Origin of the sequence: Nocardia sp. NPDC050406 (genome assembly GCF_044459025.1) — a bacterium.
Taxonomy (GTDB): domain Bacteria; phylum Actinomycetota; class Actinomycetes; order Mycobacteriales; family Mycobacteriaceae; genus Nocardia.
Genome location: NZ_JBITIM010000001.1, coordinates 1337532 through 1394419, shown reverse-complemented (window position 1 = coordinate 1394419; position 56888 = coordinate 1337532). Strand labels below are relative to the sequence as shown.

At 67.8% G+C, this 56888-nt stretch carries 52 protein-coding genes and 1 pseudogene (2 of these 53 cut by a window edge); 35 read left to right on the top strand and 18 right to left on the bottom strand.

What is annotated here, in order from left to right:
* From ACIBH2_RS06590 to ACIBH2_RS06580, 3 genes and pseudogenes are all read left to right on the top strand, one after another.
* Positions 1-366, top strand: a pseudogene (locus ACIBH2_RS06590) (M23 family metallopeptidase) (its annotated part extends 63 nt beyond the left edge of the window); the annotation flags it as partial.
* 76 nt (positions 367-442) lie between these two features.
* Entirely contained in the window at positions 443-3661 is a 3219-nt protein-coding gene (locus tag ACIBH2_RS06585) for a hypothetical protein (RefSeq protein ID WP_397114173.1), read from the top strand.
* 54 nt (positions 3662-3715) lie between these two features.
* Positions 3716-5605 (top strand): CocE/NonD family hydrolase, encoded by a 1890-nt coding sequence (locus ACIBH2_RS06580; protein ID WP_397114171.1) that lies wholly within the window; start codon positions 3716-3718, stop codon positions 5603-5605.
* Between the two features lie 3 nt (positions 5606-5608).
* Here the strand turns inward: ACIBH2_RS06580 and ACIBH2_RS06575 are convergent, their stop codons facing one another.
* The 3 genes from ACIBH2_RS06575 to ACIBH2_RS06565 all read right to left on the bottom strand — a co-directional run bounded on the left by ACIBH2_RS06575 (position 5609) and on the right by ACIBH2_RS06565 (position 9415).
* On the bottom strand, positions 5609-7009 hold the full coding sequence (locus ACIBH2_RS06575) for a serine hydrolase domain-containing protein (RefSeq protein ID WP_397114169.1): 1401 nt from the start codon (positions 7007-7009) through the stop codon (positions 5609-5611).
* 30 nt (positions 7010-7039) lie between these two features.
* A complete protein-coding gene (locus ACIBH2_RS06570) occupies positions 7040-8014 on the bottom strand; it encodes an alpha/beta hydrolase (RefSeq protein ID WP_397114167.1) in 975 nt (324 codons plus the stop codon).
* A 231-nt stretch (positions 8015-8245) separates the two neighbouring features.
* Positions 8246-9415: an Ig-like domain-containing protein gene (locus ACIBH2_RS06565; RefSeq protein ID WP_397116854.1), complete on the bottom strand. Its 1170-nt coding sequence runs from the start codon at positions 9413-9415 to the stop codon at positions 8246-8248.
* A 235-nt stretch (positions 9416-9650) separates the two neighbouring features.
* On the opposite strand from ACIBH2_RS06565, the gene ACIBH2_RS06560 reads away from it, so the two are divergent.
* The gene (locus ACIBH2_RS06560; protein WP_397114165.1) at positions 9651-10622 is read left to right on the top strand and encodes an alpha/beta hydrolase; all 972 of its coding nucleotides are present in this window, start codon (positions 9651-9653) and stop codon (positions 10620-10622) included.
* A 4-nt stretch (positions 10623-10626) separates the two neighbouring features.
* Here the strand turns inward: ACIBH2_RS06560 and ACIBH2_RS06555 are convergent, their stop codons facing one another.
* Entirely contained in the window at positions 10627-12033 is a 1407-nt protein-coding gene (locus ACIBH2_RS06555; RefSeq protein WP_397116852.1) for an MFS transporter, read from the bottom strand.
* Between the two features lie 232 nt (positions 12034-12265).
* Between ACIBH2_RS06555 and ACIBH2_RS06550 the strand changes: the two genes are divergently transcribed.
* Positions 12266-13690, top strand: coding sequence for a DUF222 domain-containing protein (locus ACIBH2_RS06550; RefSeq protein WP_397114163.1), 1425 nt, complete (start codon positions 12266-12268; stop codon positions 13688-13690).
* A gap of 187 nt (positions 13691-13877) precedes the next feature.
* Here ACIBH2_RS06550 and ACIBH2_RS06545 read toward each other — a convergent pair whose 3' ends face one another.
* A complete protein-coding gene (locus tag ACIBH2_RS06545) occupies positions 13878-15068 on the bottom strand; it encodes an epoxide hydrolase family protein (RefSeq protein ID WP_397114161.1) in 1191 nt (396 codons plus the stop codon).
* A gap of 82 nt (positions 15069-15150) precedes the next feature.
* Between ACIBH2_RS06545 and ACIBH2_RS06540 the strand changes: the two genes are divergently transcribed.
* The gene (locus tag ACIBH2_RS06540; RefSeq protein WP_397114159.1) at positions 15151-15720 is read left to right on the top strand and encodes a CGNR zinc finger domain-containing protein; all 570 of its coding nucleotides are present in this window, start codon (positions 15151-15153) and stop codon (positions 15718-15720) included.
* 161 nt (positions 15721-15881) lie between these two features.
* Positions 15882-16736, top strand: a complete 855-nt coding sequence (locus tag ACIBH2_RS06535; protein ID WP_397114157.1) for an RNA polymerase sigma factor SigF — start codon at positions 15882-15884, stop codon at positions 16734-16736.
* On the opposite strand, the gene ACIBH2_RS06530 is transcribed toward ACIBH2_RS06535, so the two are convergent.
* A complete protein-coding gene (locus tag ACIBH2_RS06530; RefSeq protein WP_397114155.1) occupies positions 16733-17314 on the bottom strand; it encodes a hypothetical protein in 582 nt (193 codons plus the stop codon). The genes ACIBH2_RS06535 and ACIBH2_RS06530 overlap by 4 nt on opposite strands.
* Positions 17315-17403: 89 nt before the next feature.
* Positions 17404-18300 carry an alpha/beta fold hydrolase gene (locus tag ACIBH2_RS06525; RefSeq protein ID WP_397114153.1) on the bottom strand — a complete coding sequence of 299 codons (897 nt, stop codon included), beginning with the start codon at positions 18298-18300 and terminating at the stop codon, positions 17404-17406.
* Positions 18301-18409: 109 nt separating this feature from the next.
* Between ACIBH2_RS06525 and ACIBH2_RS06520 the strand changes: the two genes are divergently transcribed.
* Positions 18410-19612 (top strand): glycosyltransferase 87 family protein, encoded by a 1203-nt coding sequence (locus ACIBH2_RS06520; RefSeq protein WP_397114151.1) that lies wholly within the window; start codon positions 18410-18412, stop codon positions 19610-19612.
* Here ACIBH2_RS06520 and ACIBH2_RS06515 read toward each other — a convergent pair.
* Positions 19569-20507 carry a glycoside hydrolase gene (locus ACIBH2_RS06515; protein WP_397114149.1) on the bottom strand — a complete coding sequence of 313 codons (939 nt, stop codon included), beginning with the start codon at positions 20505-20507 and terminating at the stop codon, positions 19569-19571. The genes ACIBH2_RS06520 and ACIBH2_RS06515 overlap by 44 nt on opposite strands.
* A gap of 243 nt (positions 20508-20750) precedes the next feature.
* Here ACIBH2_RS06515 and ACIBH2_RS06510 point away from each other — a divergent pair, with 243 nt between their 5' ends.
* From ACIBH2_RS06510 to kstD, 4 genes are all read left to right on the top strand, one after another.
* Positions 20751-22964: a SulP family inorganic anion transporter gene (locus ACIBH2_RS06510; protein WP_397114147.1), complete on the top strand. Its 2214-nt coding sequence runs from the start codon at positions 20751-20753 to the stop codon at positions 22962-22964.
* 195 nt (positions 22965-23159) lie between these two features.
* Entirely contained in the window at positions 23160-25358 is a 2199-nt protein-coding gene (locus ACIBH2_RS06505; protein ID WP_397114145.1) for a SulP family inorganic anion transporter, read from the top strand.
* Between the two features lie 141 nt (positions 25359-25499).
* A complete protein-coding gene (locus ACIBH2_RS06500; protein WP_397114143.1) occupies positions 25500-26108 on the top strand; it encodes a TetR/AcrR family transcriptional regulator in 609 nt (202 codons plus the stop codon).
* 3 nt (positions 26109-26111) lie between these two features.
* A complete protein-coding gene (kstD, locus tag ACIBH2_RS06495) occupies positions 26112-27809 on the top strand; it encodes a 3-oxosteroid 1-dehydrogenase (RefSeq protein ID WP_397114141.1) in 1698 nt (565 codons plus the stop codon).
* Here the strand turns inward: kstD and ACIBH2_RS06490 are convergent.
* Positions 27758-28594, bottom strand: a complete 837-nt coding sequence (locus tag ACIBH2_RS06490; RefSeq protein WP_397114139.1) for a class I SAM-dependent methyltransferase — start codon at positions 28592-28594, stop codon at positions 27758-27760. The genes kstD and ACIBH2_RS06490 overlap by 52 nt on opposite strands.
* A 131-nt stretch (positions 28595-28725) precedes the next feature.
* Here ACIBH2_RS06490 and ACIBH2_RS06485 point away from each other — a divergent pair, with 131 nt between their 5' ends.
* The 8 genes from ACIBH2_RS06485 to ACIBH2_RS06450 all read left to right on the top strand — a co-directional run bounded on the left by ACIBH2_RS06485 (position 28726) and on the right by ACIBH2_RS06450 (position 36586).
* Complete coding sequence (locus ACIBH2_RS06485) at positions 28726-29130, top strand: TIGR02611 family protein (protein WP_397116850.1); 405 nt, start codon at positions 28726-28728, stop codon at positions 29128-29130.
* Entirely contained in the window at positions 29127-29816 is a 690-nt protein-coding gene (locus tag ACIBH2_RS06480) for a (2Fe-2S)-binding protein (protein WP_397114137.1), read from the top strand. Before ACIBH2_RS06485 ends, ACIBH2_RS06480 begins: the two co-directional genes overlap by 4 nt.
* A gap of 209 nt (positions 29817-30025) precedes the next feature.
* On the top strand, positions 30026-32083 hold the full coding sequence (thrS, locus tag ACIBH2_RS06475; protein ID WP_397114135.1) for a threonine--tRNA ligase: 2058 nt from the start codon (positions 30026-30028) through the stop codon (positions 32081-32083).
* Positions 32080-32700, top strand: coding sequence for an HIT family protein (locus ACIBH2_RS06470; protein WP_397114133.1), 621 nt, complete (start codon positions 32080-32082; stop codon positions 32698-32700). Before thrS ends, ACIBH2_RS06470 begins: the two co-directional genes overlap by 4 nt.
* A gap of 1 nt (position 32701) precedes the next feature.
* Positions 32702-33373, top strand: coding sequence for a phosphatidylinositol phosphate synthase (pgsA, locus tag ACIBH2_RS06465; RefSeq protein ID WP_397114130.1), 672 nt, complete (start codon positions 32702-32704; stop codon positions 33371-33373).
* Positions 33370-34422, top strand: a complete 1053-nt coding sequence (locus tag ACIBH2_RS06460; RefSeq protein ID WP_397114128.1) for a phosphatidylinositol mannoside acyltransferase — start codon at positions 33370-33372, stop codon at positions 34420-34422. Before pgsA ends, ACIBH2_RS06460 begins: the two co-directional genes overlap by 4 nt.
* Positions 34419-35543 (top strand): glycosyltransferase family 4 protein, encoded by a 1125-nt coding sequence (locus ACIBH2_RS06455; RefSeq protein WP_397114126.1) that lies wholly within the window; start codon positions 34419-34421, stop codon positions 35541-35543. Before ACIBH2_RS06460 ends, ACIBH2_RS06455 begins: the two co-directional genes overlap by 4 nt.
* Positions 35543-36586 (top strand): NUDIX domain-containing protein, encoded by a 1044-nt coding sequence (locus ACIBH2_RS06450; protein WP_397116848.1) that lies wholly within the window; start codon positions 35543-35545, stop codon positions 36584-36586. Before ACIBH2_RS06455 ends, ACIBH2_RS06450 begins: the two co-directional genes overlap by 1 nt.
* 8 nt (positions 36587-36594) lie before the next feature.
* Here ACIBH2_RS06450 and ACIBH2_RS06445 read toward each other — a convergent pair whose 3' ends face one another.
* Positions 36595-37872 (bottom strand): hypothetical protein, encoded by a 1278-nt coding sequence (locus ACIBH2_RS06445; protein ID WP_397114124.1) that lies wholly within the window; start codon positions 37870-37872, stop codon positions 36595-36597.
* Positions 37873-37947: 75 nt separating this feature from the next.
* On the opposite strand from ACIBH2_RS06445, the gene ACIBH2_RS06440 reads away from it, so the two are divergent.
* The 3 genes from ACIBH2_RS06440 to ACIBH2_RS06430 all read left to right on the top strand — a co-directional run bounded on the left by ACIBH2_RS06440 (position 37948) and on the right by ACIBH2_RS06430 (position 40635).
* Entirely contained in the window at positions 37948-38817 is an 870-nt protein-coding gene (locus tag ACIBH2_RS06440; protein WP_397116846.1) for an LLM class F420-dependent oxidoreductase, read from the top strand.
* Positions 38818-38916: 99 nt separating this feature from the next.
* Positions 38917-39588 (top strand): hypothetical protein, encoded by a 672-nt coding sequence (locus ACIBH2_RS06435; RefSeq protein ID WP_397114122.1) that lies wholly within the window; start codon positions 38917-38919, stop codon positions 39586-39588.
* A 555-nt stretch (positions 39589-40143) separates the two neighbouring features.
* The gene (locus ACIBH2_RS06430) at positions 40144-40635 is read left to right on the top strand and encodes a transglycosylase SLT domain-containing protein (RefSeq protein WP_397114120.1); all 492 of its coding nucleotides are present in this window, start codon (positions 40144-40146) and stop codon (positions 40633-40635) included.
* A 10-nt stretch (positions 40636-40645) separates the two neighbouring features.
* Here the strand turns inward: ACIBH2_RS06430 and ACIBH2_RS06425 are convergent, their stop codons facing one another.
* Positions 40646-41782 carry an acyl-CoA dehydrogenase family protein gene (locus tag ACIBH2_RS06425; RefSeq protein WP_397114118.1) on the bottom strand — a complete coding sequence of 379 codons (1137 nt, stop codon included), beginning with the start codon at positions 41780-41782 and terminating at the stop codon, positions 40646-40648.
* Between the two features lie 237 nt (positions 41783-42019).
* Here ACIBH2_RS06425 and pdxS point away from each other — a divergent pair, with 237 nt between their 5' ends.
* Both pdxS and ACIBH2_RS06415 read left to right on the top strand, forming a co-directional pair.
* The gene (gene pdxS / locus ACIBH2_RS06420; RefSeq protein WP_397114116.1) at positions 42020-42922 is read left to right on the top strand and encodes a pyridoxal 5'-phosphate synthase lyase subunit PdxS; all 903 of its coding nucleotides are present in this window, start codon (positions 42020-42022) and stop codon (positions 42920-42922) included.
* A 279-nt stretch (positions 42923-43201) separates the two neighbouring features.
* Complete coding sequence (locus tag ACIBH2_RS06415) at positions 43202-44047, top strand: MHYT domain-containing protein (protein ID WP_397114114.1); 846 nt, start codon at positions 43202-43204, stop codon at positions 44045-44047.
* A gap of 1 nt (position 44048) precedes the next feature.
* Here ACIBH2_RS06415 and ACIBH2_RS06410 read toward each other — a convergent pair whose 3' ends face one another.
* Positions 44049-44864 carry a helix-turn-helix domain-containing protein gene (locus tag ACIBH2_RS06410; RefSeq protein WP_397114112.1) on the bottom strand — a complete coding sequence of 272 codons (816 nt, stop codon included), beginning with the start codon at positions 44862-44864 and terminating at the stop codon, positions 44049-44051.
* 86 nt (positions 44865-44950) lie between these two features.
* Here ACIBH2_RS06410 and ACIBH2_RS06405 point away from each other — a divergent pair, with 86 nt between their 5' ends.
* From ACIBH2_RS06405 to ACIBH2_RS06395, 3 genes are read left to right on the top strand one after another with little or no spacing between them, the layout of a single operon-like run.
* Positions 44951-45361: a hypothetical protein gene (locus ACIBH2_RS06405; protein ID WP_397114110.1), complete on the top strand. Its 411-nt coding sequence runs from the start codon at positions 44951-44953 to the stop codon at positions 45359-45361.
* A 4-nt stretch (positions 45362-45365) separates the two neighbouring features.
* Positions 45366-45779 carry an SgcJ/EcaC family oxidoreductase gene (locus ACIBH2_RS06400; RefSeq protein WP_397114108.1) on the top strand — a complete coding sequence of 138 codons (414 nt, stop codon included), beginning with the start codon at positions 45366-45368 and terminating at the stop codon, positions 45777-45779.
* Positions 45780-45838: 59 nt separating this feature from the next.
* Positions 45839-46489, top strand: a complete 651-nt coding sequence (locus ACIBH2_RS06395) for a hypothetical protein (protein WP_397114106.1) — start codon at positions 45839-45841, stop codon at positions 46487-46489.
* A gap of 187 nt (positions 46490-46676) precedes the next feature.
* Here the strand turns inward: ACIBH2_RS06395 and ACIBH2_RS06390 are convergent, their stop codons facing one another.
* Positions 46677-47285 carry a hypothetical protein gene (locus tag ACIBH2_RS06390; protein ID WP_397114104.1) on the bottom strand — a complete coding sequence of 203 codons (609 nt, stop codon included), beginning with the start codon at positions 47283-47285 and terminating at the stop codon, positions 46677-46679.
* A 200-nt stretch (positions 47286-47485) separates the two neighbouring features.
* On the opposite strand from ACIBH2_RS06390, the gene ACIBH2_RS06385 reads away from it, so the two are divergent.
* Positions 47486-48337, top strand: a complete 852-nt coding sequence (locus ACIBH2_RS06385; RefSeq protein ID WP_397114102.1) for an acyl-CoA thioesterase — start codon at positions 47486-47488, stop codon at positions 48335-48337.
* A 3-nt stretch (positions 48338-48340) separates the two neighbouring features.
* Here the strand turns inward: ACIBH2_RS06385 and ACIBH2_RS06380 are convergent, their stop codons facing one another.
* Complete coding sequence (locus ACIBH2_RS06380) at positions 48341-50032, bottom strand: APC family permease (protein ID WP_397116844.1); 1692 nt, start codon at positions 50030-50032, stop codon at positions 48341-48343.
* A gap of 291 nt (positions 50033-50323) precedes the next feature.
* On the opposite strand from ACIBH2_RS06380, the gene pdxT reads away from it, so the two are divergent.
* Both pdxT and ACIBH2_RS06370 read left to right on the top strand, forming a co-directional pair.
* Positions 50324-50953 (top strand): pyridoxal 5'-phosphate synthase glutaminase subunit PdxT, encoded by a 630-nt coding sequence (gene pdxT / locus ACIBH2_RS06375; protein WP_397114100.1) that lies wholly within the window; start codon positions 50324-50326, stop codon positions 50951-50953.
* 39 nt (positions 50954-50992) lie between these two features.
* Complete coding sequence (locus ACIBH2_RS06370) at positions 50993-51745, top strand: YebC/PmpR family DNA-binding transcriptional regulator (RefSeq protein WP_397114098.1); 753 nt, start codon at positions 50993-50995, stop codon at positions 51743-51745.
* 69 nt (positions 51746-51814) lie between these two features.
* Here ACIBH2_RS06370 and ACIBH2_RS06365 read toward each other — a convergent pair whose 3' ends face one another.
* The gene (locus ACIBH2_RS06365; protein WP_397114096.1) at positions 51815-52267 is read right to left on the bottom strand and encodes a DUF4383 domain-containing protein; all 453 of its coding nucleotides are present in this window, start codon (positions 52265-52267) and stop codon (positions 51815-51817) included.
* A 120-nt stretch (positions 52268-52387) separates the two neighbouring features.
* Complete coding sequence (locus ACIBH2_RS06360; RefSeq protein WP_397114094.1) at positions 52388-52702, bottom strand: DMT family transporter; 315 nt, start codon at positions 52700-52702, stop codon at positions 52388-52390.
* A 140-nt stretch (positions 52703-52842) separates the two neighbouring features.
* Between ACIBH2_RS06360 and ruvA the strand changes: the two genes are divergently transcribed.
* Together ruvA and ruvB are read left to right on the top strand one after the other, a co-directional pair.
* Positions 52843-53445 (top strand): Holliday junction branch migration protein RuvA, encoded by a 603-nt coding sequence (gene ruvA / locus ACIBH2_RS06355; RefSeq protein ID WP_397116842.1) that lies wholly within the window; start codon positions 52843-52845, stop codon positions 53443-53445.
* Positions 53446-53452: 7 nt separating this feature from the next.
* Entirely contained in the window at positions 53453-54538 is a 1086-nt protein-coding gene (gene ruvB, locus ACIBH2_RS06350) for a Holliday junction branch migration DNA helicase RuvB (RefSeq protein ID WP_397114092.1), read from the top strand.
* A gap of 18 nt (positions 54539-54556) precedes the next feature.
* On the opposite strand, the gene ACIBH2_RS06345 is transcribed toward ruvB, so the two are convergent.
* On the bottom strand, positions 54557-55843 hold the full coding sequence (locus tag ACIBH2_RS06345; protein ID WP_397114090.1) for an RNA polymerase sigma factor: 1287 nt from the start codon (positions 55841-55843) through the stop codon (positions 54557-54559).
* A 3-nt stretch (positions 55844-55846) separates the two neighbouring features.
* Positions 55847-56266, bottom strand: coding sequence for a YciI family protein (locus ACIBH2_RS06340; protein WP_397114088.1), 420 nt, complete (start codon positions 56264-56266; stop codon positions 55847-55849).
* 177 nt (positions 56267-56443) lie between these two features.
* On the opposite strand from ACIBH2_RS06340, the gene ACIBH2_RS06335 reads away from it, so the two are divergent.
* Together ACIBH2_RS06335 and ACIBH2_RS06330 are read left to right on the top strand one after the other, a co-directional pair.
* Positions 56444-56650: a hypothetical protein gene (locus tag ACIBH2_RS06335; protein WP_397114086.1), complete on the top strand. Its 207-nt coding sequence runs from the start codon at positions 56444-56446 to the stop codon at positions 56648-56650.
* 221 nt (positions 56651-56871) lie between these two features.
* On the top strand, positions 56872-56888 hold the 5' portion of the coding sequence (locus ACIBH2_RS06330; RefSeq protein WP_397114084.1) for a cytochrome P450. 1408 nt of this gene lie beyond the right edge of the window; the window shows 17 of its 1425 coding nt (coding positions 1-17); its start codon is at positions 56872-56874; the stop codon falls past the right edge of the window.

Below are 56888 nucleotides of genomic sequence, written 5' to 3'. Positions count from 1 at the left end.
TCCGGATTCGGAGCGCGTTGGGGCGTCGAGCATTTGGGCGTCGATGTGGCCGCGCCGCTTGGTACGCCCATCTACGCGGTGGAGGACGGCCGGGTGATCAGCGCGGGACCGGCCTCCGGCTTCGGTATGTGGGTTCGGCTGCTGCACGACGACGGCACCATCACCGTCTACGGTCACGTCGACACCGCGACGGTCACCGAGGGCCAGTACGTGCTGGCGGGCGACCAGATCGCGACGGTAGGCAATCGGGGCTTCTCGACCGGACCGCACTGCCATTTCGAGGTGTGGGCGAACGGCTCGACCAAGATAGATCCGCTGCCGTGGCTGGCCAGTCGCGGTATCTCGCTGGGTCCCGAACGGGATTGAGTTTGTCGCGCGATTCGATCGTGGTGCATACTCGGCGCATGACGACACGTGGAAAGGGCGTCCCGCGCCCGGGCCGTTGAGCCCCACGCCGGTCCTCGAACCGGCCTCCGTCCTGCTCGATCGCGTGGAATCCCTGCCGTACCCGCAGCGCATGCGGGCGTTGGCGCACCACGCCCGACATCATCGCGATCATCCCGGCTTCGCCGCGTTCCTGACCGAGATGGCCGATCTGGGCCACTACGGTCGCCGCATCGCCGTCCACCAGGCCATGGCGGCGCGAGATCTCACCTACCTCACCCGGGTGCTCGCCGGTCCCGAACCCGAACTGCGCCGGGCGGCACTGCGCGCCGTGCGCACGCTGCCCATTCCCGACGAGGCTGTCCCGCCCGCACTGGTGGAGGCATCGACCGCCTTGCGAATCGCGGTGTACCGCACCATCGTTCACGCGCGCCGCACCGCCTTGGCCGACTCGCTGCTGGTTGAGGTGTACGAGCGTTGGGGTGCGCGCGAGGCCGCGGTTCTGCTGCCGGGGTGTTCCTCGCCGGTGGTCGCGCGGTGGCTGCCCTCGCTCGCGCACGCGGTGACCACGTGGAAGATGCTGGGCCGTCGGCATCCGAGGCACGTAATGTCTTGCCTCGACGCGGAATTCGCGACGTCACGGCGGTACGTGACGTGGCGGGCGGCTTTCCGCGGGGTGGTCGCGCACGAGCCCGCGCGGGCACTGGACCTGTTGGAGCGACACGACCTGGGGTACTGGTCCGATACCGTGTTGACGGGTGCGGTCCTCGGCACACTGTTCCGCACCGATCCGCGCCGCACCGCGCGGCTGCTGGCGCAGCGGCGGCGGTATTCCTACCGGCGGCGAGCATCGTGGCTCGCGTACTGCGGCGAGTTCTCCGACGCGCAACTGCTGTCCATGGTGTCGGCCCAAGGGGCTGCGGCGGTGTTGCGGGCACTGCCGATCGAACGGCGGGGACGGCTGTACCGGCACTGGGACTTCCACGAGCTCCAGGTACTCGATCTGCTGCCGCTGCTGCCGCGCGAGCTGGCGGCCAGTGAGGCACGACGGCTGCGGGAATGGCATTCCTCGGTCTGGCATTCGGCGCGCTCGCATCTCGACGATCCCAGGATCACCTTGCGGATCACCGCCTTCCTGCCCTTCGACGAGGCGGAACCGGAACTGCGCGAGGCGGCGTTCACCGGCGATCCCCGCCGTCGCGATGTCGCGCGAGTGCTATTGCTGGGAGCTGCTCAGCGCCATGGCGATTCGGGCAGAACCTTGGCCGTACTCGGTGATGTCGTGGACCGTATGCGCAATGAACGCGATCCCGCACGCGCCGCCCTGCTGGAGGGGCTCGCCACCCTGCGTCTCGATCCGCGGTGGGTGGACCAGCTCGACCGGCTCGTGGACGACGCGATCCAGGCCCGTGACACCTCCGACAGCACCCGGGAAGCCGTGCGCGCACTGGCCGACCGGGCGTTGAATACCGAACCGGCACTGGCTGATTGGGGGTTGCGCGTCCACGTTCGTCTGATCGACCGGTTCGGTGCCGTCGCGCTGGGGCGGCCCACGCCCGCGCCACGCCGCTACCGGCGGCGGATCGGAGGGACCTCGGCGCGACCGGCCACACTGGGCCGGGTATTGCGGCGAGGTCAGGAACACGACCTGCTCGCCCTCCTGCGACGCCCCCGCGATCACGAACTGACGGTGGCGCTCGCGCGCTCCCTCGGCTCGCGACTGCCCAGGCTCCCCGAACTCCGGGAAGACCTGCGCCGGGCCGTGCTCGAGGGGTCCGAGGAGACGGCACGGGTGGCCGTGGAGCTGATGTTGCGGCGCATCCCGGACAAGGAGGATCAGGTCGTCGCGCTGGTGGCCGACGAACCCGGCACCCTGCGGTTCGCCCCGGTGTGGCGGACGGTGGCCACCCGCCGAACCGATCTGTTACCCGACGACCCGCGGGAAGTGTTGGCCGACAACGACATCGAACCCGGAATGGCGGGCCGGTGGACAGCGCGCCAGCGCGCCACCATCGGCGCGACGCTGAAGACCATCGCCGATGACCGTGCCGCCCCGGTCGACGAGCGTGTCCGAGCGCTGCGCGGCCTCGGCCGGATTCCCTTCCACACTGCCCCGGTGGTCGAACACGCCCTCGCTGGTGAACCCGTCATCGCCGAAGCCGCGATCGAGGCGCTGGCCGCTCAGCCTCGCGCACTGGCTCGGCTCCTGTTGCGCATTCCGGGGCCGGTCGCATTGGCGACCGCCTCGACGTTGTGTCGTGTCGCCCCGCCGTGGCGATTGCGCGAGGTTCTGGCCAAGGCGCTCCTCGAAGGTCGGGTCGGGGCCAGGAAACTGGCTGCGCGACAGCTGGTTTCCCAACGCGTGCCCGAGGCCGTCGACCTGCTGTTGCGAGCCTGGGCCGACCCGGATCTGCACCCCGATGTGCGGATCGCGGTGGCCACGGCGCTGCGGCGTGTGCCCGAAAACGCCCGTGCCCGTGCGGCACTCGCCGAGATACCGCATCGCTACGCCTCCGAGGCGATGATCCGAACGCTGCTCCAGGCGACACCGGGGGAGTACGCACCGGAACACCGGGCCGCCGTCGCCGACCTCGTGCGCGATCTGCTCGCCGCCGCCGAAGGGCCGGGCGTGCGATTCCGCGCCGCCAAAGCCTTCGCGGTCTGGGTGCCCTGGCTGCGCGGCGGCACCGGCGACATCATCGAAGCGGCCGTCAGCGGCGACGACAGCGACCTGACGGTATTCGCCACCCTGGTCAAGAACGGGCTCATTCGCGCGGAAGCGCTCACGGTGTTGCGTCGACTACTCGACCGGGGCAGCCACGAGCGCGCCCGGGAAGTGGCCCGGACACTCGAATGCACCAGCGGTCACGAGCCGTGGCGACAGGACCTCGCGCGCTCGGCCGCGGAGCTGTTGCTCGACCATCCGGCGCATCTGCTCGCGGCCGCCCGCATGCTGATCGCACTACTGCCCACCGAGCGCACGGATGCCGAGCGGTGGGCCGCCCAACTCGACGCGCTCGCCGACCGCTTCACCCCACTGCTGGCCATGCGATTCGTCCCGAGCCTGACGTCATATCTGCACTGGCGCAAGCCGATCGAGCTCATTCGGTCAGCGCTGGAAACACTCGGCGCGCGCGGTGACCTCATCGGAGACATCCTCGCGCTGGGTCTGCTCGAGGCGATCGAAAGCACACCCGAACGCCACGCGGAGACCGAGCGATTGCGGTCCTCGCCGAATCCGGAAGTGCGACAACTGGCCTGGGATATCGCCCTGTGAGGCTCTGTCTGGGACAATCGATCGCGTGTGACGACGCCGTCGAGAGGATTGACCATGGCCGCGCCCCTGCATCCCGGCACCATCCCGCTACCGCCGGACACCCGCTTCGATATCGGGCCCGAACAGTATCCGGCGGTCCACCTCGATCCCACGGTCACCATCCCGCTCTCCGACGGGGCAGTGCTGTGCGCCGATCTCCACCGGCCCGCCTACCGCAGGTCGGAACCGGTCGCGGACGCCCTCCCGGTGGTCGTCAACTTCACCCCGTACAACCGGCTGGCCAATCGCTACGGTGGGCGGATCGCGCGGCTCGCCCGGCGGGCGGGCAGCCGGGTGCGGCCCTCGGACCGGCGTCGCTTCACCGGCCGCGATCTGGCGCACACCCCGGCCGGTGGCGCTATCGATGTCTGGGCCACGAACCGCACACTGGTGTCGCGCGGCTACGTGGACCTGGTAGTGGATGTGCGTGGTACCGGATCCTCCACGGGGACTTGGGATTTCTTCAGCCCGCGCGAACACCTCGACTACCTGGAGGTGCTGGCGTGGGTGCGCGAACAACCGTGGTGCGATGGGCATCTCGCGGTGACCGGCATCTCCTATGGCGGGATCGCCGCGCTCATCGCGGCGGGGCAGCGGCCGGAAGGGCTCGATGCCGTGTTCGCGATCGTGGCCGGTGAGGATCCGGTTCGGGAACTCGGTCTGACCGGAGGCGTGCCCACGCCGGGGATGGCATTGTGGCTGGCAGCCGTCAATGCCGGAAAGTTCCTGCCGTCGCCGCGCGGGCTGGTGCGCAATCGGCTGCTCGGGCAGTATCTACGCGACCGGGGCTCCGAACCGTTCAGTGGGCTGGGACTGGCCGCGCGCATCGCCACCACCGACGGGCATCCCGACGGATTCCTGAACGACCAATGGGCACAGCGGCTTCCGGCCTTCGAGAACATCACCGCCGCCACCTGGATCCACGGCGGCTGGCACGATGTGTACAACCGGTCGAACTTTCGCATGTTCGACCGCATCGACCTGCACGGCGGTGCCAAACAGGTCCTGGTCGACGACGGCTACCACATCAGCATCGGCGGCGGATTCGGTGAACCGGGCAACCCGCCCGCGCTCGACGAATTGCAGTGCGCGTGGTTCGACAAGTGGCTCAAGGGAATCGACAACGGCATCGACGGCTACGGCCCGGTCACCGTGCGCCGCCAGGGCGGTGGAGGCTGGTTCACCCGACCGAGCTTCCCCGACCCCGCCGCGACCGTGCGACGGCTTTACCTCGCCGCCCAACGCAGCGGTTCGGCGGCGCACGCGAATACCGATGCGTCCCTCAGCGATACGCCACCGGCCGACAGCACCCGACTGCCCTTGCCGACCGGGCGCGGCAGCCTCGCCTCCAACAACACCGCGCTCATGTCCACGGGCGCGACCACCCTGCTGGGCCACGGCCGCGACGATCGCCGCGCCGAGGCCGCCGCGGTCACCTTCACCACCGCCGCACTGGAATCCGACCTGGTGCTGTCAGGGCCGCTCAACCTGCATCTGCGGGTGGAAACCGGTGGGACGGACGCCTTCTGGTCGGTCACCGTCACCGATGTCGAACCCGACGGTACGTCGGCCACCCTCACCCGCGGCGCGCTGCTCTCCTCGCTGCGAGCCGTCGACGAGGCGGGCAGCACCTACGTCGACGGAGAACTCGTGTTCCCGCTGCACACCCTGCGCGCCGATGCGGTGCTGCCGGTGGTGCCGGGGGAGCCCTTCGACATGGATATCGAGATCAACCCCACCGAGGCGGTGCTGCGCGCGGGGCATCGGCTGCGCGTCGCCATCGCCCCGGCCAGCTTCCCTCGGCACTGGCTGCCCCCGGCGCTGCGGCGAAAGGTGAACGGGCAGACCATCGTTCTCGATCCGGACCACCCGAGCTACCTCACCTTCCTGACGGTCGACGGGTAGCCGTCAGCGCGGCGTGTTGCCGAGGGCGAGCAGCGCCCCGGCGATCTGGCCGCCGGTATCGAGCAGCAACTGGAACACGTCCAGCGGAACCACGGTTCCGTTGCACCACAACACATTGCAGTTGGTGGAGGCGTACGGTCCGACGCCGAGCAGGACCGAGACGGCGTTCACCGGGTCGGCCAAGGCGGCCAGCGTCTCCACATTGTCGATGTGCAGCGGCTTGCTGGGGTAGCGGTACGGGTCGTCGTAGGGCTCGTCCGGCACATCGCTGACCGCCGTGGTGACGCGGCGGAACAGCTCCGCATTGTCCGGATTGCCGCTGCCGGTGAGCAGGGCGACCGGATTGGCGAGGTTGAGGCGGGTCGGCACGCCGAGGCGGACGATGACCAGATCGCGGCTGGGCACAATGGTCAGGAACTGCCCGAGCGCGCCCTCGAGGGTGTACAGGTCGTGCGGGGAACCGGGGAACAGCCGGTGGTCGTAGGAGTTGGCGACGGGCACCTCGACGCCCTTGTAACTGTCACCGGCATTGAGCCAGAACAGGAATCCGTACCCGCCATTGGAGTCGGCGGGCGTGCGCGCCTGACGGACATAGTCGGCGTCGAGGAGCTGCCGGTCACCCCAGCGGCCCTCGCGCAACAGCAGCTGCCCCAGCCGACCCAGATCATTGGGCCGCATGGCGAGCCCGCCATTGACCGCGGTATTGCCGCTGCGGTCACGCAGCCACACCCAGTTGCCGCGATCGATTCCCAAGGGCCCCATCAGTTCTCGCTGCGCGAAGTCCTGGAAATCGGTGCCGGTGGTGGCCTCGACGATCTTCACCAGCAGCGCGATGACATTCTGCGCGTACTGGAAGGTGGTGCCCGGCTCGTGCTCGATCGGCTGCGCCAGCGACTGCCAGGCCGAATCGGTGTAGAGCCCCGCGATATCGGTCGGCCAGCTGAAATGCATGCCGGTGTTCTGGTTGAGCACCTGGCGCACAGTGAGATTCGCGTGCGCCGCATCGGCCTGCGGGAAGAACTTCCCGAGCGGGTCGTCGACCCCGAAGTAGCCCATCGAGATGGCGCGGCCCACCACGATCGACGCCACCCCCTTGGTGGCGCTGGCCAGAGGCAGCGGCACATTCCCGGTGGGCGTGCGGTCGCCGACCAGACAGCCGTGCCGGTACACCTGCACGGCGTAACCGCCCGCGCGAGTGCCGAAGTCGAGTGCGTCGTTCACCGCGGCGGCATCCATTCCCACCGCGCCCGGATCTCGCCGCTCGAAGAAGGCACCGGCGGCCGGTGCGGCACAGTCCGATTCGTCGCTCGGCTGGGCCGAGACGACGGGAGCGGCGGCGAGGGAGACGGCGGCGACCAGCGCGGCGGCTCCGAGCGGACCGGCCCAGGTGCGGCGGAACTTCATGGATAGCTTCCTCATTCGATGAATCGGGGATCAGTGGAGGCGGTCCGCGAGCGCATTGCGTTCGACGGTGAAATACGTGGGGTCCGAACGCAATCGCCAGTCCGGACCGACGAAGAAGTCCTTGGCGGTTTCGTCACCGAAGGCCAGGTACAGCAGCCAGGCCGTGGCCGTGCCGTTGGACAGCCAGTGCTCGGGAGCGTCGACCGGCGAGAAATGGCTGACCCCACGGGCATTGGCGATCCACGCCGGTGCGTTGGAGGTCAGGTTGTACTGCCACCACCGCACCCACGCGAAATCCGGTACGACCCAGTCGTTGTAGCCGGTGAGGAAGAGTGTGGGGACGGTGAGCAGCGGGCCGAGCGCCAGTGGGCCGGGCTCTATCGCCAGCACGCCCGCGACCGTCAACGCCGGGTCGATCGCCCCGGCGACCCGCGGCAGCACCGAGGTGATCTGCTGCGCGGCCTGGCCACCGGCGGAATGTCCCGCGAAGATGGTCCGCCCGAGGTCGATCCTGTTGTGCAGCGGCGAATTCGGATCCCTGTTCGCGCCGATCGCCACGGCGAGCCCGGCGGCCGGAACGTAGGCGAGGGAGTTGAAGTAGTCGTAGGGGACCGTCACCACGAATCCGTGGCCGACCCACTGCCGGGCCAGTCGGTCGTACATGCCGGGGTTGGAGTGGATGCCCGGCGTCAAGACGATCAGCGGGGCGCTGCCCAGCTCGGCGATATCCGCCGGATAGTAGGTGTTCACCCCGATCGGCGACTCCAGGCCGTTCGGGAACGCCTGCGTACAGGTCAGATCCTCCCGATTGCCGAACGCGTGCACCACGACGTGCTGGATCATCCCGAAGACCGACTCCTGGCACGGATTCGTTCGTACGGCCGTCGCCACCGGATGCGGTCCGGCGGTGGCGAACACGCTCTGCGCGGTCGCCCCGGGCGGGCTCTCCTGCGCTGTCGCGACCGGCCCCCCGACCACACCAGCCAATGCGATCGCCGCCACCATGACGCCGACCCGCGGCCACCTTCTCGACAACTCTGTCCCCTCCCTCGCGGGCCCCACGCCGAACATTGTGAAACCCATTGGTCTCGGACACGGTAGACAGGTGTGGTTCGGAGCACAATAGGCGAGCGCGGGAGACAGCCGTCACCGCCTGGTTTCAGGCCGGAAAATCAGAGCCTGAGCTGCGTGAATGTGTCATCGCACAATAATGCGCCCGACCGGGTGTGCCGGACGCTAACGCAAGGCGCTACCGCCACACCACTGAGCCCACGGAATACCCCAGTCCCCGTTCTGCCAGATGTCGAGGGGTTCGCCGCCGGTATTGCGGACCTCGACCACATCGCCCGGGACGACGAAATCGTAGAACCACGCGGCGTCGGCGGGGGAGAGGTTGAGGCAGCCGTGCGAGACGTTCGTATTGCCCTGGGCCCACATGCTTTCCGCCAATTCGTGGACGAAGATGCCGTCATGGCTGATGCGCACCGCATTGTTGATTTTCGTGCGGTAGCCGAGGCGGGAGTTGACGGGCAGGCCGTAGCTGGAGGAGTCCATGGTCACCGAACTCTGGCGGTCCAGGACGGTGTAGGTGCCGGGGCGGGTCCAGAAGGACAGCACATTCCCGCCCACGACCGCCGTCCCGCCCATGCCCATCGAGGTGGGCATGGACCGCACCAAAATGCCGTTCTCGAAGACGTCGATATGTTTGGTGTTGTCGTCGGCGATGGCGACGTGGGCCGGGCCGATGAGCACCGAGACGCGCTGATCGCGCAGACCGTACCGCCCGTCGCCGAGCGCGACACCGAAAAGTTCTGCGGCAACGGTGATTCGGGTGCCCGGCGCGTAGTAGTGCTCCGGCCGCCAATGCGCGTTGCGGTCGTCGAGCCAATACCAGCTGCCCGGCACCGCGGGCTCGGTCGTGACCTTCAGATGGTCCTCGGCCGCCACTTGGTCGACAGCGTCGTCGAACCGCGCGACCAATACGAAACCCACTCCGTAGGTGTCGTTTTCGGCCAACTCCATCATGGTCGCCGAGCGCAACGACACATCGACGAGCTGATCGGGCAAGACCGTCGCGCAGGTCGTCGTGGCGGTGATCTCGCCGGTTTCGCCGTGCGCCACCGCTTTCGCGGTATAGGTGTGGCCGTAGCCGAGGGGTTCGGTGCTGGTCCAGCTCCGCTGATCGGGTGCGGGCGCGCCCGGTAGCGGTCGACCCGTCTCGTCCAGCCATTCGACCGATCGCAGCGTGCCGTCGGAGACCGTGACGGTGGCGAGCTTGCGCGGATCGACCGCGCGCGAATCCAGCGGGGGATCGAAGCGGAGAACGGCCGGTTCGGGCTGCGGCGCGGGTGGCCGCTCCCGGGCGCATCCCGCCAACACGAGACCACCGGCGCAAGCCATGAGCATGTCGCGACGTCGCAAGGTCACCGCATATCTCCCTTCGACCAGCCGTTCTCAGGGTGTCAGCATGCGGCAGTCGCGTGTTCGGCGACACGCCGACGGGCGGCCGCTCCACCTATCTGTCGCGCAACCGACACCGTTCCTCGATCAGAAGGCAACTGACGAGCGAATGTTGCGGCTCGCTCGCGGAACACGCCCTGCGGTCCCTCGAAATCGGCGCTCAACCGGGGATACTCCCACTATGCAACGGCTTCTGCGTGGCCTGGTCGTCCTCATCGCTGCATTCGCTGTGCTGTTGCCAATTCCGGCAACAGCCGATCCCGGATCGTCGATTCTCGAAGTGCGTCCCCTCGGCGGCCGCCAGTTCGAGGTCGTCGTCTACTCGGCGGCCATGGGCAGAGCGATCCCGGTCTGGGTGTCGCACCCGGGCGGACCCGCGCCCGCGCTGTATCTGCTCAATGCGATCGACGGTGGTGAGACCGGCGGCCCCTGGACCAATCGCACCGACGCCGCACGGTTCTTCGCGGACAAGCCGGTCAACGTGATCCAACCGATCGGCGGACACGCCTCCTACTACACCGATTGGCTCGCCGACGACCCCGTGCTCGGCCGCAACCGCTGGTCCACCTTCCTGATCGACGAACTACCGCCACTGATGGAAGGCCATTTCGGAATGACCGGCCGCAACGCCGTTGCGGGAACATCCATGTCGGCGACCTCGGCCCTCAACCTCGCGATCGAGGCACCCGGCCGATATCAGGCCGTGGGCTCCTTCAGCGGGTGTCCACGCACGAGCGATGCGATGTCGAACCTGTATGTGCACTCGCAGCTTGGGCTGTTCGGCGGGAACGCCGGGAACATGTGGGGAGGATTCGGCAATCCGGCCTGGGCGGCGCACGACCCGGTGCTCAACGCGGAGCGGTTACGCGGTGTGGCACTGTACATTTCGGCGGGCAATGGCGCGCCGGGTGTCCACGACACGCTGACCGACCCATCGATTGCCGGTGACGCCGGTCGGCTGGCGGACCGTATGCTGGTGGGCGGCGGGATGGAATCGGTGGTGCGCGGCTGCACCGCCGCATTGACGGATCGACTTGCCGCCCTGGGGATTCCGGCGACGGTAGTGAACCGCAACGGAACTCACGCTTGGCCGTACTGGCAGGACGACCTGCACGATTCGTGGCCGGTGTTCGCGGCGGCGCTCGGGGTGTAGGGCGTCAGGACCGATCCGGTTCGGGCAGAAAAAGAGTCAGCACGCCCAGGCCGAGCGCGACCGCCGCGATGGCGGCGAACATGGTGACACTTCCGGCAATGGTGTGCGCGCGGAAGAACACCGCACTCAACAGGGCCAGGCCCAAGGCATTGCCGATCTGCTCGATGGTCGGCAACAGCCCCGACGCCGCGTCCATCTGCCGCTGCGCCAAACCGGAGAGCATGATGGGTTGCAGTGGTACACAGAACAATCCGATGCAGAACCCCGCAAGGAAGACCGGGCCGATGACCAACGGTATGGAGACGTCGCCGTCGGTCATATCCAGATACGCGGCACCGACGGCGACGCACAGGCCATAGCCGGTGATGCCGACCGTCATCGTGCGAACTCCCCAGCGTCGCACCGAGAATGGCGCTGCGAGCGCGCCCGCACAGGCTCCGAGGGCGAACGGCGTCATCAGTAGGCCGGTTTTCCAGGGGGAGAAGTGGAGTTCGTCTTGCAAGGTGATGGATATCGCGAAGACGAAAGCCGTGAAGAGGCCGAAGAATACGGTTACCAAGATTGAGCCGATGGCGAAGCGACGATCGGCGAATAGGTCGAATCGCAAGAGTGGGTTGCGGGCTCGACGTGTCTGTCGGCGTTGCTGAACGAAGAACACCGTCGAACATGCCGAAGCCGCTGCCATGAGAGCGAATGGTTCGGACTGCCAACCGTTTTGCTGGATATCTGTGAGGGCGTAGAGCAGTAGGAACAAGCTGGCGGTGGACAGCACTGCCCCGGCGGGGTCGAGGGGCTCGCGGTGTTCGGGACGACCCAGGTGCAGGTATCGGAAGGTCAGGGCGAATGCGAGCAGTCCTAGTGGCAGGTTGATGAAGAACACGGCTTGCCAGCCGAGTCCGAAGAGGTTCGCCGCTACGAGTGCTCCGCCGAGGATGGGGCCGACCATGCCCGCGAATCCGGCTACGGCGCCGAGGATGGCGAAGACCTGGGGGTGGCGGTTGCGCGGGAAGCTGGCTGTGACGATGGCGATGGTTTGTGCTGCCATGCCTCCGGCGGCGCAGCCCTGGAGTACTCGGGCGGCTATGAGTTCGGGTGCGGTGGAGGATATTCCGCACCACATCGATGCGGTTGTGAAGATCAGCAGGGAGGTGAGGAAGGTGGTGCGGCGGCCTAGTCGTTCGCCGAGTCTTGCGGCTGTTAGGAGGGTGCAGGCGAAGGTCAGGGCGTAGGCGGAGATGAACAGGAGTTGTGATTGGGGGGAGGCTTTGAGGTCTTTGGTGATGGTGGGGAGGGCGGTGGTGATGATTGTTCCGTCGACCATTTGCATGAATACGGCGATTAGGCAGCCGGTTAGGGTGGGCCAGGGGGCTGCCTTCTTGGGTGTGGTTTGGGTGCTCTGTGTCTGGTCGATGTGGTTAGGGTAGTGGAAGGTAAGAGATTAAAAGCATGAAGTGTGGTTGCGTCGGGTGCCTTTCCTGACTTGAGCTAACGCGACTTGGGAGCCTCGGCTTCGGCTTCCGGCGTTTGGGACTGCACTAATGCTGTTTTAGAGAATCAAGAAATAAAAGAAAACAGACTTTTGAGAATTCCATAACCGGACAAAAGCCGTTCTGTCGCAACCATTTTCGCGATAGAATTACAGCATGATACGGGGCGGGGTACAACGAGCACACGATGCGGTCGATTCCTTCGTCGCGGTGGTCGACGAATTGGCGGAAGCGTCGCTGATTCCGCTGTCGGATGACGAATACGTCGACGCCATGCTGCGGATCGAAACCGCGATGCGGAAACTCGCCTACTTCGGCCACCGACTGGTCATGGGAGCCTCCGACCGTGGCCTGCCACGCGTGCCGGGACGCTCGGCGCTGCACAAGTATCTCGTCGAGACATTGAACCTGTCGAAGGCCGAGGCATGGCGGCGCATTCAAGCCACGGAGAACCTGGTGCCGTTTCTGGGTGCGAGTGGGGCACGGCGCGAGCCGTTGTTGCCGCACACCGCCGAAGCCCAAGCCGAGGGCGCGATCTCCCCGGATCATGTGCGCACGATTATCGCGACGATGAACAGGGTGCCCGCGAGTGTCGCGGCCGCGGACCGGGAGCTGGCCGAGCAGGAACTCGCCGCGCACGCGCGGGAGGTGACCCCGCATGGGATGCGCAGGCTCGGTGAGGCGATCCTCGCCCATCTCGATCCGGACGGGAAGCTCACCAGCGATGCCGACCGGCAACGTCGCCGCGGTATCACCCTCACCAGCCAAGGCGTGGACGGTATGTCCGACGGCGTGATGACGTTGACCCCGTCGCTGCGGGCGTTGATGGACGTCATGCTCGCGAAGTGGGCGCGTCCGGGCATGTGCAATCCCGCCGATCCTGAAAGCCCTACCGCCACCGCTGGTCCCGTCGACCCGGAGGTGGTGAAGGCCGCCGCCGCGCGCGATACGCGCACGGCCGCGCAGCGCAATCATGATGCGTTCGAGGCGTTTCTGCGCGCGGGTGGCCCGGAGAACCTCGGTGTGCATCGCGGTATCCCGGTGCAGGTGGTGCTGACGATGAGCGTGCAAGACGTCGAACAGGCGAGCGGCTATGCCACCACCGCGACCGGTGGCAGCGTCCCGCTGGGTGAGGCGCTGCGCATGGCTCAAGGCGCGCACCCCGTGTTGATGATCTTCGATCACCGCCGCAGCATGCCCCTGCACCTCGGAGTCGGACCCCGACTCGGCAATCGGTGGCAACGGCTGGCGCGCACGGCGATCGAGCGTGGCTGCACTCGTCCAGGTTGCGACGCTCCGGCGACGATGTGCCAAATGCACCACGTCCTCGGCTACGCGCAACGGGGCCCGACCGATATCGAGAACCTCACCCTGGCCTGTGATCGCTGTCATGGGTTGATCACCGGCACCGAGGCGGGGTGGGAAACCCAAGTCCTCGGCGAGGATTCGGAGTTCCCGGGCCGCGTGGCATGGCGTGCACCCGCGCACATCGACCCCGCGCGTCGGTGGCGAGTGAACCGAGCCCACCACGGCGAAGCCCGCTACGTCGCGAAGCGGCGTGCCCCACACACCGGCCAATGATCCGGGCGAGTGACTCGTTCTTGCTCTTGAATCTTGTTTCTCTAAAACAGCATTAGTGCAGTCCCAAAGGCTGGAAGCCGAGGTCGAGGCTCCCAAGTCGCGTTAGCTCAAGTCAGGAAAGTCACCCGACGCAACCACACTGAATCTTTAACTCTTATACAAGCCACCCAGTAGCCAGCGAAGCGCCTTATTGGCCACGCTCCAAAACCGCACGTACACCAAGCACCGCCCCCAGCCCTCCCCGCAGATCAGCGACGAACTCCCCCGGCACCTCCAACGACGGAAAATGCCCCCCGACCTCAGGCACCCCCCACCACACGATCTCCCGAAACCTCCGCTCCGCCCAACCCCGCGGACACTTCTCGACATCACGCGGATAGACAGTGAGCGCCGAGGGAACCTCAACCCGCAACTCCGGATCGAGCGAATCATGGCTTTCGTAGTAGATGCGAGCCGCCGACGCACCCGTCCCCGTCAACCAGTACAGCGTGACGTCATCGAGAATCCTGTCCCGCGAAACCCTCTCGAACGGAGAGTCCTCGGTATCCGTCCACTCGGCGAACTTGTCGAGTATCCAGGCGAGCAGCCCGACCGGAGAGTCGACGAGCGAATACCCGATGGTCTGCGGCCGTGTCGCCTGCTGTTTCGCGTATGCCGCGCGGTGGCCCCAGAAGTCGCGGGTCTCCTCGGTCCATGCGATCTCGGCCGCCGTCAGCCCGTCGGTCGTCAGTCCGGGCGGGGCCTGCGGGGTCAGTGTGTGGATGCCGAGGACGTGTTCGGGGAATCTGCCGCCGAGGACCGTGGTGATCACGCCGCCCCAGTCGCCGCCGTGGGCGAGGAACTTGTCGTAGCCGAGCCGTCCCATCAGCTCCACCCAGGCGGCGGCGATCTTCTCGATTCCCCATCCCGTCGTGGCCGGTTTGTCGCTGTACCCGAAGCCCGGCAACGACGGCGCGACGACGTGGAAGGCTGGCGCGCCAGCGTCTGAGGGGTCCGCCAACTCCTCCACGATGTCGACGAATTCGGCGACGCTGCCAGGCCAGCCATGCGTCAGGATCAGCGGAACGGCGTCCGGGCGCTCGGAGCGGCGGTGCAGGAAGTGGATTCCGAGGCCATCGATGGTCGTGCGGTACTGGCCGATTCGGTTGAGGCGGGCTTCGAACGACCGCCAGTCGTACTCGGTGCGCCAATAGTCCACGAGGTCGACGAGATCGGCGAGGGGCACGCCCTGATCCCATCGGCGCGGGTCGGGTGCGGCGCGGTGGACCGTCTCGGCCTCCGGCAGTCGCGCCGCGGCCAAGCGCGCTCGCAGATCCTCGAGGTCGGCGTCGGTCGCGTGGGCTTCGAACGGTTGTACGTCGTCGCTGATGCGGGGCATGAGACCTCCTTGGTCACGTGGAACCGGCTAAGACGGTTCTAACACGGCGTTGTGACAGGCGGCAACCAGCTAAGATGGTTCCATGCGCGGTGGGTTTCCTGATTTTCGGCTCGGCAACGTGCTGGCGACCAGCTTCACGGGGACGCTGTCGGAGCGCCATGGCACTCCCGTGGAACGCATCCCCACACCGCAGCGACTCGTGGACTGGCTGGCGGTGAGCGGCCTCGCGGTCGACTCCTGCACCGCCGCACAGCACGAACTCGCCCGGGAGCTGAGAGAAGCGATTCACGCCGCCGCGACCGCAGCCGCGACCCAGGACGCGCTTCCCGCCGCCGCCGTCCGAGTAATCAACGAGCGCAGCATCGAAGGCCGGGCAGCGGCCGTCCTGACACCCGAGGGCCACCGGCAGTGGCGACTCAGCTCGGATTCCCGCGTCGAAGACGCCTTGGGCGTTATCGCAGCCGACGCCGTCAGCATCATCGCGGGCGAACGTGATGGAAAATTGGCCTTGTGCGCCTCGCCGACCTGCCAGGCCGCGTTCTTCGACACCAGCCAAAGTCGCACCAGGAAATGGTGTGACATGAACACCTGCGGGAATCGCTACAAGAAGGCCCGATTCATTGCCAACCAGCGCAAGAGCGGCGTCCGTTAGGGCCGGTAGCGGTCGACGCGGCGTTTCCAGCCGTCAAGGCAGGGAAAGTCGCGAAATGATTAATGTTTCGACGACGTCGGTAGTGGGGTACTCCCCTTGATACGTCGGGTCGGTACAGAAAGATGCCGGTTCGGTGAAGTCGGAGGGAACGAGGAGTTCCGATGACGGAGTCGACCCCTGCACAGACGACCACGTTCGCGTCTCATGCCAGGAACACGGGCGACAGCTACGACAATTTGGAACCGTGGTTCGGCAGGCTCGCGGCTTTGGCCGAAGACGATCCGAAGCGTGCCGAGCTACGCGAGGAGATCGTACGGCGAGGGCTGCCGCTGGCCGAGCATATCGCGCGCCGATTCGCCAGGCGCGGTGAGGAATTCGACGATCTCGTGCAGACCGCACGGGTCGGGCTGATGCATGCCGTGGATCGATTCGATCCCACCCACGGCGCGCAGTTCCTGTCCTTCGCGATCCCGACCATCATGGGTGAGGTGCGGCGGCATTTCCGTGATCGCACCTGGGCGGTACGGGTTTCGCGCGGTATCAAGGAGACCCACGCGCGGCTCGGACCCGCCACCGAGGTGCTGGCGCAGCGGCTGCATCGCATGCCGACCGCGCGGGAACTCGCGGCGGAACTCGAGGTCGAGGTCACCGAGGTCACCCGGGCCATGATCGCCGCCAACTGCCACGACACCGATTCGCTCGACGTCGCCGCGGCCGATGAGGATTCGGGAACCTACCCACTGGTGGAGCGCCTGGGCGCGGACGATCCGTGCTACCACCTGCTCGAGGACTCCATGGCGGTGCGGCCGCTGATCGCGCAGCTGCCGCAACGCGAGCGGCAGATCCTGATCTGGCGCTACTTCGGGTCGATGACCCAGAGCCAGATCGCCGATCGCCTGGGCATTTCGCAGATGCAGGTCTCGCGCATCCTCTCGCGCACCCTGACCATGCTGCGTGACCAGGCCCTCGCCGAACCCGCCGAGCGTGAAGAGGTGACGACCAGCGCGCGCCGTTAGGCCGCGATCCTGCGCAGCCCGGTGACGCAGCCATCGGCATCACCCCGCCAGACACCCGCGCCGCCCGCTACGGCGGCGCGGGTGACCACTGTGCTCGCGTCGAGTGAAAGGCGTTGGGGGAGTGCGCCGCTCAGCGCTCCCTGAATGGCTCCGGTCAACGCGTTGGCCTCGCCCTTCAGGGTGCATGCGTCGACCGCGCCCGTTCCGCGGTCGGCTACCGCGGTGACGAGGGTGTTGCCTTCCCGCAGCCCCTCCATCACGACGGCGGTGAGGATAGTCTCGCTCGCGTCGATAACGGCGATCACCGGCCGCCGGACGCCGTCGACGTAGACCTCGGGAATGAACGACGCGTACACCGTGCCCGCCCGGCCGACCACACTCACGATCCCGGTCCGCCCGTCCTGGACGAGACGGCCGCCGGTGACCGCGACGCGCGCCCGGGCATCACGCTGATTCGCGGCCTCCAGCCGCGGCGACTCACCGCGTGGCGAGGCGTGCGCGGGCGTCGCGACGCCGCAGAGGATCGCTCCTCCGACAAGCAGTGCTCCGAACCCGATCCAGCCCGTCGAGCGCCGCATTCGATCCTCCGAGAGTCGCCACCGTCGCACCGCAGATCACCGAACGGGGAGAACCTACCAGGCGCGACAGCGACTTCCGGGCAACCGGGCTACGACGTAGCGTTCGCCAATTCGACCAGCCGGGCGCGCACCAGTTCGGGTCGCTCGTCGACGATGAAATGCCCACAGCCCGTGACGGGTTCGAACGTGTAGTCGTCGGCGCGGGCCGTCTCGGCGGCCGCCAGGGAATGATGCACGGCGGCGTCGTCGACACCGAAGAGCGCGCGGATCGGAACGGTGACCCGACGGCGCTCGGGATGCCTTGCCAGACGCGGGATCTCGCGCAGCCAGAAGGTGCGATAGGTGTCGGTGGCGGCCCGCGCGCAGACGGGATCGCGGAAGCGGTCGGCGAAAACCCGCACCGTCTCGGCGTCGACCGCACCACGATCGGTGAGCGCGGAGCGCATGAGCAGGTTCAGGAATCCGGTGCGCCGCTGCAACGGCACCCCGAAGGTCGCGATGAGCGGTTGGTAGGCGAGGAATCGCCACATCTGTTTCGCCACCGTGCCCGTCGGCGACCACGGATGCGCCATGTTCAAGGCGAGGAAGCCCGCGAAGCGTTCCGGTTCGCGCAGCACCATGCGGTAGGCGACATACGCGCCCCAGTCGTGTCCGACGAGCAGAGTTCGCCCCACCCCCAACGCATCCAGCAATGCCAGCACATCGGAGGCCACATCTTCCTTGGCCCATCGGTGCGGCGGCGCACCCGACCAACCGTATCCGGGCAGATCCGGCGCGATGATGCGCAAACCTTCCGGCGGATCGGCCAGTAGATCGCGGTAGGCGTAGTGGTGCTGCGGCCACCCGTGCAACAGGAGCACCGGACGCCCTTGTGCCGCACCGGATTCGGTGACATGGAAGCGCACGCCCCGGGCCTCGACGAAAGTTCGCCGCACACCGGGAATCGCGGGCGGCTGGGAAACGACGGCACCATCGACATCGGACATACCGCTCACCATAATTCGCCGCGCCAGCGCGTGAGTGTGGCCAGCGCCATAGGACACCCCGGAACCCTGGTCATGCCCGCGCGCTGACTCTTAGCTAACGTAAACGTCCGTGGGTGAGGAGCGCGTAAAGGAGCTGCCGCGCTCTCGGGGAACCATTTTCCTGCTGGGAGCCCTCGCCGTCCTCTCGGTGACCCTGCTCCTGACCACGGTGGATCCCTGGCTGGACAAGGCCGGATTCCTCGTCGGCGGACTGGACGCGCACGTGTACCGCGACGGCGCGCTGCGGATTCTCGAACATCGCCCGCTCTACACCGAACCGTCGATTCGCGGGCTGCTCTACACCTATACGCCCTTCTCCACGATCGTGTTCCTGCCGATCGTGTTGGTGCCGTGGTCGTATGTCACCAATGTGTGGCTGACGCTGAATGTGCTCGTCCTCATCGCCTGCGTCCGCTTGGCCTTCCGCATGCTCGGATACCGCTCCACCACGCGACTGACCGTGGTGAGCGCGCTACTGGCGCTGGGCTGCGTCTTCCTCGAACCGGTGCGCACCACGCTGTACTACGGGCAGATCAACCTGATGCTGATGCTGCTCGTGCTGTGGGACTTCTCGCGCGACGACGGAGATCGCCTGCGCGGCACAGGCGTTGGCATCGCGGCCGGAATCAAGCTGGTGCCCGGATTCTTCATCTTCCAATTCGCGGTGCTGCGGCAGTGGCGCACCGCGGTGACGGCGGCGGCGGTCTTCCTCGCCACCATCGCGCTGGCCTGGGTGGTGCTGCCCGCGGATTCCCGGCAGTACTGGCTGTCGACCTTCATGAAGTCCGATCGCATCGCCGACGACGGGCACCCGTCCAACCAGTCGCTGCGCGGTGCGCTCGCCCATGTAATGGGCCATCCGCCGCCGGTGTGGTTGTGGCTGCTGGTCGCCGGTGTCTGCGCGGTGGCGGGCGCGCTGCTGGCCAAGCGGCTCTACGACCGCGGCGAGCGGCTGCTCGCAGTGGTCCTCAGCGGCATGACCGCCTGCGCCATCTCCCCGTTCTCCTGGGGACACCACTGGGTGTGGTTCGTCCCGCTGCTGGTGTACATCGTGCACCGGGCGCTGCGGTCGCCGCGGTGGTGGCTGGTGGCGCTCGCGCTGTACGTCTCGGTCGCCGCCTGGACCTATCAGTACACCGAGACCTGGGTGTCGGTCGGCGTCTTCCTGTTGCCGCCCACCTGGCCGTTCGCGCAGATCTTCATGAACGCCTATGTGATCGTCTATGCCGTCACGCTGGGTGCGGCGTGGTGGCTGGTCCGTCGTTCTCGATGAAAATCGTGCCGTGTCGGACGATTCCGGAGAGTCCGGGTAGTTCGCGCGGCGGCGTCCAGGTCGCGAAGTCGTCGTAGCTGTCGCTGTAGTAGTACTTGCCCTCGAGGTAGGCGTCGAGGAATATGCGCCAGCCGCCGTCGGGCAGCCGAGTGACCGACTGTCCTTCGCGCGGACCGCCCCAGCCCGCCCAATCGCCGGTGCCGATGAAGCTGTAGGGCCCGGTCGGCTCGTCGGCCACCGCGAGCTCCACGAACTTCGTGCTCTCCTGTTTGGTGAAGGCGTAGAAGCGGCCGTTGTGCACGATGACGGTGGTGTCGATATAGCCGTCCGATTCGGTGTCGTCGGGCGGCGGCGCCAATCCCGCCAGGCGGGCCAGCGGCGTCCAGGTTCGCAGGCTGGTGTCGGTGGCGGTCATGAGATACGGCGTGAAGCGGTGGTCGTGGTAGAGCGAGACGATCACGCCGACCCGGCCGTCGGGGGCGATGAACCATTCGGGGGCCCAGCAGTTGACGATGTCGGGCATCGGAACGTCGTAGTCGTAGAGATGGGTCCAGGTGAGCCGGTCGGTGCTGCGTGCGAAACCGATGGTGTGGCCTTCCCAGCCGGTCGTGTACGTGAGGTAGTACGAGCCGTCGACATGGCGGAACATGCTGGGGTCGCGCAGCAGTCCGCCCGGCGGGGTGTAGGCCTGTGCGCGCAGCAGTTGGAAGTTGGTGGCGTCGCCGGATTCGTAGACGTACAAATCGGTTTCGCTGTCGTTGGTGAACGAGGTCAGGGTGTAGCGCAGGCCGGAGATGCGCGGATCGGCCGCGGCGCGCCCCGGGATCAGCAGGCTCAGGGACAGTCCGGCGGCCAATCCCAGCGCACTGCGGCGGCTGACTCTCGCGGGTGTCATACGGGTAATTAGAACGGTCGCGCGGGGCTTCGATTCGGCACCGCTCCGCAGTGTCCTAGGTCACAGTTTGGTAGCGGCGACAGTATTTCCGCGCAAAACCTTTTCGCCGTCTTTGCTGACTCTTTACGATTAGGACGGCCTGTGTTGTAGGCCCGCTTCAAAGCTTCGCCCGCCCGCTCTCGATGCCAGTACATGTTTGACCGATGAACCGGATCGACCCAGTCGGTTCGGCGAAGGAGAAATATGTCCACCGACACCGAACAAGCAGCCCGGACGTCGCTTCCTGGTCTCGCTGAGGTGCTTCGCAAAGATCTTCCGGCCTCGCTCGTGGTGTTCCTGGTCGCGCTGCCGCTCTCGCTCGGAATCGCCCTCGCCTCAGGGGCTCCCGTCGCCGCGGGCCTCATCGCCGCCGTGGTGGGCGGCGTGGTCGCGGGACTGCTGGGGGGATCCGTCCTACAGGTCAGCGGTCCCGCCGCCGGTCTGACCGTGGTGGTCGCCGAGACCATCAACCAATTCGGCTGGAAGACAACGTGTTTCATCACCGTTGCGGCCGGTGTGCTGCAAATCCTGTTCGGGCTCAGTCGAATCGCCCGCGCGGCGCTGGCCATCGCGCCGGTGGTGGTGCACGCCATGCTCGCCGGTATCGGCATCACCATCGCGCTGCAGCAGGTGCATGTGCTGCTCGGCGGGTCCTCCGGCAGCACCGCGCTGCAGAACATCACGCAGCTGCCCGGGCAGCTGGTGAACATGCACGGGCCCGCGGTGCTCATCGGCGGGCTGGTCATCGTGATCATGGTCGGGTGGAAGTACCTGCCGCGCCCGCTGCGGGCGGTGCCCGGACCGCTGGTGGCCGTGGTCGCCGCGACCGTACTGTCGCTGGCGCTGCCGGGCCAGGTGGAGCGAATCGTGTTGAACGGCTCGCTGTTCGACGCCATCGGGCTCCCCGAGATTCCACACGGGAACTGGGGTGCGGTCGCCCTCGCGGTGCTGACCATCGCGCTCATCGCGAGCGTGGAGAGCCTGCTCTCGGCGGTGGCCGTCGACAAGATGCACAGTGGTCCGCGCACCAATTTCGACCGCGAACTGGTGGCGCAGGGCACCGCCAATATGACCTCGGGCCTGCTCGGCGGATTGCCGGTCACCGGCGTCATCGTGCGCAGTGCCACCAATGTGCGGGCGGGCGCGCGCTCGCGGGCCTCGGCGGTCATGCACGGGGTGTGGTTGCTCGTGTTCTCGGTGGCCCTCGTGGGCTTGGTGCAGCAGATACCCACCGCCGCCCTCGCGGGTCTGCTCATCGTCGTCGGCATTCAGCTGGTGAAGCTGGCCGATATCCGGCTCGCGCACCGCACGGGCGATCTCGTCGTCTACGCCGCGACCGTGGTGGGCGTGGTGTTCCTCAATCTCCTCGAAGGCGTGCTGATCGGTCTGGGCATCGCCTTCGCGCTGCTGCTGTGGCGGGTGGTGCGGGTGACGGTCACCGCCATGTCGGTGCCCGATACCGGCAAGTGGATGGTGAGTATCGAGGGCACCTGCACCTTCCTCGCGCTGCCCCGGCTCTCCGGTCAGTTCGCGAAGGTGCCCGCCGGGGCGGATGTGCTGGTGGAGTTGAGCGTCGACTTCCTCGACCACGCCGCCTGCGAGGCCATTCAGGATTGGGCGCGTCAGCACGAGAGCACCGGCGGCACAGTCGAATTCGTGGAGATGGGCCCGGTGCGCATGGCTACCGCCGTCATCGGCCCGCCCGCGCGCGCCGATGCCCGGCGCATGCTCGACGAGGTGCTCGGCCCCTGGCGGCGCACCGCGCGGCCCGCCGATCCGATCGTCGTCGGCATTGCCGAATACCACCGCAGCCACGCCCATGTGGTGCGCCCGCACCTCGGCGGGCTGCGTGACGGCCAGGACCCGCACTCGGTCTTTCTCACCTGCGCGGATTCGCGGATCGTCCCGAATGTCATCACCCACAGCGGGCCGGGTGACCTGTTCACCGTGCGCAATGTCGGCAATCTGGTGCCCGCGGACGGCAGCGACGCCTCCATCGAGGCCGCGCTGGTCTACGCCCTCGACAAGCTCGATATCCGCTCGGTGGTGGTGTGCGGGCACTCCGGTTGCGGGGCCATGCAGGCGCTGTTCGCGGAGGCGGTGTCGGGCTCGGACCTGGATGCGTGGTTGGCCAAGGCGCGACCCAGCCTGGACCGCTATCGGCTCGGGCATCCGGTGGCCGCCGCGGCGGCGGCCGCGGGGTTCGGGCCGATCGATCAACTCGCCATGGTGAACGTGGCGGTGCAACTGGAGACGCTGCATCTGCACCCGGTCGTGCGGCGTGGGGTCGAGGAGCGCGGCGTGGTGGTGTCGGGCCTGTTCTTCGATATCGCGACCGCCCGGGTGGTGGAGGTCACTATCGACGGCCTCGCCGAGATAGCAGACCTCGGACGTCGCGTTTCTGCACAACCCGCCTAGAAAACCGGGCGTGGATACGCGAAGTTCACGCATGTTTTTCATTGTGGCGCATGTTTTCTCAGGCTTTGCTTAGTCTTTACTCTTAGTCTTGCCTTCACTTCCCGGCGATCTTGTGGCCAATGCCGTCCACAGCGCCTCCTCGATGCCCTTGTTCGACATCGTCCGGGTCCTCGTCAGACCTGGTGAAGGAGAAGTATGTCCGACACTTCCGTGCAGCCGAGCCCGGGCGAGTCCCGCTGGCAGACGCTGTTTCGCCACGACTTGCCCGCGTCGCTCGTGGTGTTCCTCGTAGCTTTGCCCCTGTCCCTCGGTATCGCCGTCGCCTCCGACGCGCCCATTGCCGCCGGTCTGATCGCCGCGGTGGTCGGCGGCGTGGTGGTCGGCATTCTCGGCGGATCCCCCTTGCAGGTCAGCGGTCCCGCCGCCGGTCTGACCGTGGTGGTCGCCGAGACCATCAACCAATTCGGCTGGAAGACAGCCTGTTTCATCACCGCCGCGGCCGGTGTGCTGCAAATCCTGTTCGGGCTCAGTCGAATCGCCCGCGCCGCGCTGGCCATCGCGCCGGTGGTGGTGCACGCCATGCTCGCCGGTATCGGCATCACCATCGCGCTGCAGCAGGTGCATGTGCTGCTCGGCGGGTCCTCGCACAGCACGGCGCTGAAGAACGTCACCGAACTGCCTTCGCAGCTGCTGAATCTGCACGGTGACGACTTCCTCATCGGCGGCGTGGTGATCGCCATCATGCTGGGCTGGAAGTATCTGCCCGCCAAGATCCGCGTGGTACCCGGACCGCTGGTGGCGGTGCTCGTCGGCACCGTGCTCTCGCTCGTGGTCCCCGGCAATGTGGAGCGCATCGCGCTGAGCGGCTCGCTGTTCGACGCGATCGGCCTGCCGGAGATCCCGTCCGGCAACTGGGGCGCGCTCGTGCTCGCGGTGGTGACCATCGCGCTCATCGCCAGTGTGGAGAGCCTGCTGTGCGCGGTCGCGGTCGACAAGATGCACACCGGGCCGCGCACCAATTTCGACAAGGAGCTGATGGCCCAGGGCGCCGCCAACGTCACCTCGGGTCTGCTGGGTGGTCTGCCGGTCACCGGCGTGATCGTGCGCAGCGCCTCCAATGTGCAGGCCGGAGCGCGCACCAAGAACTCCGCGCTGCTGCACGGCATCTGGATCCTGGTGTTCTCCATCGCGCTCGTCGGTGTGGTGCAACAGATTCCGAAGGCGGCGCTGGCCGGTCTGCTCATCGTGGTCGGCGCGCAGCTGGTGAAGCTCGCCCACATTCGGCTCGCGCACCGCACCGGTGATCTGCTCGTCTACGGCGTCACCGTCGCGGGCGTGGTGTTCCTGAACCTGCTCGAGGGTGTGCTCATCGGTCTGGGGCTGGCCTTCGCGCTGCTGCTGTGGCGCGTGGTGCGGGTGCACGTGACCGCCGAGGAGGTGGACGGTGACCGCTGGCTGGTGAAGGTCGAGGGCACCTGCACCTTCCTCGCACTGCCCAAGCTCTCCGCCGAGCTGGCCAAGGTGCCCGGCGGCACCGTCGTGCTCATGGAGCTGAGCGTCGACTTCCTCGACCACGCCGCCTACGAGGCCATGCACGATTGGGCCAGCCAGCACGAGAGCACCGGCGGCACGGTCGAATTCGTGGAGCTGGGCACCGCGCCCATGGAGCACGCCACCGCCGGACCGCCCAAGCGCGGCCGGGCTCGGGAGCTGCTCGACGAGGTGTTGCGCCCGTGGCGTGACGACTCCGACCGCGATCCGATCACGGCGGGTGTGGCGGCCTACCACCGGCGCAACGCGCATGTGGTGCGCCCGCACCTCGATGAGCTACGCGATGGGCAGGAACCGCATTCGTTCTTCCTGACCTGTGCCGATTCGCGCATCGTGCCCAATGTCATCACCAACAGCGGCCCGGGTGATCTGTTCACCGTCCGCAATGTCGGCAATCTGGTGCCGTCCTACGGGCGCGACACCTCGCTGGAGGCCGGACTGACCTTCGCGCTGCAGGAACTGGGGGTCGACAACCTGGTGGTGTGCGGTCACTCCGGATGCGGCGCCATGAAGGCCTTGCGCGCCGGGGTCCCGGCCGGACCGGGCCTGGGCGATTGGCTCGGCTACGCCCTGCCCAGCCTCGATCGCTTCCGACTCGGACATCCGGTGGCCCGCGCCGCCGCCGAGGCGGGATTCGACGAGACCGACCAGCTGAGCATGGTGAATGTCGCGGTCCAGGTCGAGACGCTGCTCACACACCCGGTGGTGCGCCAGGCCGTCCTCGACCGCGGCGTCAAGGTGTCCGGTCTGTTCTTCGACATCGCCACCGCGCGGGTGCTCGAGGTGACGGCCGACGGCATTGCCGAGATCGACGACCCGGAGCTGGAGCTAGCCACGGTCTAACCCTCGCGGTCTCCACACGGGGCGCGGATTCTCACGAATCCGCGCCCCGTTTCGTGTATTCGGCTGTGTGACAGCAAGTCTGCCCTTGACAGTTACTGTCACAAATGAAGATACTCTCACCATCGAGTGGGAGGAGTGCCGATGTCACTACGTGAGCGGCAGCGCAGGCAGATTCGGGCCGAGATCCAACACGCGGCGTTCGAGCTGTTCGCGCGCGATGGATTCGACGCCGTGACGACCGAGCAGATCGCCGCCGCGGCGGGAGTGTCGCCGAGTACGTACTTCCGGCATGTGCGCAGTAAAGAGGATCTGCTGTTGGATCCGGTGCGGGAGGGCGGTGCGGGAATCGCGACGCTGCTCGAGGAGCGTCCCGGGTCCGAAGCGGCGGATGTGGCGCTGGCACAGGCGATCATGACGCGATCGACCACCCTGGCGGCCGCCGAACTGGAGCAGTGGCGGGCGGCGTTTCGGACCGCGCCGCATCTGCTGGAGCGGGTGGCGCTGATTACGCCCGAGCATCGCGAGCGCTTGGTCGAGCTTGTGGCGCAACGAATGTCGCGCGATCCCGAGACCGACAGCAATCCCGGACTGCTGGTGCATCTGATGCTCGCCGCCGCCGAATACGGCTATCTGCAATGGCTGCGCAGCCCGAACAACCGGGGGGCGACGCTCGCGGTATGTGTGGAGGGCGCGCTCGCGGCGGTGCTCGACGACCGATGGAAAACCGACAACAGAACACAGCGAGCGTGAAATATGCGGTACGACAACGTAATCGACACCGAGGTCGACGTGGTGGTCGTCGGATCGGGTGCGGCGGGCATGGCGGCGGCCATCACGGCGGCACGGCACGGACTGTCCACCGTCATCGTGGAGAAATCGCGGTTTTGGGGCGGCTCGTCGGCGAGATCCGGTGGTGGGGTGTGGATTCCGGGGAATTCGGTGCTGCGACGACAGGCTCCGGCCGATGACCTCGAGGCGGCGCGCACCTATCTCGCCAGCATTGTGGGTGACGAGGTGGACCGGGCGCTGATCGACACCTACATCGACCGGGGGCCCGAGGCTCTGGAATTTCTGATCGCGAATTCGGCGCTGCGGCTGGAATGGGTGGACGGGTACTCGGACTATCTTCCCGAGGCTCCCGGCGGGCGGGCGACGGGGCGGTCCTGTGAACCCTCGCCGTTCGACGCGCGGGCGCTGGGGGAGGACTTCGCCACCCTGCATCCGTCCTACGCCGAGGCGCCGCTAGGTGTGGTGTTGAAGCAAGGTGAATACCGTTGGCTGAGTACCGGTTTCCGGCATTGGCGAGGACCGCACCGAATGCTGCGGATCGGTGCGCGCACCTTCCTCGGCAGGCTGCGGCGGCAGCGGCTGATCGGACTGGGCTCGGCGCTCATGGGTGAACTGATGCTCGGGGTGCGGGCGGCGGGGGTACCGGTTCGGTTGAACACGGCCATGACCGAGCTGATCGTCGAGGGGGAGCGGGTGGTGGGTGTCGTACTCGACAGCGGCGGGGCGACAACGACTCTGCGAACGCGGCGCGGCGTGGTGTTGGCCTGCGGCGGGTTCGACAACAATCAGCGGATGCGCGAGAAGTACCATCGCGCACCGGTTTCCGCCGAATCCACGCTGGGCGCGCCGACCAATACCGGCGATGGGATCACCGCCGCGCAGCGCCTCGGCGCGGCCGTCTCCTTCATGGACGATGCCTGGTGGGCGCCGTCGATCCCGCTGCCGAAGGGGCCGTGGTTCGCGCTGGCCGAACGGTCGCTGCCGCGCAGCCTCATCGTCAACGACCGAGGTGTGCGGTTCATGAACGAATCGCTGCCGTATGTCGAGGCCACGCACCGCATGTTCGGCGGCGAGCACGGTCGCGGTGAGGGCCCGGCCGAGAACCTGCCCGCCTGGCTGATCTTCGACCAGACCTACCGCAATCGGTACATGTTCGCGGGCGTGCCCGCGCGCCAGCCGCTCCCGCGCTCCTGGCTGCGGTCCGGGGCCATCATCACCGCCGACAGCATCTCCGGGCTGGCCGAGGCCCTCGGTATCCCGGCCGACGCACTCACCGCCACCGTTCACCGCTTCAACGGTCATGCCCGCACCGGCGTGGACTTCGACTTCGGACGCGGACAGAGCAAATACGACCACTACTACGGCGACATCACCAACCGGCCCAACCCCAGCCTCGGAGAACTGACCGATCCGCCGTTCTACGCCGCCCGCATGATCCCCGCGGACCTCGGCACCAAGGGCGGCATAGACATCGACACGCACGCGCGCGCCCTGCGCGCCGACGGCTCGGTCATCGAGGGCCTCTACGCCGCGGGCAACACCAGCTCCCCGGTCATGGGCCACACCTACGCCGGACCCGGCGCGACCATCGGCCCCGCCCTGGTCTTCGGCTACTTGGCGGCCTTGGACGCCGCCCGCACCAGCCAGCACGCGGCCGTATAACGGACCTCCCCGTCCCGCACGAAGGGATCGAAGGCGGGCCGCACCGTCTCGATCACCCGGTCCCGGGTCTGCTCGTCGAGCCCCTGCAAGGCGAGCCCCACCGGCCCCATGCGACGCAGATAGCGCAGCAGATCCGGCTCCGGAATGGCACACGGGATATCGACCGGCGAGATATCGATATCCGACCACCCACTCTCCTCGAGAATGCCGCGCACCCGCTCGCGATCAGCGAACCCGAACTGCCCCGGCGCGTCCGGCACCCGCTCCGGCAACTCCAACAGCGGCGCGGCCGCCCGCTCCGCCGTCGTCATGAACGGATTCTCCTCGGCGGCCCGCCACACCACACACGCCAATTCGCCACCATCCCGCACGGCCCCACGCAGATTCGCGAACGCCCGCACCGGATCCTCGAAGAACATCACCCCGAACCGCGAAACAACCATGTCGAACCGCCCCGCCTCGAACCCGTACTCCTGCGCATCGGCCCGCACGAACTCCGCCCGCACCCCTTCCCGCTCCGCCCGCCCCCGAGCGAACTCCACCACCGCCTCGGAAATATCGACCCCCACACACTCCGCCTCCCCACCGATCGCCCGCGCGACCGCCAACGTCGTACCCCCCGTCCCACACCCCACATCCAACACCCGCCGCCCCGAAACCGTTGCCACAAGCACCTTCTCGACCTCAGCGAACATCCCGTCCAACAACCCCTGCATCTCCGCCCACGCCCGCCCGGCATGACTGTTCCACCGCTTCGCTTGTTCGCCCTGCTGTGTGCCATTCACGATGAATTCCTCCGACCGGTCGAGAAGGTGACACGTCGCAGTCTGCAAGATCGGTCGTGGCGCTGTCCGGAAACGTTGCTGAAATCGGGAAACTCCCTCTTCCGTGCTCGACTCAGTACGCTGGCGGTGTGTTGACCGCTCCGACTCGCTGGCGCGCCTTGCGTGACGCCGTGGCCGAACGCCCTACGCTGAACCTCGCTTACCGGATCGCGGTGGGTGTGTTGGGTGTGGCGGTGCTGGCGCTGGGGATATTGGCTATTCCGTATCCGGGGCCGGGGTGGTTGATCGTTTTCGCGGGGCTGGGGATTCTGGCCACCGAATTCGTGTGGGCGCATCGGGCTCTGCACTGGACGCGTGGGCGGTACCGGCGGGTCATGGACTGGTACTCGGCTCGCGGGGTGGTGGTGCGTGGACTGGCCGCGTTCGCCACGGCGGCCATTGTGGTCGCGACGCTGTGGTTGCTCGGCACCTTCGGAATGATCGGCGGCTGGATCGGAGTCGAATGGGAACCGTTGCGCAGTCCAGTGTTCCAGTGACCGCGGGCCTCGTGCCCGCGAGCGAACTGCTGCGGCCCGAGTGGCTCGCCGAACGGATCGCCGATATGGGGATCAGCTGGGGGACTTCGGATTCTCGGGTGGCCGGGACACTGTGGTGGTGTATGGCGGCGTCTTCGCTGGTCACGCCGATCGTCACCGCGTACGCGACCGGTGCGCCCGCGCCCGCCGCCGATCTCGCGCACCTCGCCTGCGAGATCCGGCCGGACGGCGGCGTCGAACGGGTGCTGCCGCTGCGCGACACCGATCTTCCGATTCCGGACGAGGTGACCGAGCCGCTGGTCGGCCTGCCGCTCGACGCGGCCGCGGACACCTCGCACGTCGACTCCGCCGGACACGCGCTGCGCCACACGCTCTCCCAGGTCATTCCCGTGGTCGCCGAGGTCTCCGGCGCGGGCGTCGCCGCGCTGTGGGCCATCGTCGCCGACGCCATCGGCAATCGCGCCCTCGACGCCGGGGCGCAGGAGGCGGGTGCGCGGCTCGCCCGGGATGTCGCGGGCCGTCTGCCGGTGCCGCGTTTCACCGACATCGGACCCCGCACCTTCGTCCGCCGCATCTCCTGCTGCCTGGTCTTCGAGGTGCCCGGCTGCGAGATGTGCACCAGCTGCCCCAAACGGCCTGCCGCGCAACGCGAAGCACTGCTGACAGAGCTGGCCGCGCGCGGCTGAGATATCGGTCACGCCGCGACCGCCCCGGCGGAGGCCGCGGACAATGCCGACAGACCGCCGGGCCGGGTCGGGCGGCGCGGGGGCCATGCCCTCCCGATAGCATGGTCGCGCCGGAGGAATGCGTTCGTGAACCGACACGGGCGCGGCCGGTCATGACCACAGCACGGCGGGGTATACCCGCCGACAACACAGCCAAGGAGTGCACAGCCGTGACCACCTCGAGTCCGCAGACCCCAGCCGCCCTCGTCCGGGTGCCTGCCGGGACTACGGCGGGCGCGGCGGTGCGGGAGGCCGAGCTGCCGAGCAAGGGCCCCAATGCCGTCATCGTGGTGCGCGATGCCGAGGGCAACCTCAAGGATCTGGCGTGGACCCCCGAGACCGATGTCGAGGTCGAGGCCGTCACCGCCGACTCCGAGGACGGCCGCAGCGTGATCCGGCACTCGGCCGCGCACGTGCTGGCACAGGCCGTGCAGCAGGAATTCCCGGAGGCCAAGCTGGGCATCGGCCCGCCCATCAAGGACGGCTTCTACTACGACTTCCAGGTGGACCGCCCGTTCACCCCGGAGGATCTCACCAAGCTCGAATCGCGCATGAAGAAGATCATCAAAGGCGCGCAGCGGTTTTCGCGCCGGGTGGTCGAGGTCGAGGACGCCCGCGTCGAACTGGCCAAGGAGCCGTTCAAGCTGGAGCTCATCTCCGACAAGTCCGGTATCGACGATCCGGAGGTCATGGAGGTCGGCGGCAAAGAGCTGACCATCTACGACAACCTGGACCCCCGCTCGGGCGAGCGGGTGTGGGGCGATCTGTGCCGTGGCCCGCACATCCCCACCACCAAATACATTCCGGCCTTCAAGCTGACCCGCAGCTCCGCCGCCTACTGGCGCGGTGACCAGAGCCGCGAGGACCTGCAGCGCGTGTACGGCACCGCCTGGGAGTCGCAGGAGGCCCAGGACGAGTACCTGCGCCTGCTCGAGGAGGCCGAGAAGCGCGATCACCGCAAGCTGGGCCTGGAACTGGACCTGTTCTCCTTCCCGGACGAGCTGGGCTCGGGCCTGCCGGTGTTCCACCCCAAGGGCGGCATCGTGCGCAAGGAGCTCGAGGACTACTCGCGCCGTCGCCACATCGCCGCGGGCTACGAGTTCGTCAACACCCCGCACATCACCAAGGGCCACCTCTTCGAGGTCTCCGGCCACCTGGACTGGTACCGCGACGGCATGTTCCCGGCCATGCACCTCGACGCCGAACTCAACGAGGACGGCACCGTGCGCAAGCCCGGCCAGGACTACTACGTCAAGCCGATGAACTGCCCGATGCACAACCTGATCTTCCGCTCGCGCGGCCGGTCCTACCGCGAACTGCCGCTGCGCATGTTCGAGTTCGGCTCGGTGTACCGCTACGAGAAGTCGGGCGTCATCCACGGCCTGACCCGGGTGCGCGGTATGACCCAGGACGACGCGCACATCTACTGCACCAAGGAGCAGATGCACGCGGAGCTCACCTCCACGCTGCAATTCGTGCTGAGCCTGCTGCGCGACTACGGCCTCGACGACTTCTACCTGGAACTCTCCACCAAGGACCCGAAGAAGTTCGTCGGCTCCGACGAGCTGTGGGAAGAGGCCACCGAGACCCTGCGCAAGGTGGCCACCGACTCCGGTCTCGAGCTCGTCCCGGATCCGGGCGGCGCGGCCTTCTACGGCCCGAAGATCTCCGTGCAGGCCAAGGACGCGCTGGGCCGCACCTGGCAGATGTCCACCATTCAGCTGGACTTCAACCTGCCCGAGCGCTTCGAGCTGGAGTACACCGGCGCGGACGGCGCCAAGCATCGCCCGGTCATGATCCACCGCGCGCTGTTCGGCTCCATCGAGCGCTTCTTCGGCGTGCTCACCGAGCACTACGCGGGCGCGTTCCCGGCCTGGCTGTCGCCGGTGCAGGTGGTCGGCATCCCGGTCGCCGAGAACTTCGCCGAGCACCTCGCGGGTGTGGTGGAAGAGCTTGCGGCGCAGGGTGTTCGCGCCGAGCTGGACCGTTCCGACGACCGCATGCAGAAGAAGATCTTCAACCACACCGCGCAGAAGGTGCCCTTCATGCTGCTCGCGGGCGCGCGCGATGTGGAGGCGGGCGCGGTGAGCTTCCGCTTCCGCGACGGCACCCAGGTCAACGGCGTGCCGGTGGCCGATGCGGTGGCCACCGTCGTGGACTGGGTCCAGCGCCGCGAGAACAGCTCTCCGACCGCGGAGGGCTTCGAAATCCGATCGGCGGGTGCATGAGCGAACGTACGGCGCCCGATGGTCTCGATGAGACTGTCGGGCAAGAGAATTCGGCACCGCGAGAGACCATTGTCGATCGCGGCGCGGGGGACCCGGACCGGTTGCAGCGGCTGTGGACGCCGTATCGCATGTCCTACATCACCGGCGCGGCCGCCGACCGCGAGGCCCGCGAGGCCGCGCCCGCGAAGTCCGGCCATCCCTTCACCGACATCCCGGAGATGACCGATGAGGACGGCCTGGTCATCGCGCGCGGCACCTGGGTCTACGCGGTGCTGAACCTCTACCCGTACAACCCCGGCCACATGATGGTGGTCCCGTACCGCCGGGTGGCCAACCTGGAGGACCTGACCCCGGAGGAGAGCGCCGAACTGATGGCCTTCACCCAGCAGGCCATTCGGGTCATGAAGCAGGTCTCGCGGCCGGAGGGCTTCAATGTGGGCCTGAATCTCGGTGGCGTGGCGGGCGGTTCGCTCGCCGACCACCTGCATCAGCACATCGTCCCGCGCTGGAGCGGGGACGCGAATTTCATCACCGTCGTCGGCGGGGTGAAGGTCATGCCGCAGCTGCTGCGGGAAACTCGGGCGTTGTTGGCGGAGGCATGGAAGGACACCGACTAGCGTGCTGAGCTTCTTCGGGCGCGAAACGTTCGCCAAAGCGACCGCGCCCCTGGGCAAGGCTTTGGTGAGCACCGGGCTCACACCGGATGCGATGACGCTCATCGGCACGACCGCGTCGATCGCCGCCGCGGTCACCCTCTTCCCGTCCGATCACCTGTTCTGGGGAACCATGGTGATCTGGCTGTTCGTCATGTTCGACATGCTCGACGGGGCCATGGCGCGCGCCCGCGGCGGCGGCACGAAATACGGTGCGGTGCTGGACGCCACCTGTGACCGGGTGGCCGACGGCGCCATCTTCGCCGGGCTCGCGTGGTGGGCGGTCTACACCGAGCACAGCAAGCACCTGTTCGTGGCGACACTGGTGGTGCTGGTGACCTCGCAGGTCATCTCCTACGCCAAGGCGCGCGCGGAGGCCAGCGGACTCTCGGCCGACGGCGGACTCATCGAACGCCCCGACCGGCTCATCATCGTGCTCGTCGGCGCCGGATTCACCGGTATCGGTGGACATTTCGGTATCGAATGGCTGTCCTACGCGGTGTACGCCGCCATGTACATCCTGGCGGTGCTGAGCATCATCACCGTCTTCCAGCGGGTGCTGGCGGTGCGCAATTCGCCTGGTGCGCGCGAGATCATCGCCCCCGCGGCGAAGGCTCCGGAGGAACCACAGCGGTGAACATCCCCGATCTCACCTCCGCGCTGACCGACAAGGCCTACGCGGCCGGGTGGCGGCTGGTGCGCGCGCTGCCCGAGGCGACGGCACGCCGAATGTTCGACGCCGGAGCCGACGCGGCCTCGCGCAAGGCCAACCGCAAGGCGCGCGCGGGACAGCCGAATCAGTTGCGGCGCAACCTGGCTCGCGTCCTCGGCACGACACCCGAGGCGGTGCCCGACGAGCTGGTGCGCGACAGTATGCGCTCCTACGCCCGCTACTGGCGCGAGGCGTTCCGGCTGCCCTCCATGGACCATGCGGAAATGGTCCGCTCGGGTCAGTTGGCGGTCGACGGGCTCGAGCATCTGAACGCCGCCATGGCCGCCGGTCGCGGCGTCGTGCTGGTGCTGCCGCATTCGGGCAACTGGGATATGGCCGGGGTGTGGCTGGTGCAGAACCACGGCCAATTCTCCACGGTCGCCGAACGTTTGAAGCCGGAGTCGCTGTTCGAGCGCTTCGTCGCCTACCGCGAGAGCCTCGGCTTCGAGGTGTTCCCGCTCAGCGGCGGCGAGCAGCCGCCCTTCCCGCAGCTGGCGGATCGCTTGCGGCACAACAAGGTCGTATGCCTGATGGGCGAGCGCGACCTCACCGGAAAGGGCGTGCCGGTGGAGTTCTTCGGGGAACGCACTTGGATGCCCGCCGGTGCGGCCAAGCTAGCCATCGAGACCGGCGCGGCGCTGATTCCCGTGCACTGCTGGTTCAAGGTCGACGAGAACGGCCGGGAGGGTTGGGGTTTCAAGACCGAGGCCCCGATCGACGTCTCGGCCGGTGTGGCCGCGGCGACCCAGGCGCTGGCGGACCGATTCGCCGCCAATATCACCGCCCACCCCGCGGACTGGCACATGTTGCAGCCGCTGTGGGAGAGTGACCTGTCGCCCGAACGGCTGGAGCGGATCGCGCTGGCGCAGCGCGGATTGGGCTACGCCCATGGCCCCGAGGGTGCGCCCGACGCGGCGGCGCGACGAGCCGAGCACGTGGACGCGGTCGGCAACGAGGGGGAAACGGCGCTATGAGAATCGGCATGGTCTGCCCGTATTCGTTCGACGTGCCGGGCGGAGTGCAGTCCCATGTCGTGGAATTGGCGCAGGTACTGATCGAACGCGGGCACAAGGTGAGCGTGCTCGCCCCGGCCGGTGAGGACACGCCGCTGCCCGATTTCGTGGTGTCGGCGGGGCGCGCGGTGGCGATTCCCTACAACGGATCGGTGGCGCGACTGTCCTTCGGCCCCACCGCGTACACGCGCATCCGGCGCTGGATCGCCGAGAACGATTTCGACGTGCTGCACATCCACGAGCCCAACGCGCCCAGCCTGTCCATGCTGGCGCTCAAGATCGCCGAGGGCCCGATCGTCGCGACCTTCCACACCTCGACCACGAAATCCTTGGTGCTCAGTACTTTTCAGGGTGTGTTGCGGCCGTACCACGAGAAGATCAGCGGCCGGATCGCGGTGAGCGAGCTGGCGCGGCGCTGGCAGGTGGAGGCGCTCGGCGGTGACGCCGTGGAGATTCCGAACGGTGTCGACGTGCCGTCCTTCGCGCACGCCCCGCTGCTGGACGGTTACCCGAGATCCGGTGGCACGGTGCTGTTCCTGGGCCGCTACGACGAACCGCGCAAGGGCATGGACGTCCTGCTCGGCGCGCTGCCGGAGCTGGTGCGCCGCCATCCCGGCCTCGAGGTGCTGATCGTGGGCCGCGGCGACGAGGAGCGCCTGCGCCGCGAGGCCGGTGCCAATGCCGGGCATCTGCGCTTCCTCGGCCAGGTCACCGATGCGGAGAAGGCGTCGGCCATGCGCAGCGCCGATGTGTACTGCGCCCCGAATATCGGCGGCGAGAGCTTCGGCATCGTGCTGGTGGAGGCCATGGCCGCCGGAACCGCCGTGGTGGCCAGCGATCTCGACGCCTTCCGCCGGGTACTGCGCGACGGCACCGCCGGAATGCTGGTGCCCGTGGGCGATTCGGCTCGGCTCGCCGCGGCCATCGACACCATGCTCACCGATACCGCCACGCGCGAGGAGCACATCCGCACCGCCAATCAGGTGGTGGGCGAATACGATTGGCCGGTGGTGGCCGAGCAGATCCTGCGCGTCTACGAGACCGTCACCGTCGGCGACCTCAGGGTGCGGACCGCCGGATGATCACCTTCTCCGCGACCACCATTCTGGTCCTCGCGCTCATCGCCGCCCTGGTCATCACCATCGGCGTCTGGGCCTACACCACCGCCAACCGCCTGGACCGGCTGCACGTGCGCAGCGACCAGGCCCGACACGCGCTGGACGCGGCGCTGGCCCGGCGCTCGGTGGTGGCGCGCTCGGTGGCCACGACCATCGGCCGCCCCCACGCGGATTCGGAGGTCGTCGAACAGGCGCGCCGCCTGGCCGCGCTGGCCGACCGCGCCGAACGCACCAGCTGGCGGGACCGCGAGACCGTCGAGAACCAGCTCGCCGCGGCGCTTTCCGCCGTGGACATCGAGACGCTGCCGCCGCAGTTGGTGGCCGAACTCGCCGATGCCGAAGCGCGGGTGCTCATCGCGCGGCGCTTCCACAACGACGCCGTCCGCGACACCCTCGCCCTGCGCACCCGTCGCCTGGTCCGGCTGCTGCACATCGCCGGTACCGCGCCGCTGCCAACGTATTTCGAGATCGCCGAACGCGTCACCCCCGCCGCCTCCACGGGCCTGGAGGTCGATACCGTTCGCACCTCCGCCCGCGTCGTCCTGCTCGACGAGAACGATCGCGTCCTGTTGCTGCGCGGCCATGACCCCAAGGTCCCCGACGTCCCGTTCTGGTTCACCATCGGCGGCGGCGTCGATCCCGGGGAAACGTTGCGCGCCGCCGCGATTCGCGAACTCTACGAGGAGACCGGCTATCCGGGTGACTCCTCCATGCTGCGCGGCCCGCTGTGGCGGCGCGTCGCGGTGTTCCCGTTCAATGGCGAACTCATTCGCTCCGAGGAGCTGTTCTTCGCCCTGCGCGTCCGCAATTTCACCCCGGAACCGGCGAACCTCACCTTCATCGAGCGCCGCTCCATCACCGGCAGCAAGTGGTGCACGCCGGAGGACATCGCCGACCTCGACCATATGGGTGAGACGGTCTACCCATACCACCTGGACCAGCTGCTGCCCGAGGCCATCGCCGCGGTGGCCGCCGACCATGAGCCGGAAGTCCGCTCCATTCGCTGAGTGCCGCCTCAGCCGAAGGAGTTGCTGCGGACGGGGCCGGGGGAGCGAATGGCGAAGCGCGGGCCGGTGAGCCAGGCCTCGTGGGTGGCCGTCACGAACGCCGTGAGCGATTCGTCGGGGTCGGGCGGAGTGTCGCCGTCACCCGGGTCGTCGGTGCCGTCGGCGGCGAGGATGTCGGCGGCGATCTCGGCTGCGGGGCGGTCGTCCGCTGGCAGTTGCTCGACCTCGTGCTCGGGCGTCACCCGCAGGCTGCCATCCCACGGCGTCACCACCGATTGCGCCAGCAGGCCGGTGATATCCGCGCTGATGGCGGGCGGGTCGACCCAGCAGGTGGCGTGCTCGTACACCACCCGGCCGTCGGCGCGCTCGCGCAGCGTCGGCTCCAGGTCCTCGGCCACCTCGTGCAGGTCGTAGGCCACGACCAGGGTGTCGGTCGCGTCGGGAGTGAAGGATTCGGCGGGAATGTCGAGCAGGCGCGCGACCGCCAGGCCCAGAATGTGCGAGTCGCGATCGGGTAGCAGGGAGACGGTGCGTGGCCGCCGTCCGGAGGCGGTCAGGATCAGCGCCAGGCGGTCCAGGGTCCGGCGGCACTGCGGGTAGGTCTCCTGCAGGTAGGCCCAGCGGCCGGTCATCCCGGCGGCGAAACCGAAGGGCGACAGGGTCGCCAGATAGCCGCCGGTCACCACGAAGTGCCAGCCGCGCAGATCGTGATGGTCGAGTGAGGTGACGGAGGCCGCTGTCTCGGTGCGCCGCAGGATGTTTCGCAGTCGGTCGTACGCGGGAGCCCAGTCCTCGTCGTCGGGTTCGGGCAGCCGGGCGAAGTGCTCGCGGGCGAGCGGCAGCATATCGGCCAGTACGGCGTTGAAGACCAGTAGATAGCGTTGCGGCCACGGCACCAGTCGCGAATCGTGTTGTGCGAGAAGTACCGCCGCTTCGGCGTGCCGGTACTGGCGCTCCAGCGCGTAGACCAGTTGGGTCAGCACCGCGGGGGCGTCGGGCGCGTATTCGAGGGCTTGGCGCAGTGCGGGAACACCGAGGAACGCGATACCGCGTTCGGTGCAGTTCAACCCGAAGTGGTAGAGCGCCACCGGATCTCGGGGCTGCGCGAGCACCGCCGCGGCGGCCTCGGCCAGATCGTCGAAGCCGATCGTGACCGACGCCGCGCGCACCACCTCGACTATGTCGTGCAGCGGTGCCGTCTCGGCGACGGGGAGCAGGGCACGTACGGCGGATCCGGCATCGCCGTCCGCCAGCAGGCGGCGCGCTTCGTCTAGTTCATGTGTCATCCCGAACGATCATCTGCGAGAAAGACGGTGGGGGCAATGGACTTTCCGGCTAAGTTCGTCTCCGAGGAGGGCACCATGGATCTGAGCCTGCACTACACGAGTTTCTCGACCCCGGCGGACCCGAAACGGATCGCGCCGACGCTCGGCCGGACGGCACGGCTCGCCGAGGAGGCCGGATTCGCGGAATTCACCGTCATGGACCACTTCTTCCAACTGGAGATTCACGGCACCCATGACGAACCGATGCTGGAGGCGTACACGACGCTCGGGTTCGTGGCGGCGCTGACCGAGCGTATGCGATTGGCAGTCCTGGTCACCGGGGTGATGTACCGGTACCCGGGCCTGCTCGCCAAAACCATCACCACCCTCGATGTGCTCTCCGGCGGACGGGCGCAACTGGGCCTCGGCGCGTCCTGGTACGAACGCGAACAGCGGGCGCTCGGGGTGCCGGTGGTACCGATGGCCGAGCGTTTCGAACGCCTCGAGGAGACCCTCGAGATCTGCTTCCAGATGTGGAGCGCGGACAACGGGCCGTACCGCGGCAAGCACTATCAGCTCGACGAAACGCTCTGTGTGCCAGCGCCATTGACCACACCCCGCCCGCCTGTTCTCATCGGGGGCGGCGGCGAACGCAAGACGCTGCTGCTCGTCGCCCGCCACGGCGACGCCTGCAATCTGTTCGCGGTGAGCCCCGAGGACGTCGCCCACAAACTCGACGTGCTGCGCGCGCACTGCGACGCCGAAGGGCGCGACTACGACACCATCCGCAAGACCGTCCTCTACACCCGGCCGGTGCTCGACAACCCCGACGGCTTCCTCGCCGAGGCGGAACAGTATGCGGCCCTGGGGATCACGCAGTTCGACCTGATTCCCACGGGCGATCCGATCGCCTTCACCGAACAGGTCGCCGAGCGCATCCTGCCGAAGGTCGGCTCCCTCGGCTGACCCGTCCAGTGGGTGGGACGGACACCGCATACCGCCCGAACAGGCGATTCCACGCGATTACCGTGGGCGGGTCACTGCTGGACCCGGACGAGGATGTCGATGATGAAGCTGATGTACGCCCTGTGGGGAGCGGGCCTGGACGACCGGTTGCACGCGGTGGAATTGCGACGGCGGCTGGCCGATATCGGGGCGACCCAGCTTCAGGTGAATGTGCGCGATGCCGACGTCGCGGCGGCACAGATGCGCCACACCACCTACGACGAGCCCATCGCCGCGATCGTCGGGGTGCGCACCCTCGGCCAGCACGAATCCGTCACCGCCACACTGGGTTCGCTGGCCGAGGACGTGCAGGGCTGGATCGTCGACGAACGCACCCCGATCGTTCCGCCCCGCACCGAGGACGGCGTGCGCGCGGACGCCCTGGCCAATATCGCCCTGCTGCGCATCCCCACTGACCTCACCCGCGAGGAGTGGCTGCACCGCTGGCACGACCTGCACACCCCCGTGGCCATCGAAACCCAGGCCACCTTCGGCTACGTCCAGAACACCGTCGTCGAGCCCGTCACGCCGGGCAAGCGCGTAGACGCCGTGGTGGAGGAGCTGTTCCCCATGGCCGCCATGACCAGCCCGCACGCCTTCTACGACACCGGCGGCGACGACGAAGAACTCCAGCGCCGTGTGAAACGCATGATGGACAGCGTCATCAACTTCGGTGCCCATCTCGACCTCGACCTCGTCCCCACCAGCAGATACGTGTACAGCTTGAGCTGACCGGTCTTGATACGCGCGCCGATGTGGAGTCCTCTCGCTCGGGAAGATCGTCAGCGAGGGGAAGGGCAGAGATCTCGGCCTGCACTACTGGAACTTCTCGACCCCGACGGATTCCTCGCCGAGTCGGAAAAGTATGCGGCGCTTGGTATTACGCAACTGAACATCGCGCCTGATCGCGATCCGGTCGAGTTCGCCGAACGGGTCGCCGGACGCATACTCGCGCGCCCGAGGGTGTGACACGAGCCGACTCTTCGCCTAGGGTCGGACCCGGCGTGCCGCGTAGCGGACGCGGGACGCCACGTGTGGAGGTGAATGGTTCTTGTCCTATATCTTGTACGACTTCCTACTGCCCTATATGGGACCGTCGGCCGCCGAATATTGGGCCACCATGTTCGTCATAGGACCGATTGCCGGGTAATTACCGGTAGGCCGTTCCTGGAATTGGGACACGCCGCATCGAGGGAAATTACCGATATTTCCAATAACTAGTGGTTTGCTCTTTCTCGCTCCATCGCTGTGCCCATTCGGCGAGTCGATGCGAAAGGAAGCAGCCACATGCCGCACTCGATCGTGCGGGGGATGCGTTGTCTCGGAACGGCCGCCGCCGCACTGGCCGCGGCGAGTGCCCTGGCGGTCGGCGTCGCACCGGTGGCGAACGCCGACTGCGGGGCGGCCTGCCAGGCCGAACCCGCGCCGGTGGCCGCCGGATCGGCGGCGAATCTGCTCGGCACGGGCCTGAGTCTGGCCACCACGGCGATCACCATGACCCCCAAGGCCATCGCGCTGGTCATCGTGCCGATCGACCAATACGCGGCCTTCGATGCCATCATCACGCGTGAAAGTGGCTGGAATATCTTCGCCGTGAATCCGACCAGCGGAGCCTATGGGCTGCCGCAGGCCCTGCCCGCGCACAAGATGAGTACGCACGGCCCCGATTGGATGTTCAATCCCGTCACCCAGATTCGCTGGGCCTACGACTATATGAACGCGCGCTACGGCAGCCCGAACGCGGCCTGGGCATTCTGGCAGGAACACCACTGGTATTGACGGGCCAGCGCTAACCCAGCGGACCGTTTCCCAACAGGACATGCCCGCTGAAGCGCAACTGCTTGGCGCGGGGGAGCGGATGGAACAGGCAGCCGTGGATGTCGCGATACCACATCTCGAGCGGGCAGCCGCGTGAATAACCCACGCCGCCAACGGTTTCGATGGCCAGCCGCACCGTCTCGACGAGCGCGTCGGCCGCCACGGTCTTGCGGCTGAGGGTGCGCGCGGCGTGGACGTCGGTATTGGCGAATCCCAGATTCTCCGAATCGGTGAACATGGCGGCGATGAGATCGGCCGCCGTGGTGTAGGCATTGGTCATCTCACCCGCCGAGGTCACGAGGTGCGGATCACCGCGCCCGGCGAGGCTCGCGGCCACCAATTCGACCGCGCTGTCGGCGATTCCGAGATAGGCGGCCAACACCAGAGGCAGCGCAGCGCCGATCACCACATTGAGAATCGGCGGCCACACCGCGGCCGGGCGAATCAGGGCGACGGCGGCGTCGGGGACGAAGACCTCCTCGAACACGATGGTGTGCGAGCCGCTCGCGCGCAGGCCCAGAGTGTCCCAGGTCTTTTCGATCCGAACTCCCTGCGCGCTCAGGGGAATCGCGCAGTGGATCACCTGTGGGCCCTCGGGCGCGTCGTCCCAGCGGATGCTCGTCACCGCGACCGTGCCCACCTCGCACCCGCTGGCCGGGCCCTTGCGCGCGCTCACCCGGTAGCCGCCCGCCACCCGCTCGGCGCGGCCATTGGACTCCACCCAGTCCGAGGCCCCGGTACTCACCAGAATGGCTCCCGCCGAGACCTTCTCGAACACCGCGCTGGCATCCATGCCGTGCTTGTGCCGCCACACCTGGGTGGCCACCAGATGCGAATGCATGGCGAAGGCCACCGCGGTGGAGGAATCGTGGCGGCCCAGGGCGCGCAGGATGTCGCCCATCTCGCGATGGCTGGCACCACCGCCGCCGAATTCGGTCGGGACCAGCGCCCGCGAGAGGCCGGAGGAGCGGAGCAGGTCGAAGGCGGCGGTGGATATCGCGCCCTCGCGGTCGCGCTCGGCGACGCCGTCGCGCAGGGTGATGCCCACGGCCGTGGCCGCGGCGATCCAGTCGGTGCTGGCGGATTCGAGAACTTCGGTAGCGGTCATGGAACGGGCTACGGCCGCGCGCGCCCCTCGGTTCACCGAAATCGATGTCGGTATCGGATCGTGGTGCCCGGCCGATCGCTGTGCGATAGCGGACTCGATGTGACGTGCGCAACTGGCTGGCACCGTAGGGTCCAGTCGTGTCGAACTGGCTATCAAGTGGTCTGATGCCAGGGCCTAGAATCGGGGTGTTCGATTCCGAGCGAGATCCGATTGGCCCAGATGACACAGGAGTTTGCCGTGACCACGTCCGACACCACCCCCTCCATCGGCACCGCCCGCGTGAAGCGCGGTATGGCCGAGATGCTGAAGGGCGGTGTGATCATGGATGTCGTCACGCCGGAGCAGGCCAAGATCGCCGAAGACGCCGGTGCCGTCGCCGTCATGGCGCTCGAGCGCGTGCCCGCCGACATCCGCGCGCAGGGCGGCGTATCCCGTATGTCGGATCCGGACATGATCGACGGCATCATCGAGGCCGTCTCCATTCCGGTCATGGCCAAGGCTCGCATCGGCCACTTCGTCGAGGCCCAGGTGCTGCAGTCGCTCGGCGTCGACTACATCGACGAGTCCGAGGTGCTCACCCCGGCCGACTACGCCAACCACATCGACAAGTGGAACTTCACCGTGCCCTTCGTCTGTGGCGCGACCAACCTGGGCGAGGCGCTGCGCCGTATCACCGAGGGCGCGGCCATGATCCGCTCCAAGGGCGAGGCGGGCACCGGTGACGTCTCCAACGCCACCACCCACATGCGCAAGATCCGCGACGAGCTGCGCCGCCTGAGTTCGCTGCCCGAGGACGAGCTCTACGTCGCCGCCAAGGAGCTCCAGGCCCCCTACGAACTGGTCCGCGAAGTCGCCGAGACCGGCAAACTGCCCGTGGTGCTCTTCACCGCCGGTGGTATCGCCACCCCCGCCGACGCCGCCATGATGATGCAGCTCGGCGCCGAGGGCGTCTTCGTCGGCTCCGGCATCTTCAAGTCCGGCAACCCGGCCCAGCGCGCCGCCGCCATCGTCAAGGCCACCACCTTCTACGACGATCCGGATGTGCTCGCCAAGGTCTCGCGCGGCCTGGGCGAGGCCATGGTCGGCATCAATGTCGACGACATCCCGCAGCCGCACCGCCTCGCCGAGCGCGGCTGGTAACGAGCGCGGAGTCCACGACTCGCACCGCCGGGTGGTCCCTGTGACCGCCCGGCGGTTCTCGTTTGCGGGGCGGGTGCCGGATGTCAAGACTGGCATACAGCAAACCTGAACTGCGGTCGGCTCGGTGGTACGCCCGCTACCAGCGCGCATCCCGTCCAGCAAACTCAGCTAATTACGCGGACTGTACTGCGGCAAATTTACTACCTGCTGATTTCTCGCTAGTGTTCGGCGCATCCACCGGTGGAACAGTGGAAGTTTTCTTTCTGGCAAGGAGTCCGCATGCTGGAAATCGACCAGTTCACCTATGGCTGGCTCACTCCGGTTCTGGCTTATCTCATGTCGATCACCGGCTCGTTGCTGGCACTGCGGTGCATGGTGCGGGCTCGAGCTCGGGGCGGGCATGGCGGGTGGGTGGCCATCGGGGCCGTGGCGCTCGGCGGCACCGGCATCTGGGTCATGCATTTCATTGCCATGCTGGGCTTTTCGGTGCGCGACGCCACCATTCGCTACGACGTGCCGGTCACCATCTTCAGTGCGGTGGTGGCCATGGGCGTTGTCTGGCTTGGCCTTTCGATCGTGGTGCATCAGCGCGCGGAGGTGTTCGCGCTGCTCACCGGCGGCGCGATCACCGGACTCGGCGTGGGCGCCATGCACTACTCGGGCATGTACGCCATGAAGACCGACGCCGCGGTGCGCTACGACCCGTGGATCGTGTTGTTGTCCATAGTGATCGCGATCGTCGCGGCCACCGCCGCGCTCTGGTTCACCCTGCACGTGCAGGGCATCTGGGCGACCGTCGGCGCGGCGCTGATCATGGGTGTCGCGGTGTGCGGGATGCACTACACCGGCATGTTCGCCATGCACGCCCATGTGGCCGAACACGTTCGGGCGCCCTCGGGCGCGCAGGCGGGGCAGCTGCTCACGCCGCTCATCGTGGCGGTCAGTATGGTCACGCTGTTGACCTTGCTCCAGGTCGGGATCACCGAGATCGACGAGCCCGACCTCAGCCGCATTCGCGGACAGCATGCCAGCCGGTTCTGGCCCAGCCGCGATACCGGGACGGGTCGTATTCCGCCGGACGACTTTCCGACCGAGACCTTTCCGTCGCGGCACCGCCGGATCTGATTCAGGCCGCGGTGGCGGGCAGTCCGCGCAGCACGTTCGCGGTGAATTCGTCCAGGGGATAGAACAATTCGATGGCGAGTTCGGCCAGGGTGACATCGGCGGGCGCGCCGAAGGTGACCATGGTGCTGAAGATGCGCAGCTCGCCCACGGGGGTGTGTACGCGCAGCGGGACCGTGAACGGGCTCGGCGGCATGGCGGCGGCGTCGGGGTCGGTTCTGGACGGCATCGGGTATGCGGAGACCTCGTCGTAGAGGTCGCGCAGCACCGGGTCGCCGGTCGACTGTGCCTGGCGCATCAGGCGTTCCAGCAGAAACTCCCGTACCTGGGCGTAGTTCACCAGCCAGGTGTCGGAGGTGGGGCTGTCGGGGTAGAGGGCGAGGCGGTAGACGTTCTGCGGCTTGTCCGCCAACGCCTCGGGCAGGTCGTCGCCGAACAGGCCCATGGCGCGATTGGTGGTGATCACATTCCAGTACCGGTCCACCACCACCGCGGGATACGGTTCGTGCGCGGTGAGCATGGTCTCCAAAGCCGCTCGCGCCGAAGCCATCTCGGCGTCGTCGAGACTGCTCTCCCGGTATTCGGGGGAGAAGCCGCCCGCGAGCAGGACGGTATTGCGTTCGCGCAGTGGCACATCCAGGGCCTCGCACAGTTTGAGCACCATGGCGCGGCTGGGCTGGGCCTTGCCGTTCTCGACGCAGGACAGGTGGCGGGCGGAGGTGTCGGCGTGCAGCGCGAGATCGAGTTGGCTCAGCCGTCGTCGCTGTCGCCATTCGCGCAGCAGGGCACCGACCGGGGATTCTCGAACCGAACGCGTCACCGGGCCAGGTTATCCGGCGCGGGTGGGGGCGGCCATGACCTCCGGGGTCATTGAGGCCATGACCCGGGGTTGGCAGGGTCGAGGGCATGACAGCGACGATGCCGCCGGAGCTCGGGACCGGCTCCCTCTTTCTGCGAAACGCCCTGCGTGTGGACGGGTGGAGCACCGCCGCGTTCGGGGTGTTCATGCTCGCCCTCGGGCCGGTGTTGCGCGAACCGCTCGGGGTGCCCAGCCACTGGTCGGTGCCGATCGGCGTCGCCATGCTCGGTGGCGCGGCGGCGTTGCTGCTCATCGCGCGGCTCGCGGTGATCTCGGCGCGGCTGGCGTGGGGCGTGGTGACCGCCAACGCGGTGTCGGTGCTGGCCATGGTGGTCCTCGCGGTCACCGATGTGATGCCGCTGACCGGGTGGGGCCGCGCGTTTCTGTTCCTCGGGGCCGCGGCCGTCGCGGTCTTCGCATCCTTCGAATACGTCGGCCTGCGCCGCACGGAAAGGTGACCTCATGACTGACAACGCGACCGCCGAAGCCGAACTGCGCGCTCTGTTGCGGGCGCAGGCCGACGCCTGGGCGGCGGGCGACGGCGCGGCCTTCGCCGCGACCTTCACCGAGGACGCCGATTTCGTCTCGGTGATCGGTGAATTCATCCAGGGGCGTGCGGCTCTCGCGCCGGTGATGCAGGAGGGCTTCGACGGTTTCATGAAGGGCACCCGCATGGCGGAGCCCAGCACCCTGACCATTCGCTTCCCCACCCCCGACACGGCCGTCATGGTCACCGTGACCGCCCGCCCGAGTCGCCCGGAGGCCCCCGCGCCGCCGGAGGAGAAGTCCGTTCAAACCCGGGTGGCGGTGCGCGGCAACGGATCCTGGCTCTTCACCACCTTCCAGAACACGCGCATCAGCGAGTTCCCGAGCTGATCGGGTAGCGCCCGGAAATCGACGCGACGGGTCCGGGGCCTACCTGGAAACATGGCCCCGTGACCACAGCACAGCCGATGTTCCGCGGCGATTTCGAGGCGCACCTCACCGTCCGCGCCGACGACCCCGACAGCATCGACGCCTTCGAAACCTACGCTGCCGCACAGGGTTTGAAGTTCATCCATATCGTGCTTGCCCGCGGCCGCACCCCTGGCCAACCCATGGTGACCGTTCGTAGCTCCGGAACCTATGCGGCGGTACGGGATTCGGTGGACAAACTCGCCTCCCGATTCGCGGTGGACGGTTTCCCGGTGGTGCGCGTCAAAATCGAAGCAACCCCCTGGACCGAAGGCGTCCCCGACAGCGACGAACGAGCCCGCGCACTGGGGGAGCACTACTACTTCGAACACCACGTAAAACTCCTCCTCCCACAGGACTACGACACGACCGCCCTCGCCACCGTGGCCGAGCCCCACTCCGCCCACGTCTCGGTCAACGCCCGCCGCACCCGCCCCGACGGCCGCGCCGAACGCTTCATCACCCAACGCTGCCGCTTGGTAGGCACCCCCACCGCCCAATCCCGCCTCGACTCGCTCCTGACTGCCCTCCGCGCGGCCGACCTGGACATCGCTTCGGTGGAGCGCGAATTCGTCGTCTACGACAGCGACGAGTCCCTCGACGCGGGCTGGATCGTGGAGGAGCGGCCGTGACCGTGTAATTCGACTGGGGGCGTCGACGGGCGGTACGGCTCGACCGAAGCCCTGCGGGATATGGTGCGGCGGAGCGTATTCGGCTCTACCGGACGCGTGACTGCTACTGCTGCGCGGGTTTGATGAGGACCGCGGTGCCGTAGGCGGCGATGAGCGTACGGTGCGGCCGTTCTCGTGCCGAGCGTGGCTACTCGCGCAGGGCGGGGCGGTCCGGGTGGTCCCAGGCGACGAGGATGTCGGGGCTGATGGTGTGGGTGCGGCCGTGTTCGAGGAGGGCCTCGATGGTGAAGAGGTCGGTGGGCGGCGTGCGGCGGCGGAGGGCGGGTTCGGACATCTGGAGTTGGACGGTGAGGTCGAAGTCGAGGCCGCTGCCCAGGAGCATGGGGCCCGCGACCAGGAGGATGGTGTTCGGGGCGGCCTCGCGGATGGGGGCGCGGGCGGAGCGGTCGGTGTGTTCGTTCCAGAGGGCGGGGAGATAGTGGCCGTTGGAACGAAGGGGCGAGAGCACTTCGCGTTGCAGGGCGGGGTAGTCGAACCAGGCTGTGCGGTAGGTGAATTCGCTGTCGCGGTCGTATTCGAGGCGTAGGGAGGCGGGGCGGATGTAGTCGTGTAGGGAGATGACGTCGCTGGGGCGGCCTGCGGTGCGGAGGCGTTCGGAGACCGCGCGGGCGAAGGAGAGAGGGTTGGCCGCGTCCGCGCCGTCGATGGCGGTTACCGCGTAGCCGGGCAGGTCTTGGGCGCGGGCGGCGACCAGATCGAGTAGGGCTTCGGGGGCGACAGGGCGGAACTCGGGCACAGGTCCATCATGATCGACGGCGCGTGTGCGTCGCGTCGACCGAGCGTGAGGGAGGTGGCGACGATCATCGCGCGATGCCGCGGAGCGCGCGACGAGCCGCCGCACCCCCGGCATCGAACACGCCCGTGCGGTGGCACCGTGTGATTTCCGCACCTCGCCGGTTGTTAGCCTGAGCCCGACAATCCGGGAAAGGGTGAGGCATGGCGACGATCGAAGAGGCCCTCGAGATCGAGCAGATCGAGCGTGACATCTTCCGTGGCGCGTCCACCAAGACGCAGCTGCCGCGCACCTTCGGTGGACAGGTGGCGGGGCAGGCGCTGGTCTCGGCCGTGCGGACCGTGGATCCGCGCTACCAGGTGCATTCGCTGCACGGGTACTTTCTGCGCCCGGGCAATCCGGTCGAGCCGACCGTGTACCTCGTCGACCGGATTCGCGACGGCCGCTCCTTCTGCACCCGCCGCGTGACGGGCGTGCAGAACGGGGAGGCCATCTTCACCATGTCGGCCTCCTTCCACGTCGGCGACGAGGGCCCGGACCATCAGGACGAGATGCCCGCCGTCCCACCGCCGCTCGATCTGCCCGACGCCAAGACCTCCATGAGCCCGGAACGGCTGTGGGCCATGCGCGAATGGGAGCACTGGGATATCCGCACCATTCCGCAGGAGAGCGTGTCGCGCCGCGACGGTCTCGCCGCGCAGCAGCAGGTGTGGTTCCGCTACCGCCATCCGTTGCCCGACGATCCGCTGTTCCACGTCTGCACCCTCGCCTACATGAGCGATATGACGCTGCTCGGCTCCTCCAAGGTCAACCACCCCGACGAGCCCACCCAGAACGCGTCCCTGGACCACGCCATGTGGTTCCTGCGTCCGTTCCGCGCCGACGACTGGCTGCTCTACGACCAGCAGTCGCCGTCCGCGGGTTTCGGTCGCGCGCTCACCGGCGGTCGGATCTGGAACCAGGACGGGCAGCTCGTCGCCGCCGTGGTGCAGGAGGGGCTCATCCGCAATCTCCGTGAGCCGCACGGAGGTTCGCACCCCTCCGGCACCAACTAGGGGCTACGCGGTCTGCACGCGCAGGTGGCACACCACGGTGTCCGGCATCCTGCGCAGCACCCGCTTCAACTCGTCGCTGCGATGGCTGGGCAGCACCCGATGCCATCCGGCGGGCGGCTCGACCTCGGCGATCACCACCACTTTTCGCCGTCCCGCGAAATTGTCGCGCACATAGCGAGCAACCGGCCCGCCCACCGACGCGTCGCTGTCCTCGAGCAGCACCAGCGGCACCTCCGGATGCCACGCCTCCCACTCCTTGGTGAATACGGTCATGTTCTCGCCGGGCAGGCATACGTGTACGGCCTCTACGTCGGTGCCCAGGGACAGCGCGGCCGAGAGCGCCTCGCGGCTCAGCTCCGACACCTCCGACACCGGCACCACGATCGCGGTCCCGCTGGCCGTGGGCGCGGCGGGGACGCAGCCCGCGCCTCGGCAGCCCTCGATTCTGCTGTAGGTCTTGCGAATTCGCTCCATGGCCAGGACGAGCAGCGGCAGCACCACCACGATCAGCCACGCGCCGTCGTGGAACTTCATGACCGTCGTGACAATGGCGGCGACGAAGGTCAGCACCGCACCGAAGCCATTGAGCGCGATCCGCCACCGCCACCCCGCACCGCGCGTCGCCAGCCAGTGCCGCACCATGCCGGTCTGCGCGATAGTGAACCCGACGAACACCCCGATGGCGAACAGCGGCACCAGCGCGTTCATATTGCCGCCCGCCGCCACCAGCAGCACCGCCGCCGACGCGCCGAGGGTCAGCACCCCGAACCGATACACCTGACGCGGCGAGGCCACCGCGAACCGGTGCGGCAGGCAATTGTCGTCGGCGAGAATCTTGGTGAGCGTCGGCAGCCCGCCATAGGAAGTGTTGGCGGCCAGCGCCAGCAGGATCACCGTAGCGAATTGCACCACGTAGTAACCGATTCCGTGCCCGAGCGCCGCCTCGGTGAGCTGCGAGAGCACGGTCGTCCCCTCGATCGGACGCACCTCGAACTTCTCGATGAGCGTCGCCAGGCCGATGAGCATGACACCCAGCAGCACACCCAGGGCCACCTCCGCCCGCTGGGCGCGCCGCACCTTCGGGGCGGCGAAGCTCGGCACGGCGTTGGCGATGGCCTCCACGCCCGTCAATGCCGCGCAGCCGCTGGAGAAGGCCTTGAGCAGCAACAGAACTCCGATGGTGTGCGCGTCGATGGCGACCGGCGCGCCGGTCGCCACACTCGCCGGTTCCGACCGCACCAGACCGCCCACGATCACCGCGAGTATCCCCGCTACGAACACGATGGTCGGGATCATGAAGGCACGGGCGCTCTCCCGAATGCCGTACAAATTCAACGCGGTGACGCCGACCAGGACGACGAGACAGATCTCCACGGTGTAGGGCAGCAGCCCCGGGAAGGCGGAGGTCAGCGCCGCCACCCCCGCGGCGAGGGAGACCGCCACATTGAGCACGTAGTCGACGATGAGCGAGGCGGCCGCGACCAAGCTGGTGCGGTGCCCGAGGCGAGTCTTCGCGACGGCGTACGCCCCGCCGCCGTCGGGAAAAGCGGCGATGACCTGCCGGTAGGAGGCGATCAGCACCGCCAGCAGCACGACGATGGCCAGGGTCACCGGCAGCGTGAAGCCGAGCCCGGCGGCCCCCGCGGCGGCCAGCACCAGCACGATCGCCTCGGGCCCGTAGGACACCGACGCCATCGCGTCGAGCGACAGTCCCGCCAGGCCGGTCGAGACGGTGAGGCCCCGTGTCACACCGGCTCGGCCGGAATCCGTGCCGTCGAGGTGCGCCTGCACGCTCGAGGTCGGCAGGGAGTTCGCGGCATGGGATGTCTTCGGGACGCCCGGGTCGGAACCGGGCATCGGTTGCGGTAGCACCTCAGTCACAGGTCCGAGTGTCGACCGCCGAACCGAAATGGACACTTGTCCTGATGCAATCTTGACGACCTGGGTGAGCAGGGCCACACCACCCGCGAATCGTAGGATCGAGGGGTGAAACCGACCATTGGTGTGCTGGCCCTGCAGGGTGACGTCCGCGAGCACATGCACGCGCTCACCGCGTGCGGCGCGGAGCCGGTGCCGGTGCGCCGGGCATCCGAGCTCGCCGCGGTCGACGGCCTGATCCTGCCCGGCGGCGAATCCACCGCCATCAGCAAGCTGCTCGAGGTCTTCGATCTCCTCGAACCCCTGCGCCAGCGCCTGCGCGACGGCCTGCCCGCCTACGGCTCCTGCGCGGGCATGATCCTGCTCGCCTCCGAGGTGCTCGACACCCGCCCCGATATGCGCCCGCTGTTCGGCATCGATATGACCGTGCGCCGCAATGCCTTCGGCCGCCAGGTGGACTCTTTCGAAACCGATCTGGACTACACCGGCCTCGACGACGGACCGGTGCGTGCGGTGTTCATCCGCGCACCCTGGGTCGAGAAGGTCGGCGACGGCGTGGAGGTTCTGGCGACTGTGCCGAACGGGCCCGCGCGAGGCCGTATCGTGGCGGTACGCCAGGGCAATGTCATGGCGACCTCCTTCCATCCGGAGGTCACCGGCGATCTGCGCGTACACCGCCTGTTCGTGGACACCATGGTGCGGCCCCGTGCCGAAATCGGACGGGGAGTTAGTCTTTAACCAGAAGTGAACACGTCGCCTGAAAAGAGGAAGTAGGGAATGAGCGGCCACTCCAAATGGGCCACCACCAAGCACAAGAAGGCTGCCCTCGACAGCAAGCGCGGCAAGCTCTTCGCGAAGCTGATCAAGAACATCGAGGTGGCGGCACGTACCGGCGGTGGTGACCCGGACGGCAACCCGACGCTCTACGACGCCATCCAGAAGGCCCGCAAGAACTCGGTGCCGCTGGACAATATCGAACGCGCCCGCAAGCGCGGCGGTGGCGAAGAGGCTGGCGGCGCGGACTGGCAGACCATCATGTACGAGGGCTACGGCCCCAACGGCGTGGCGCTGCTGATCGAATGTCTCACCGACAACCGCAACCGCGCCGCGGGCGAGGTGCGCGTGGCCGTCACCCGCAACGGCGGCAATATGGCCGATCCGGGCTCGGTGTCGTACATGTTCTCCCGCAAGGGCGTCGTCACCCTGGAGAAGGGCGGCCAGACCGAGGACGACATCCTCATGGCCGTGCTCGACGCCGGTGCCGAGGAGGTCAACGACCTGGGCGAAGAGTTCGAGATCATCTCCGAGCCGGGCGACCTGGTGGCGGTGCGCTCCGCTCTCCAGGAGGCCGGTATCGACTACAACTCCGCCGAATCGGGCTTCCAGCCGTCGGTGTCGGTGCCCGCCGACGCCGAATTGGCGCGCAAGGTGTTCAAACTCGTCGACGCGCTCGAGGACTGCGACGACGTGCAGAACGTCTACACCAATATCGACGTCTCCGACGAGGTCCTGGCCGAACTCGACGCCTGACCCGACGCGTACGTGATTCGGCCCCGGCAGCTACTGCCGGGGCCGAATCGTGTTGTGGCGCAGTGCGTATCAGCGTGTGACCGTGTTCGGGGCGAACCGCGGCAGCAGCACGCCGAGCGCGATCATGCCGAGACCCAGCGCGAAGTGCAGCCAGTCGTCGGCGGCATTGAGCGGGACGAAGTTGATGTCGTCGGTCTTGTCGATGACCAGTCCGAATATCCAGAGGGCCAGGTAGATGACGCCGCCCCCGATGAGGAACGACCGGGACGCGGCGACGGTGCGGGCCGCGACTATTCCGGCCACGCCGAAGATCAGGTGAACGATATTGTGCAGAATCGACACCTGGAAGATGCCGAGCAGCTCCGCATGGGATTCGTGCCCGGCGAACTGCAGGGCGTCGTAGTCGGTGGTGACGCCCGGAACGAAGCCGAGCACCCCGACCAGCAGGAAGACCGCGCCGACCGCTACCGAGGCCAATTGCACCGGAGTCCATCGTGCGGTGCTGGTATTGAAGGTCGCCATTTCACTCGCCTTTCTCCGATCCGGCGTCGGAATCTCGCGGACACCGCGAACGCCGGTCACCGGCGACGTACCCCCGGCGGGCATGCACAAACGGCGACGCGCCGGTCTGCGCGAGAAAGCTCAGTGGAACAGCTTCAGCCCGACCACACCGGCGATGATCAGCACCAGGCAGACGATGCGCGGCAGATTCGCGGGATCGCCGAGCCAGATCATGCCGATGAGGGCGGTGCCGACCGCGCCGATGCCCACCCACACCGCGTAACCGGTGCCGATGGGGATCTCGCGCAGGGCCAGTCCGAGGCCGATCATGCTCAGGGCCAGCGTGATCGCGAAGAGAACGCTGGGTACCGGCTTGCTGAAGCCCTCGGAGCGCTCCAGTGAGATCGCCCAGGCGGTTTCCATGCATCCGGACAACACCAGTAGTAGCCAGGCCATAGCCGTACCGTATGCGACCGACCGGTCGGACCCCGGTAGGGGCGGTATTTCGGCTGTGTCGGTGGGCGGGCGGACCACCCCGGTCCGTTAGACTCTCGAACAGTTGTTCGTGCATGTCGGCGAGGGAAGGCGGTGTCCGGGTGATCGCGTCGGTACGCGGTGAGGTACTCGAGATCGGACTCGACCACGCGGTCCTGGAGGCCGCGGGTGTCGGGTACCGGCTCAATGCCACCCCCGCCACCCTGGCCACGCTCACCCGCGGTGAGGAGTCGCGCCTCTACACGGCCATGATCGTGCGCGAGGACGCCATGACGCTCTACGGCTTCGCCGATACCGAGGCGCGCGATCTGTTCGGTCTGTTGCAGACCGTCTCCGGGGTCGGGCCGAAACTGGCCATGGCGGTGCTGGCGGTGCTCGAACCCGAGGCGCTGCGCAAGGCCCTCGCGGAATCCAATATCGCCGCCCTGACCCGGGTGCCCGGAGTCGGCAAGCGCGGGGCCGAGCGCATGGTGGTGGAGCTGCGCGACAAGGTGAATCTCGTTCCGGTGCAATCGGGTCCGCCCGGATCGCCGGTGCCGGTGACCACGCCGGTGCGCGATCAGGTGGTCGAGGCGCTCATCGGCCTCGGCTTCGGAGCCAAACAGGCCGAACCCGCCGTGGACGCCATCCTCGCCGAAGAGCCGGACGCCGGAACCTCGCAGACCCTGCGCGCGGCGCTGAGCGTACTGGGCAAGAACCGATAGGGCACCGATGTTCGACGACTTCGACGAGAACGACGAATCCCCGGTCACCGCAAGCTATTTGCAGACCGACGGCGATATCGAGGCCAGCCTGCGGCCGAAATCCCTGGACGACTTCATCGGCCAGCCCCGCGTGCGTGAACAGCTCGCCCTGGTATTGCGCGGCGCCAAACAGCGCGGCGGGACGCCCGACCACGTCTTGCTCTCCGGCCCACCGGGTTTGGGCAAGACCTCGATGGCCATGATCATCGCCGCCGAACTCGGCTCGGCGCTGCGCATCACCTCGGGACCGGCGCTGGAGCGCGCCGGTGACCTGGCGGCCATGCTCAGCAATCTCACCGAGGGCGATGTGCTGTTCATCGACGAGATCCACCGCATGGCCCGCCCGGCCGAGGAGATGCTCTACCTCGCCATGGAGGACTTCCGGGTGGACGTGGTGGTCGGCAAAGGCCCTGGGGCCACGTCGATTCCGCTCGATATCGCCCCCTTCACCCTGGTCGGCGCGACCACCCGCTCCGGATCGCTCACCGGCCCGCTGCGCGACCGCTTCGGCTTCACCGGCCATATGGACTTCTACGAACCCGAAGAGCTGCAACGGATTCTGTTGCGCTCGGCCCGAATTCTGGGCGTGCGCATGGAAGAAGACGCCGCCACCGAGATCGCGGGCCGCTCCCGAGGCACGCCCCGTATCGCCAACCGCCTGCTGCGCCGCGTCCGTGACTACGCCGAGGTGAAGGCCGACGGCCTGGTCACCCTCGATATCGCCCACGCCGCCCTCGCGGTCTACGACGTCGACGCCCTCGGTCTCGACCGCCTCGACCGCGCCGTGCTGGGAGCCCTGGTCCGCAGCTTCAACGGCGGCCCGGTCGGCGTCTCGACCCTCGCCGTGGCGGTGGGGGAGGAGGCCACCACGGTCGAGGAGGTCTGCGAACCGTTCCTCGTCCGCGCCGGTCTGGTCGCCCGCACCCCGCGCGGCCGCGTGGCCACCGCCGGGGCGTGGGAGCACCTCGGCCTCGTCCCGCCCCCGGATCTGGTCTTCGGCTCCATCGAGGTCCGCGCCCGCGAAAACCAGCCCACCCTGGACCTTTTCGACTAGCAGCGCGCTCGACCCCGATCAGTCGAGGTCGGCGAGTTTGCGGCGCAGTACGGCGCGCTCGCGGTCGTTGCCGCAGAGTTCGGCGGCGCGTTCGAGTTCGGCGCGAGCCTCGGCGGTGCGGCCGAGGCGGGTGAGGAGTTCGCCGCGCACCGTCGGGAGCAGGTGGGAGGCGGACAGCGTCGCGGCGGAGGCGAGCTCGTCGACGAGGGGCAGCGCGGCCGCCGGACCGCGTGCCATGGCGATCGCCACCGCGCGATTCAGATCGGTGATCGGGGAGGGGGCCAGGCGGCCCAGCGCTTCGTAGAGCAGGACTATCCGCTCCCAGTCGGTGTCCTCGACAGTCGGTGCGACAGCATGACATTCGGCGATGGCCGCTTGCAGGCCATAGGGGCCCAGACCTCTGCCGACCTGTGCCGCGCGAGCGAGCGCGGCGCGGCCGCGGCGGATGGCGGCGCGATCCCAGCGGCGGCGGTCCTGATGTTCCAGCAGGATCGGTTCGCCGTCGGGTCCCGTGCGGGCCGGGAAGCGCGCCGCGGTGAGTTCGAGCAGGGCCAGCAGGCCGTGCGCCTCGGGTTCGCGGGGCATCAGATGCGCCAGGACGCGGGCGAGGCGCTGTGCCTCACCGGCCAGATCGAACCGAATGAGGGTATTGCCGGAGCTCGCGGTGGAGCCCTCGGTGAAGATCACGTAGAGCACGCTGAGCACCGAGCCGAGCCGTGCGGCCCGCTCCTCGGCGGGCGGGGTCTCGAACCGAACCCGCGCCGCCGCAAGGGTTTTCTTCGCCCGTGTGATGCGCGCCTGCACGGTCGCGGTCGGCACCAGAAAGGCCTTCGCGATCTCGTCGCTGGTGAGGCCGCCGACCACCCGCAGCGTGAGCGCGACGCGCGCCTCCCGCGACAGCACCGGGTGGCAGGCGGTGAACATCAGCGCCAGCACATCGTCGTCGATGCGATCCGGATCCCACAGCACGCCTTCGGATTTCCCGTCGGGGCTCTCGGGATCGCCGCCGCTGGCGATACCGCCCTCGGCCAAGGCGGCACCGAGGGCGGCATACCTGTCGTCGAGCGCCGCGCGGCGGCGGAACATATCGATCGCCCGTCGCCGCGCGACGGTGAGCAGCCACCCCGCCGGATTGCGTGGTGCGCCGTCGCGCGGCCAGGTCACCAGCGCCTCCGCGAGGGCCTCCTGCGCGACATCCTCGGCCAGCGCGAGATCACCCGTGTAGCGGGCCAGCGCGCCGACAATGCGCGCCGACTCGATCCGCCACACGGCGGCCACGGTCTCGCGACTGGCGGGATCGGCCATCACTCAGAGCTGACCGGTGGCCTCGCGCCACTCCCGCTCGATCTGAATCCACTTGTTGTCCTGCGGGAATTCATCGATCGTGGGCACCCGGCGGATTTCGATCTTGAGCCCGGGACCCTTGATCGGCATCCGCTTGGCCCACTCGATGGCCTCCTCCTTGGAGCTCACATTGAGGATGTAGAACCCGCCGAACAACTCCTTGGTCTCGCCGTACGGGCCGTCGGTCACCACCGGCGTCTCCGAGGAATTGTCGACGACCACGCCCTCGGCCGCGTCCTCGAGGCCCTCGGCGGCGACCAGCACCCCGGCCCGGATCAACTCGTCGTTGAAGCGGCCCATGGTCTCGAGCATGTCGTCGAAGTTCGTGTCGGCCATCGCCGCCATGGATTCGTCGGTGCCGCGCATGATCAGCATGTACTTCATGGTTCTGCTCCTAGCTTCGTCCGGGCCCCGGGCGGGCCCTCTCACGCATAGGTCGAACGAGAACGATCGTAGATCGACACCGGCGCGAAAATATTTTCCGAACGCGCGCCGACACCCCGCCAGCAGCGGTTGTTCTCCACGTCAGCGGGTATCCGGGCTGCGATGAAGGAGGTTCACATGTTGGCTATCGCTGCCGCTGTGTCATTCGGTCTGGCGTTGCTGTTCGATCTCACGGACGCGTCGCTGGGCACCGCCGTGTCCACGGGCACGCTCGTCACGCTCGGATTGCTCTTGCTGGCACTACATCTCGCCGGGATCGGAACCGCGCGCAGCGGTGCGGTCGGCGGCGGGCGCTCGTGGAATTGGCGTCGCGCGCGCCGGTGATTCGGTCCCTGACGGGCCGTTGACCGAGTCACGGTGTCTCATTACCCTGAGTGAGACATCGTGTCTCAGTTCTCGTGGGAGAACGTGGCTAGGGAGCCAGGTCTATGGCCGAGCGTGGCGATTCAACCGAGCGTGTCGATTCGACACTGCATCCGCCCACCTGGGCGCCGACCTTCATTCGATGGCATGACACGCCGGTCGGTTGGCGCGAGTCGCTGCGCATGGCTATCGGAATCAT

Coding starts and splice junctions, on each gene's coding strand:
- ACIBH2_RS06580 (WP_397114171.1), top strand. CDS start 3,716: ATGGCCGCGCCCCTGCATCCCGGCACCATCCCGCTACCGCCGGACACC.
- ACIBH2_RS06575 (WP_397114169.1), bottom strand. CDS start 7,009: ATGAAGTTCCGCCGCACCTGGGCCGGTCCGCTCGGAGCCGCCGCGCTG.
- ACIBH2_RS06570 (WP_397114167.1), bottom strand. CDS start 8,014: ATGGTGGCGGCGATCGCATTGGCTGGTGTGGTCGGGGGGCCGGTCGCG.
- ACIBH2_RS06565 (WP_397116854.1), bottom strand. CDS start 9,415: ATGCTCATGGCTTGCGCCGGTGGTCTCGTGTTGGCGGGATGCGCCCGG.
- ACIBH2_RS06560 (WP_397114165.1), top strand. CDS start 9,651: ATGCAACGGCTTCTGCGTGGCCTGGTCGTCCTCATCGCTGCATTCGCT.
- ACIBH2_RS06550 (WP_397114163.1), top strand. CDS start 12,266: ATGATACGGGGCGGGGTACAACGAGCACACGATGCGGTCGATTCCTTC.
- ACIBH2_RS06545 (WP_397114161.1), bottom strand. CDS start 15,068: ATGCCCCGCATCAGCGACGACGTACAACCGTTCGAAGCCCACGCGACC.
- ACIBH2_RS06540 (WP_397114159.1), top strand. CDS start 15,151: ATGCGCGGTGGGTTTCCTGATTTTCGGCTCGGCAACGTGCTGGCGACC.
- ACIBH2_RS06535 (WP_397114157.1), top strand. CDS start 15,882: ATGACGGAGTCGACCCCTGCACAGACGACCACGTTCGCGTCTCATGCC.
- ACIBH2_RS06530 (WP_397114155.1), bottom strand. CDS start 17,314: ATGCGGCGCTCGACGGGCTGGATCGGGTTCGGAGCACTGCTTGTCGGA.
- ACIBH2_RS06525 (WP_397114153.1), bottom strand. CDS start 18,300: ATGTCCGATGTCGATGGTGCCGTCGTTTCCCAGCCGCCCGCGATTCCC.
- ACIBH2_RS06515 (WP_397114149.1), bottom strand. CDS start 20,507: ATGACACCCGCGAGAGTCAGCCGCCGCAGTGCGCTGGGATTGGCCGCC.
- ACIBH2_RS06510 (WP_397114147.1), top strand. CDS start 20,751: ATGTCCACCGACACCGAACAAGCAGCCCGGACGTCGCTTCCTGGTCTC.
- ACIBH2_RS06505 (WP_397114145.1), top strand. CDS start 23,160: ATGTCCGACACTTCCGTGCAGCCGAGCCCGGGCGAGTCCCGCTGGCAG.
- ACIBH2_RS06500 (WP_397114143.1), top strand. CDS start 25,500: ATGTCACTACGTGAGCGGCAGCGCAGGCAGATTCGGGCCGAGATCCAA.
- kstD (WP_397114141.1), top strand. CDS start 26,112: ATGCGGTACGACAACGTAATCGACACCGAGGTCGACGTGGTGGTCGTC.
- ACIBH2_RS06470 (WP_397114133.1), top strand. CDS start 32,080: ATGAGCGAACGTACGGCGCCCGATGGTCTCGATGAGACTGTCGGGCAA.
- ACIBH2_RS06455 (WP_397114126.1), top strand. CDS start 34,419: ATGAGAATCGGCATGGTCTGCCCGTATTCGTTCGACGTGCCGGGCGGA.
- ACIBH2_RS06445 (WP_397114124.1), bottom strand. CDS start 37,872: ATGACACATGAACTAGACGAAGCGCGCCGCCTGCTGGCGGACGGCGAT.
- ACIBH2_RS06440 (WP_397116846.1), top strand. CDS start 37,948: ATGGATCTGAGCCTGCACTACACGAGTTTCTCGACCCCGGCGGACCCG.
- ACIBH2_RS06435 (WP_397114122.1), top strand. CDS start 38,917: ATGATGAAGCTGATGTACGCCCTGTGGGGAGCGGGCCTGGACGACCGG.
- ACIBH2_RS06430 (WP_397114120.1), top strand. CDS start 40,144: ATGCCGCACTCGATCGTGCGGGGGATGCGTTGTCTCGGAACGGCCGCC.
- ACIBH2_RS06425 (WP_397114118.1), bottom strand. CDS start 41,782: ATGACCGCTACCGAAGTTCTCGAATCCGCCAGCACCGACTGGATCGCC.
- ACIBH2_RS06415 (WP_397114114.1), top strand. CDS start 43,202: ATGCTGGAAATCGACCAGTTCACCTATGGCTGGCTCACTCCGGTTCTG.
- ACIBH2_RS06405 (WP_397114110.1), top strand. CDS start 44,951: ATGACAGCGACGATGCCGCCGGAGCTCGGGACCGGCTCCCTCTTTCTG.
- ACIBH2_RS06400 (WP_397114108.1), top strand. CDS start 45,366: ATGACTGACAACGCGACCGCCGAAGCCGAACTGCGCGCTCTGTTGCGG.
- ACIBH2_RS06385 (WP_397114102.1), top strand. CDS start 47,486: ATGGCGACGATCGAAGAGGCCCTCGAGATCGAGCAGATCGAGCGTGAC.
- ACIBH2_RS06380 (WP_397116844.1), bottom strand. CDS start 50,032: ATGGCGTCGGTGTCCTACGGGCCCGAGGCGATCGTGCTGGTGCTGGCC.
- ACIBH2_RS06370 (WP_397114098.1), top strand. CDS start 50,993: ATGAGCGGCCACTCCAAATGGGCCACCACCAAGCACAAGAAGGCTGCC.
- ACIBH2_RS06365 (WP_397114096.1), bottom strand. CDS start 52,267: ATGGCGACCTTCAATACCAGCACCGCACGATGGACTCCGGTGCAATTG.
- ACIBH2_RS06360 (WP_397114094.1), bottom strand. CDS start 52,702: ATGGCCTGGCTACTACTGGTGTTGTCCGGATGCATGGAAACCGCCTGG.
- ruvB (WP_397114092.1), top strand. CDS start 53,453: ATGTTCGACGACTTCGACGAGAACGACGAATCCCCGGTCACCGCAAGC.
- ACIBH2_RS06345 (WP_397114090.1), bottom strand. CDS start 55,843: ATGGCCGATCCCGCCAGTCGCGAGACCGTGGCCGCCGTGTGGCGGATC.
- ACIBH2_RS06340 (WP_397114088.1), bottom strand. CDS start 56,266: ATGAAGTACATGCTGATCATGCGCGGCACCGACGAATCCATGGCGGCG.
- ACIBH2_RS06335 (WP_397114086.1), top strand. CDS start 56,444: ATGTTGGCTATCGCTGCCGCTGTGTCATTCGGTCTGGCGTTGCTGTTC.